The 57,671-nt window shown below is 46.7% G+C and carries 60 protein-coding genes, 2 pseudogenes and 1 riboswitch (2 of these 63 cut by a window edge); of the genes and pseudogenes, 27 read left to right on the forward strand and 35 right to left on the reverse strand.

What is annotated here, in order from left to right; all coding sequences use genetic code 11:
• The 7 genes and pseudogenes from HCR03_RS02500 to istB form a co-directional block, all read left to right on the forward strand.
• On the forward strand, nt 1–1,491 hold the 3' portion of the coding sequence (locus tag HCR03_RS02500; RefSeq protein ID WP_187036538.1) for an ABC transporter permease. 339 nt of this gene lie to the left of the window's left edge; 1,491 of the gene's 1,830 nt are visible here — the last part of the coding sequence; the start codon falls outside the window, past its left edge; its stop codon occupies nt 1,489–1,491.
• 24 nt (nt 1,492–1,515) lie between these two features.
• Nucleotides 1,516–2,184 carry an ABC transporter ATP-binding protein gene (locus HCR03_RS02505; protein WP_187036540.1) on the forward strand — a complete coding sequence of 223 codons (669 nt, stop codon included), beginning with the start codon at nt 1,516–1,518 and terminating at the stop codon, nt 2,182–2,184.
• Nucleotides 2,181–4,007 carry an ABC transporter ATP-binding protein gene (locus HCR03_RS02510; protein ID WP_187036543.1) on the forward strand — a complete coding sequence of 609 codons (1,827 nt, stop codon included), beginning with the start codon at nt 2,181–2,183 and terminating at the stop codon, nt 4,005–4,007. The genes HCR03_RS02505 and HCR03_RS02510 overlap by 4 nt, the downstream gene beginning before the upstream one ends.
• Before the next feature lie 13 nt (nt 4,008–4,020).
• On the forward strand, nt 4,021–5,463 hold the full coding sequence (locus HCR03_RS02515) for a S8 family serine peptidase (RefSeq protein ID WP_187036545.1): 1,443 nt from the start codon (nt 4,021–4,023) through the stop codon (nt 5,461–5,463).
• Nucleotides 5,464–5,497: 34 nt separating this feature from the next.
• Nucleotides 5,498–6,796 (forward strand): ABC transporter permease family protein, encoded by a 1,299-nt coding sequence (locus tag HCR03_RS02520; RefSeq protein WP_187036547.1) that lies wholly within the window; start codon nt 5,498–5,500, stop codon nt 6,794–6,796.
• A 223-nt stretch (nt 6,797–7,019) separates the two neighbouring features.
• Nucleotides 7,020–8,235: pseudogene (gene istA, locus HCR03_RS02525) on the forward strand (IS21 family transposase).
• A gap of 1 nt (nt 8,236) precedes the next feature.
• Nucleotides 8,237–9,010, forward strand: coding sequence for an IS21-like element helper ATPase IstB (istB, locus tag HCR03_RS02530; protein WP_407926851.1), 774 nt, complete (start codon nt 8,237–8,239; stop codon nt 9,008–9,010).
• Between the two features lie 661 nt (nt 9,011–9,671).
• On the opposite strand, the gene HCR03_RS02535 is transcribed toward istB, so the two are convergent.
• Both HCR03_RS02535 and HCR03_RS02540 read right to left on the reverse strand, forming a co-directional pair.
• Nucleotides 9,672–11,105 (reverse strand): YfcC family protein, encoded by a 1,434-nt coding sequence (locus HCR03_RS02535; RefSeq protein WP_066650441.1) that lies wholly within the window; start codon nt 11,103–11,105, stop codon nt 9,672–9,674.
• Nucleotides 11,106–11,253: 148 nt separating this feature from the next.
• A complete protein-coding gene (locus tag HCR03_RS02540; protein WP_187036549.1) occupies nt 11,254–11,580 on the reverse strand; it encodes a hypothetical protein in 327 nt (108 codons plus the stop codon).
• Nucleotides 11,581–11,929: 349 nt separating this feature from the next.
• Here HCR03_RS02540 and HCR03_RS02545 point away from each other — a divergent pair, with 349 nt between their 5' ends.
• The 9 genes from HCR03_RS02545 to HCR03_RS02585 all read left to right on the forward strand — a co-directional run bounded on the left by HCR03_RS02545 (nt 11,930) and on the right by HCR03_RS02585 (nt 20,173).
• The gene (locus tag HCR03_RS02545; RefSeq protein WP_187036551.1) at nt 11,930–12,664 is read left to right on the forward strand and encodes a GntR family transcriptional regulator; all 735 of its coding nucleotides are present in this window, start codon (nt 11,930–11,932) and stop codon (nt 12,662–12,664) included.
• Between the two features lie 162 nt (nt 12,665–12,826).
• Nucleotides 12,827–14,380 carry an amidohydrolase gene (locus HCR03_RS02550; RefSeq protein ID WP_207708888.1) on the forward strand — a complete coding sequence of 518 codons (1,554 nt, stop codon included), beginning with the start codon at nt 12,827–12,829 and terminating at the stop codon, nt 14,378–14,380.
• Between the two features lie 59 nt (nt 14,381–14,439).
• Nucleotides 14,440–15,276 (forward strand): sugar phosphate isomerase/epimerase family protein, encoded by an 837-nt coding sequence (locus tag HCR03_RS02555; protein ID WP_066650437.1) that lies wholly within the window; start codon nt 14,440–14,442, stop codon nt 15,274–15,276.
• A 15-nt stretch (nt 15,277–15,291) separates the two neighbouring features.
• On the forward strand, nt 15,292–16,134 hold the full coding sequence (locus HCR03_RS02560; RefSeq protein WP_187036554.1) for a sugar phosphate isomerase/epimerase family protein: 843 nt from the start codon (nt 15,292–15,294) through the stop codon (nt 16,132–16,134).
• Between the two features lie 32 nt (nt 16,135–16,166).
• A complete protein-coding gene (locus HCR03_RS02565) occupies nt 16,167–17,135 on the forward strand; it encodes an SIS domain-containing protein (RefSeq protein ID WP_187036555.1) in 969 nt (322 codons plus the stop codon).
• Nucleotides 17,136–17,162: 27 nt separating this feature from the next.
• The gene (locus tag HCR03_RS02570; protein ID WP_187036557.1) at nt 17,163–18,029 is read left to right on the forward strand and encodes a PfkB family carbohydrate kinase; all 867 of its coding nucleotides are present in this window, start codon (nt 17,163–17,165) and stop codon (nt 18,027–18,029) included.
• A gap of 19 nt (nt 18,030–18,048) precedes the next feature.
• Complete coding sequence (frlD, locus tag HCR03_RS02575; RefSeq protein ID WP_187036559.1) at nt 18,049–18,849, forward strand: fructoselysine 6-kinase; 801 nt, start codon at nt 18,049–18,051, stop codon at nt 18,847–18,849.
• A gap of 36 nt (nt 18,850–18,885) precedes the next feature.
• Entirely contained in the window at nt 18,886–19,779 is an 894-nt protein-coding gene (locus HCR03_RS02580; protein ID WP_187036561.1) for an amidohydrolase family protein, read from the forward strand.
• A complete protein-coding gene (locus HCR03_RS02585; RefSeq protein ID WP_187036563.1) occupies nt 19,745–20,173 on the forward strand; it encodes a secondary thiamine-phosphate synthase enzyme YjbQ in 429 nt (142 codons plus the stop codon). The genes HCR03_RS02580 and HCR03_RS02585 overlap by 35 nt, the downstream gene beginning before the upstream one ends.
• A 109-nt stretch (nt 20,174–20,282) precedes the next feature.
• Here the strand turns inward: HCR03_RS02585 and eda are convergent, their stop codons facing one another.
• The 6 genes and pseudogenes from eda to HCR03_RS20445 form a co-directional block, all read right to left on the reverse strand.
• Nucleotides 20,283–20,918 carry a bifunctional 4-hydroxy-2-oxoglutarate aldolase/2-dehydro-3-deoxy-phosphogluconate aldolase gene (gene eda / locus HCR03_RS02590; RefSeq protein ID WP_187036566.1) on the reverse strand — a complete coding sequence of 212 codons (636 nt, stop codon included), beginning with the start codon at nt 20,916–20,918 and terminating at the stop codon, nt 20,283–20,285.
• 17 nt (nt 20,919–20,935) lie between these two features.
• A complete protein-coding gene (locus tag HCR03_RS02595; protein WP_187036567.1) occupies nt 20,936–21,889 on the reverse strand; it encodes a sugar kinase in 954 nt (317 codons plus the stop codon).
• Nucleotides 21,890–21,915: 26 nt separating this feature from the next.
• The gene (locus tag HCR03_RS02600; RefSeq protein ID WP_187036569.1) at nt 21,916–22,716 is read right to left on the reverse strand and encodes a gluconate 5-dehydrogenase; all 801 of its coding nucleotides are present in this window, start codon (nt 22,714–22,716) and stop codon (nt 21,916–21,918) included.
• 36 nt (nt 22,717–22,752) lie between these two features.
• Nucleotides 22,753–23,596 (reverse strand): annotated as a pseudogene (kduI, locus tag HCR03_RS02605) (5-dehydro-4-deoxy-D-glucuronate isomerase).
• Between the two features lie 36 nt (nt 23,597–23,632).
• A complete protein-coding gene (locus tag HCR03_RS02610) occupies nt 23,633–24,001 on the reverse strand; it encodes a VOC family protein (protein ID WP_066650415.1) in 369 nt (122 codons plus the stop codon).
• Between the two features lie 14 nt (nt 24,002–24,015).
• Nucleotides 24,016–24,276, reverse strand: a complete 261-nt coding sequence (locus HCR03_RS20445) for a TRAP transporter large permease subunit (RefSeq protein ID WP_407926829.1) — start codon at nt 24,274–24,276, stop codon at nt 24,016–24,018.
• A gap of 503 nt (nt 24,277–24,779) precedes the next feature.
• On the opposite strand from HCR03_RS20445, the gene HCR03_RS02620 reads away from it, so the two are divergent.
• From HCR03_RS02620 to HCR03_RS02645, 6 genes are all read left to right on the forward strand, one after another.
• Complete coding sequence (locus HCR03_RS02620) at nt 24,780–25,535, forward strand: N-acetylmuramoyl-L-alanine amidase (protein WP_066644224.1); 756 nt, start codon at nt 24,780–24,782, stop codon at nt 25,533–25,535.
• 60 nt (nt 25,536–25,595) lie between these two features.
• A complete protein-coding gene (gene radA, locus HCR03_RS02625; protein ID WP_066644223.1) occupies nt 25,596–26,969 on the forward strand; it encodes a DNA repair protein RadA in 1,374 nt (457 codons plus the stop codon).
• 262 nt (nt 26,970–27,231) lie between these two features.
• A complete protein-coding gene (locus HCR03_RS02630; protein WP_187036570.1) occupies nt 27,232–28,185 on the forward strand; it encodes an efflux RND transporter periplasmic adaptor subunit in 954 nt (317 codons plus the stop codon).
• A complete protein-coding gene (locus tag HCR03_RS02635; RefSeq protein ID WP_187036571.1) occupies nt 28,182–29,366 on the forward strand; it encodes an ABC transporter permease in 1,185 nt (394 codons plus the stop codon). The genes HCR03_RS02630 and HCR03_RS02635 overlap by 4 nt, the downstream gene beginning before the upstream one ends.
• 2 nt (nt 29,367–29,368) lie before the next feature.
• Entirely contained in the window at nt 29,369–30,115 is a 747-nt protein-coding gene (locus tag HCR03_RS02640; RefSeq protein ID WP_187036572.1) for a DUF6873 family GME fold protein, read from the forward strand.
• 130 nt (nt 30,116–30,245) lie between these two features.
• A complete protein-coding gene (locus HCR03_RS02645; protein WP_066644219.1) occupies nt 30,246–31,253 on the forward strand; it encodes a tyrosine recombinase XerC in 1,008 nt (335 codons plus the stop codon).
• Between the two features lie 43 nt (nt 31,254–31,296).
• On the opposite strand, the gene HCR03_RS02650 is transcribed toward HCR03_RS02645, so the two are convergent.
• The 10 genes from HCR03_RS02650 to queA all read right to left on the reverse strand — a co-directional run bounded on the left by HCR03_RS02650 (nt 31,297) and on the right by queA (nt 39,458).
• Nucleotides 31,297–31,923, reverse strand: a complete 627-nt coding sequence (locus tag HCR03_RS02650) for a DUF624 domain-containing protein (protein ID WP_267459210.1) — start codon at nt 31,921–31,923, stop codon at nt 31,297–31,299.
• A gap of 188 nt (nt 31,924–32,111) precedes the next feature.
• Nucleotides 32,112–33,005 carry a tyrosine recombinase gene (locus HCR03_RS02655; protein ID WP_066644217.1) on the reverse strand — a complete coding sequence of 298 codons (894 nt, stop codon included), beginning with the start codon at nt 33,003–33,005 and terminating at the stop codon, nt 32,112–32,114.
• 23 nt (nt 33,006–33,028) lie between these two features.
• Nucleotides 33,029–33,673: a stage II sporulation protein M gene (locus HCR03_RS02660; RefSeq protein ID WP_228725072.1), complete on the reverse strand. Its 645-nt coding sequence runs from the start codon at nt 33,671–33,673 to the stop codon at nt 33,029–33,031.
• 63 nt (nt 33,674–33,736) lie between these two features.
• Entirely contained in the window at nt 33,737–34,546 is an 810-nt protein-coding gene (gene proC, locus HCR03_RS02665; RefSeq protein WP_187036574.1) for a pyrroline-5-carboxylate reductase, read from the reverse strand.
• 153 nt (nt 34,547–34,699) lie between these two features.
• Complete coding sequence (scfB, locus tag HCR03_RS02670; RefSeq protein ID WP_066644215.1) at nt 34,700–36,070, reverse strand: thioether cross-link-forming SCIFF peptide maturase; 1,371 nt, start codon at nt 36,068–36,070, stop codon at nt 34,700–34,702.
• 82 nt (nt 36,071–36,152) lie between these two features.
• Entirely contained in the window at nt 36,153–36,299 is a 147-nt protein-coding gene (gene scfA, locus HCR03_RS02675; RefSeq protein ID WP_066644214.1) for a six-cysteine ranthipeptide SCIFF, read from the reverse strand.
• A 75-nt stretch (nt 36,300–36,374) separates the two neighbouring features.
• Entirely contained in the window at nt 36,375–36,776 is a 402-nt protein-coding gene (locus HCR03_RS02680; protein WP_066644213.1) for a TIGR04086 family membrane protein, read from the reverse strand.
• A 90-nt stretch (nt 36,777–36,866) separates the two neighbouring features.
• Nucleotides 36,867–37,190, reverse strand: coding sequence for a preprotein translocase subunit YajC (gene yajC / locus HCR03_RS02685; protein ID WP_066644212.1), 324 nt, complete (start codon nt 37,188–37,190; stop codon nt 36,867–36,869).
• Between the two features lie 67 nt (nt 37,191–37,257).
• A complete protein-coding gene (tgt, locus tag HCR03_RS02690) occupies nt 37,258–38,388 on the reverse strand; it encodes a tRNA guanosine(34) transglycosylase Tgt (protein ID WP_156991423.1) in 1,131 nt (376 codons plus the stop codon).
• A 23-nt stretch (nt 38,389–38,411) separates the two neighbouring features.
• Nucleotides 38,412–39,458: a tRNA preQ1(34) S-adenosylmethionine ribosyltransferase-isomerase QueA gene (queA, locus tag HCR03_RS02695; protein WP_187036576.1), complete on the reverse strand. Its 1,047-nt coding sequence runs from the start codon at nt 39,456–39,458 to the stop codon at nt 38,412–38,414.
• A gap of 102 nt (nt 39,459–39,560) precedes the next feature.
• Nucleotides 39,561–39,736, forward strand: a riboswitch (Lysine riboswitch).
• Between the two features lie 132 nt (nt 39,737–39,868).
• Here queA and asd point away from each other — a divergent pair.
• From asd to HCR03_RS02715, 4 genes are read left to right on the forward strand one after another with little or no spacing between them, the layout of a single operon-like run.
• A complete protein-coding gene (gene asd, locus HCR03_RS02700; protein WP_066644210.1) occupies nt 39,869–40,948 on the forward strand; it encodes an aspartate-semialdehyde dehydrogenase in 1,080 nt (359 codons plus the stop codon).
• Between the two features lie 29 nt (nt 40,949–40,977).
• The gene (dapA, locus tag HCR03_RS02705; protein ID WP_066644257.1) at nt 40,978–41,868 is read left to right on the forward strand and encodes a 4-hydroxy-tetrahydrodipicolinate synthase; all 891 of its coding nucleotides are present in this window, start codon (nt 40,978–40,980) and stop codon (nt 41,866–41,868) included.
• Between the two features lie 38 nt (nt 41,869–41,906).
• The gene (dapB, locus tag HCR03_RS02710) at nt 41,907–42,671 is read left to right on the forward strand and encodes a 4-hydroxy-tetrahydrodipicolinate reductase (protein WP_066644209.1); all 765 of its coding nucleotides are present in this window, start codon (nt 41,907–41,909) and stop codon (nt 42,669–42,671) included.
• A 2-nt stretch (nt 42,672–42,673) separates the two neighbouring features.
• A complete protein-coding gene (locus HCR03_RS02715; RefSeq protein ID WP_066644208.1) occupies nt 42,674–43,135 on the forward strand; it encodes an ACT domain-containing protein in 462 nt (153 codons plus the stop codon).
• Between the two features lie 52 nt (nt 43,136–43,187).
• On the opposite strand, the gene rlmH is transcribed toward HCR03_RS02715, so the two are convergent.
• The 10 genes from rlmH to HCR03_RS02765 all read right to left on the reverse strand — a co-directional run bounded on the left by rlmH (nt 43,188) and on the right by HCR03_RS02765 (nt 52,814).
• Entirely contained in the window at nt 43,188–43,652 is a 465-nt protein-coding gene (gene rlmH, locus HCR03_RS02720; RefSeq protein ID WP_330601100.1) for a 23S rRNA (pseudouridine(1915)-N(3))-methyltransferase RlmH, read from the reverse strand.
• A gap of 72 nt (nt 43,653–43,724) precedes the next feature.
• Entirely contained in the window at nt 43,725–44,462 is a 738-nt protein-coding gene (locus HCR03_RS02725) for an MBL fold metallo-hydrolase (RefSeq protein ID WP_228725073.1), read from the reverse strand.
• Nucleotides 44,463–44,543: 81 nt separating this feature from the next.
• A complete protein-coding gene (locus tag HCR03_RS02730) occupies nt 44,544–45,827 on the reverse strand; it encodes a UDP-N-acetylglucosamine 1-carboxyvinyltransferase (protein WP_066644205.1) in 1,284 nt (427 codons plus the stop codon).
• Nucleotides 45,828–46,086: 259 nt separating this feature from the next.
• A complete protein-coding gene (locus tag HCR03_RS02735; protein WP_228725074.1) occupies nt 46,087–47,580 on the reverse strand; it encodes a peptidoglycan DD-metalloendopeptidase family protein in 1,494 nt (497 codons plus the stop codon).
• Nucleotides 47,581–47,912: 332 nt separating this feature from the next.
• The gene (locus HCR03_RS02740) at nt 47,913–48,371 is read right to left on the reverse strand and encodes an S-ribosylhomocysteine lyase (protein ID WP_066644204.1); all 459 of its coding nucleotides are present in this window, start codon (nt 48,369–48,371) and stop codon (nt 47,913–47,915) included.
• 11 nt (nt 48,372–48,382) lie between these two features.
• The gene (locus HCR03_RS02745) at nt 48,383–49,258 is read right to left on the reverse strand and encodes a zinc dependent phospholipase C family protein (protein ID WP_187036582.1); all 876 of its coding nucleotides are present in this window, start codon (nt 49,256–49,258) and stop codon (nt 48,383–48,385) included.
• 90 nt (nt 49,259–49,348) lie between these two features.
• Nucleotides 49,349–50,083 (reverse strand): amino acid ABC transporter ATP-binding protein, encoded by a 735-nt coding sequence (locus HCR03_RS02750; RefSeq protein WP_187036584.1) that lies wholly within the window; start codon nt 50,081–50,083, stop codon nt 49,349–49,351.
• Nucleotides 50,070–50,768, reverse strand: coding sequence for an amino acid ABC transporter permease (locus HCR03_RS02755; protein WP_407926852.1), 699 nt, complete (start codon nt 50,766–50,768; stop codon nt 50,070–50,072). Before HCR03_RS02755 ends, HCR03_RS02750 begins: the two co-directional genes overlap by 14 nt.
• Nucleotides 50,769–50,941: 173 nt before the next feature.
• Nucleotides 50,942–51,802 carry a transporter substrate-binding domain-containing protein gene (locus HCR03_RS02760; protein WP_187036588.1) on the reverse strand — a complete coding sequence of 287 codons (861 nt, stop codon included), beginning with the start codon at nt 51,800–51,802 and terminating at the stop codon, nt 50,942–50,944.
• Nucleotides 51,803–51,902: 100 nt separating this feature from the next.
• Complete coding sequence (locus HCR03_RS02765; RefSeq protein WP_187036591.1) at nt 51,903–52,814, reverse strand: RluA family pseudouridine synthase; 912 nt, start codon at nt 52,812–52,814, stop codon at nt 51,903–51,905.
• Between the two features lie 43 nt (nt 52,815–52,857).
• Between HCR03_RS02765 and HCR03_RS02770 the strand changes: the two genes are divergently transcribed.
• Nucleotides 52,858–53,010 (forward strand): hypothetical protein, encoded by a 153-nt coding sequence (locus HCR03_RS02770; protein ID WP_156991428.1) that lies wholly within the window; start codon nt 52,858–52,860, stop codon nt 53,008–53,010.
• A 142-nt stretch (nt 53,011–53,152) separates the two neighbouring features.
• On the opposite strand, the gene HCR03_RS02775 is transcribed toward HCR03_RS02770, so the two are convergent.
• The 7 genes from HCR03_RS02775 to HCR03_RS02805 form a co-directional block, all read right to left on the reverse strand.
• On the reverse strand, nt 53,153–54,079 hold the full coding sequence (locus tag HCR03_RS02775) for a YitT family protein (protein WP_083209999.1): 927 nt from the start codon (nt 54,077–54,079) through the stop codon (nt 53,153–53,155).
• A gap of 6 nt (nt 54,080–54,085) precedes the next feature.
• Nucleotides 54,086–54,481 (reverse strand): Mini-ribonuclease 3, encoded by a 396-nt coding sequence (locus tag HCR03_RS02780; protein WP_066644199.1) that lies wholly within the window; start codon nt 54,479–54,481, stop codon nt 54,086–54,088.
• 11 nt (nt 54,482–54,492) lie between these two features.
• A complete protein-coding gene (gene obgE, locus HCR03_RS02785; RefSeq protein WP_187036593.1) occupies nt 54,493–55,764 on the reverse strand; it encodes a GTPase ObgE in 1,272 nt (423 codons plus the stop codon).
• Between the two features lie 136 nt (nt 55,765–55,900).
• A complete protein-coding gene (gene rpmA, locus HCR03_RS02790) occupies nt 55,901–56,185 on the reverse strand; it encodes a 50S ribosomal protein L27 (RefSeq protein ID WP_066644197.1) in 285 nt (94 codons plus the stop codon).
• Between the two features lie 3 nt (nt 56,186–56,188).
• A complete protein-coding gene (locus HCR03_RS02795; protein ID WP_187036595.1) occupies nt 56,189–56,509 on the reverse strand; it encodes a ribosomal-processing cysteine protease Prp in 321 nt (106 codons plus the stop codon).
• A 5-nt stretch (nt 56,510–56,514) separates the two neighbouring features.
• Nucleotides 56,515–56,823: a 50S ribosomal protein L21 gene (gene rplU, locus HCR03_RS02800; RefSeq protein WP_187036597.1), complete on the reverse strand. Its 309-nt coding sequence runs from the start codon at nt 56,821–56,823 to the stop codon at nt 56,515–56,517.
• A gap of 121 nt (nt 56,824–56,944) precedes the next feature.
• Nucleotides 56,945–57,671, reverse strand: the 3' portion of a protein-coding gene (locus tag HCR03_RS02805; protein WP_187036599.1) for a polyprenyl synthetase family protein. Its footprint extends 161 nt past the window's final position; only the last 727 of its 888 coding nucleotides appear in the window; the start codon falls outside the window, past its right edge — the gene reads right to left on this strand; its stop codon occupies nt 56,945–56,947.

Consider the following 57,671-nt stretch of genomic DNA (forward strand, 5'->3'; position numbering starts at 1 on the left):
GACAATAAGGGCCCAGTGAAAGAGGTACAACTCGGTATTCATGTTAGCGACGTGATTGCATATGCTAAATTGCTTTTTAAGGTTCATGTGTCCCCTGAGACTGGAAATAAAAATTCTGCAGAGGAATACTATCTTACCTTCCGGGTAAATAAAGTCGTGGCGGGATATCCGGAATATGTGGAAGAGGACAAAACGATTAAGCTTTCCTACGTGCCGAAAAAAGCAGGCGAAGTGAATACAACTTTCGATTCTCTCAAAGAGGGAAAAGAATATTTGATTAGAGCATATTTTGATCCATGGCGCAATCCCATAGTTGCTTCCTGGAATAAGAATGCAGGCGACTGGCTGACATGGAAACCGTTGACTGACAGCGGACTTTGGGTCCTGCCGGTAGAACCGGGAAAAACAGTTGATTTCAATATACCGGAGCTGAAAGAGTTCAAGAATGACTTGGATGTATTGCGGGAAAATCAGCATGCCATGGATGTTCGGGGAACAAAAGATATGAGCACTATGCCGGATACACAGGAATCTGCCAAACAGCTTTATCTGGTGCAGGGACGCTGGCTGGACCGGGAAGACGATTTGAAAGCTAACCGCGTGTGCGTAGTTAACAGCAGTTTTGCAAAATTGCGCGGCCTCTCTGTAGGAAGCTCGATAACACTAAAAATGAGAGATCTCAAACAAAATGCATGGGGGTATATTATTGCTGGAGATGATTGGAAGTCGTGGAAAACTGAAAAAACTTATTTAGAAACTTTCAAAATTGTTGGATTATATGGATTTTTGAGCGAGAATTATCCACTTACGATATATACTAATGCGCTTTATATCCCGGATTCCTGTTTGCCGGCCGGATACGGTGAAACGAAAAACGAACTTTACTTTTCTAATTACAGTTTTGTGTTGAAGTCTTACCGCGATAAAGACGCTTTTCTCGCGGAAGATCGCAATAAACTTGCCGCGATGGGCATGACCGTTACCTTTATGGATAACGGTTCAGCAAACTTCTGGTCTTCCGCCGATTCACTGAAGTTTTCCACGCTGCTCAGCGCCGTGGTTTTCTGCGTGGTGCTGCTGCTGGCTTTCGGACTGTCGGTTTTTCTGTACTTGCGCCCGCGGCGCAAAGAGTTTGCCATTCAGCGTGCACTTGGAAAGCCCTGCCGTTCAGCGGCTTTCCAAATGGCATGGCCATTCATCTTGCTGGGGATTGTTGGAATATTCCTTGGTGGAGCAATTGGGTGGAATTATGCGTTCAAGGCGGCGTCAAAGTCCTTAGCAGGTCTGCAAACAACAGCTAGCGCGGCGGTAGCTCCCGCCAGCTTACCCATTGGCTGGATGTTTCTGTTGTGCAGTTGTATTCTGGTGCTGCTTGTCTTCTTCACTTGGATCGGGACATTTTCGGTAAGCAGGCGCCCAGTACTTGAATTGCTACAGGGCACTTCACGGGGCGGCACGGGAAACAGAAAAAGCCGCAAATTGAGGCATTAATCCAAAATACAGGAGGAAAGCCGTATGTCTGAATTGACGCTTGAGCATGTGAGCTACCGCTATAAGAATGGGGAGCGCCTTGCGCTGAACGATGTTTCCTGCACGTTTGAAGGTGGGAAACTGTATGCCGTTGTAGGTCCTTCCGGCAGCGGAAAAACGACTCTTCTTTCCATTATGGCCGGGCTGGATCAGCCCTCGTCAGGAAAAGTACTTGTTGATGGTGAAGATCTGAAAATGCTCGATCAGGATCGCTACCGTCGAGAAAGGACGTCAATGATTTTTCAAGCTTTTCAATTATTTCCTTTGCTCACAGTTCTTGAAAACGTTTGTTACCCGATGGAAATGAACAATGTGCCAGTTGCACAGGCAAAAAAACGTGCCAAGGAACTTCTGACTTCAGTGGAAATTGCGGATGAAAAGCAGAAACGCTTTCCTTCGAATCTTTCAGGAGGGGAGCAGCAACGTGTGGCGATTGCCAGAGCCTTGGCTTCCGGTGCGCAGATTATACTGGCAGACGAACCTACCGGAAATTTGGATGTAGATAATGGGAAACGAGTTATGGATATTCTGCGCCGTCTGGCACATGAAAACGCATACTGTGTAATTGTGGTCACTCACGATCTTTCTATCGCAGAAGCCTCCGACCAGGTGTGGCGGATGAGCGACGGAGTATTTCAGGAAAAGACAGTGTGAACGTTTCCATGAAATCGAAAAAGCTAAAGAATTTTTCAGAGTTTTTGCAGACGATTCTGTATTGCATCAGATTATCGTGGGATGCGTCAAAATATTATACGATTATAAGAATCGGTTTGCAAATACTTTCGCCGTTTCTATTGATACTGACGTCTTTTCTCGGAAAATATCTGATCGATTTTTTAACAGGCGCTCAAATGCGGTCTGCTAAGGTACAGTACCGAGCCCTGTTTTTTTTATTTACCTGTATTTTAGCGGTTTCTCTGATTCAAGTACTTAGTACAAAAATCACGCAATATGCCCAGTCTATGCATGACAATATTCTCAATGAAAGAATTGCTCTCATGATTATGGATCGGTCGCTGACTGCCGACTTGGAATATTTCGATAATCCTGACTATCATGATAAGCTTTTAGCTGCTACTAGAGATTCTTCTACTATTGTTCACCTGTTATGGAATGCAATCTCTTGTGTCAGCGCTTTCGTTTCTTTCGTGAGCACGTTTGTAATATTGTGCGGAGCTGATTTTTATTACGGAATTATATTGTCTTTCGCATCAATCCCATCAGCTATTGCAGCAGCTAAATATACAAAATCACTTTATCAGTTAAGCATAGAACAATTGAATGGTGAACGGAAAAAAAGTTATTTTCAGAGCATTGCTGTTGATAAACACTATGCGCAGGATTTACGGTTGTTTAATGCAGGGCCACTGTTAAAAAATAAATATCAAAGAATATGGCAGGAACTTTTTACAAAGCAAAAAAGAGTTAACCGAAAACGAACTGTTTTTACTGCACTATTAGATTGTGTACCGGAAATACTCTCAGTTGCCATTGGAATGGATATTGCTTTTAAAATTGTAAAAGGTTTTGCTACTGTAGGCGATTATTCTTTGTACACAGGTCTGATCAGCCAGCTTTTAGCTGCTATATCAACTCTTTCCTTATCTGTCATGCAAATTTATGATGGTCGGTTGCGTATTGCGAATCTTAGGACTTTGGAAAAATTTGAAAGTCATATTAATAATACCGGTACCAAAGCCCTTGATACGGTGAATTCTATTGAATTTGAACATGTTAGTTTCACTTACCCCGGAACCCAGACAAAAGTATTGGATGATCTAAGCTTTCTTTTAAGTCATAATGAAAAAGTTGCTCTCGTAGGGTTAAACGGATCAGGAAAATCAACATTGATAAAACTTCTCTTAAGAATGTATGAACCGTCGTGTGGGGTAATAAAAATTAATGGCATTGATATACGTGAATATAGTTTAAGTAGTTTACGCACAAATTTCAGCGTATATTTTCAAGATATGAACAATTATTGTTTCACGTTGCAAGAAAATATAACCATTGCGGATAGTAGCCAACAACTGGATGAAATTCACATTCTTAGTGCTTTGCAAAGTAGTTGTTGCGATGACATTATACAAAAAGCGTCCAAAGGCATGTCTACCAGCATAACTCGCGTCTTTGATCCGGACGGGATTGAATTATCTGGAGGCCAGCATCAGAAGTTGGCCCTTGCAAGGACCCTGTTCCGTCGTTGTACAGCCTTGATTTTGGATGAGCCGTCTTCTAATCTTGATCCAAAAGCGGAGCATGACATTTTTGAATCTCTTCAAGCGTTAACTGATGGAAAAATGACAATTTTTACTTCGCACCGCCTTTCTAACATTTCTCTTGCTGACAGGATTATCGTACTCGAAAATGGTAAAGTCATAGAAGATGGTACACAAGAACAATTGTTAAAGAATAAATGTCGATATGCTGAGCTTTTCCAGTATCAACGAGAAAAATATCAGATTAAGCAAAAATAGGAAAGGCATTTCAATGTTGATTGCTTTAATTGACGATGGAATCGAGTCATCTATGCTTCCTCTTAATGTGGTTCGATATGACTACTCAGTAGAGAGAGATGGAAACATCCATGTGAGGGCCTCAACAGACAGAATTCTCACAAATCATGGGACAACTTGCGCTCAAATCATCACTAAATATGCTCCAAAAGCTGAATATTGCAGTTTACGAATCTTTCACGATGCAAGTCTTCAAGCTTCGTGCGATCAACTTGTTTCAGCGCTTACTTGGTGCCTAGTTAGAAAAGTACCGATTATACATTTGAGCGTCGGCTCCAGTATGCTAAATGATTTTTCGAAGATCAGAACTGTGACTGCTAAATTACTACATCAAGGGCAGATTGTTATTGCAGCCCACAGTAATAGAAGATCTTATTCTTTACCTGCTTGTCTTAATGGAGTATTCAGTGTAGTAGCAGATGCAGCTTTATCTGATTGCTCTTACTGTAACAATCGTGCTTTTGATGGGTTTTCCTTTAGCGCTTCATCACGTCATCTATTAAATCTTCCGTCAGGAAACACATGGATGACTCCTGTTTGTAATAGCTATGCAGCTCCCACAATAACAGCAGTTATACATAATATACTCACTCAGAATCGTACCTTTCCAGTATCATTAGGAAGGCTTTACTTGGCAATGACTCATAGCCAAAAACTTCCAAAATTTACAAGACCGGATTTCATCGAAGATGCTATTTTGATAAACCCAGCAAAATATCCATTACTAACACAACACTTTTTCTTTCATTGCGTAAATGAATTTGATGAATTTAAGAACTGGGAAGATATCATTTCTCAAAAGCATGATTTGATTTATTTGCCTCCAGTGCAACACCTTGATACTTTGGGTCTGCAACTATTTTTATTAAATGCGGACATTTCTGCAAGTCTTTTATATGGCAGCGTTAAGTTGCCATGCCCTAATGTGAAAATTGGAGATAGACTTATTTGGAATGAACAATTTAGTGACTTTTTTTCTCAAAATATGGATTGGAAAAATAGTCAACAGGAATTAAAGAAAGAAATTTGCCCAATCGTTTTTGTTTATGGATGCAATTTAGATGCAGTAGAGTGTGCTTGTCAACTAAAAAAGTGCTTTATGCACGCCGGATATCAATGTATCTGTTTATCCAATCATCGATATTCATATTTGTATGGGATGTGCTATATTTCCAATGTAAACTTTTCGCTTCAGATGTTGAAAAATATCTCTTTGGAATATAATCCAGATATTATTGTCTGTTGCTTGCAAACTGTTTGTCTAAACCTTGGAAAAGCTGAAGATACATACTTCGTGCTTTGTGGAAACAGTTACAATGAAGTAAATGATTCTAATTGGAGTGTCGTTTCAGTCCCCTTGGAGGAAAATGATGTTTTAAAGGTATATGAAAAAATTCTTAATTATTTTCATGCCTAAAGATCGAAAAATACCTTTTGCGGAGGACGAAAGAATGGGAAAAAATGTATACGTCGCAACTCACATGAAGAAAGTGCCGAACGCAACCAGAAAATTTCCAGCTGCTGCGTTGGCACGTTTTGCGTTCCGACATATTCGCCGTTCCGGTTTTAAATCCATATTGACGATTATAGTTGCGACGTGTTTCATTTTGGCAATGGGTTGGATGAATTGGACAATTGTAAATGACAAGTCTGAAATAGATCGGATGTATAAAAGCATATCGGTAGATGCCGAAATTGTTTCAAGCGATATGTCTGTTTACTATTCTGGTGGGGGAGGCGGCGTAATAAAACCGGATACTGTGGGAACGGTTTTAAATAGCGGCTTTGTCAAAAGCTCCTATCTGGAAGAAACTGCACGGGCAGCAAAAGCCTTTGCAAAACAACATAGTAATGCTTCAGACCATGAAGCTTTCTTATACAACCCTGCGCTGCATGCTTTTAACCAGCCAAAGATTTTTTTTTCCGATACCGGGAAAAATCTCAAAGTAAATTACGCACACGGATGGAACGAATCACTCTTCACCAAGAACTGGCCAATTAATCAGGAAGTCCCTATTTTGATCTCCGTGAATGACATGCTTCAACTGAAATTGAAACCCGGTGATCATATGATAATTATAAGTAACAATCAAATGAAAGCAGTTCAAATGAATTGTATTGTTGCCGGGCAATATCAGGGTTCGCTTTTGACCGCGTGGGACAATATGCCTATTTTGTTGCCTTCTTCGTCGCTAGAAGCTTTCACGGATGGAGGATTTTGCTATGCGGTTGCAAGATTTACGTTAAAGCCGAATCATAACCGAGAGATGTCAAAATTTCGCATGGATATGAAAAACTTGATGGCAATGCCAAGTTCTGGCTTTGAGCCGCTGAATTTCGTACTTTGGGATGAACAACTGCGTCAGGTGCTGCAACCGCTTGAGAAAAATCTTTCGTTGCTCAATGTGCTGTTCCCAGTTACGATTACCATATCGGCATTGATTTCGATGGCATTGACTATCCTGCTTTTATTACAATGTGCGAAGGAAGCTGCTATCATGCGGGCCCTAGGTGCAACAAAGACGCGTATGTGTGTTGGTTTATGTGTGGAGCAGTTATTTCTGTGCTCGTTAGGAATATTGTTCGGATTGGCAGCATTTATTGTTCTATGCCCAAATATCGAACAGATGATTTGGTCTGTGATCGGTTGCACAGGAGCTTATTTCGGGGGATGCTTGAGTGGAGTTTTATTCAGCACTGTTTCGCTTATTCGACGCAAGCCACTTGATTTATTACAAGTCAAAGAATAGTAGCAAAAAATTAGTATCTTTTTAAACTCGACTTGTTCTGAAAGCAAAATTTTACTTTTGCCAGAATTCAGAGCAGCAACAGGATATGGATAGGAACAGATCTATTCCAAACCCCTAAGAGTTGTTATCGCCGGAGTATAATTGACCGAGATCGCCGGCGGAATTGACCCACTCAAGAATAACGGCTACCATGGCATAAAGAAACGCCATGGAGGTAGGCCGGATGTTAAGGAGTGGAATGATACACATGATACGGGAAAAAGCACAGGGCGGGAAAAGCGCCTACGCCATCGGTAAGGAGCTCGGGATATCCAAGAACACCGCCCGCAAGTACATAGAGCGTAAGGAAAGCTCACCGCCGGAGACAAACCGTTTTTCCAAGTTGGATGCGTACAAACCGCAGCTTCACGAGTTCATGGATCAGGGCATCTTTAACTGCGTGGTTCTGCTGGAACGGTTGCAGGCAGCCGGTTACGATGGCGGGATTACCATTCTCAAAGAGTATGTGCATCCGTACCGTCCAGCAAAAGCACTGCCTGCCGTACGGCGCTATGAAACGCCGGCGGGAAAGCAGGCACAGATGGATTGGGGTATTTGTCATTACACGGACAGCAGCGGAATACTTCACAAGGTGCCGGTGTTCGTGATGATTCTGGGGAAATCCCGCGTGAAATACGCGGAATTCACCCCGGTGCGACCTGAGCAGTCTGGAGAGGTGCATCGTCAACGCATTCTCATACTTCGGCGGCATGCCGGAGAATGTGCTTACCGACAACATGAAAACCGTCGTGACGGGGCGGGAAGCCGGGAAGCCCATTTGGAACACGCGTTTCGCGGATTTCGCCACTGAGTTGGGGTTCGTGCCGAAGGTGTGCCGCATCCGTTCTCCGCAGACCAAAGGCAAAGTGGAACGTCTCGTGCGGTATGTGAAAGACAACTTTTTGCCCGGCAGACAGTTTGAGAATCTGGAAGACCTGAACCGTCAGGCGCTTTGCTGGTGCCGGCAGGCCGACGAAAAAGTCCATCACACAACCGGTAAAATCCCGATGCAGGAGTTGGAAAAGGAGGACTTACGGGAGCTTCCGCCGCAGGAGACCTTGGACAAATACCGTTGGGAGACACGGATCGTGACCCGCGACGGGATGGTCAGTTTCGACGGTGTCCGTTACGGCGTGCCATGGCAGTACAGTGGCAAGGAAGTTCGTGTCCGGTTGTGCGCCGGTTATCTGGAAATCTACTGCGGGGAGGTGCTGCTGGCAAAGCACAAAGCGCAGTACCGTTCTGGCAACGTTGTTTTCCTGCAGGGGCAGTACAATGGTCTCGCGGAGAGAAACGGCATTCCCACGTCTTTTCCGTGCGCCATCAAGCAGAATGGCACCGTGGAAGTACGCAAGCTAAGCATTTATGATCAGCTGCTGGGAGGTGTTTCTCATGGTTGAACTGGAGCACGCCCGGGAATTGCTCAGCAACATGGGACTTGAAACCGCTGCGACGCTGTTGGATTCACAGATGGAACGGTCGCTGCATGCAGAACACACCTATGCTCAGTTTTTGGACGAGCTTTTGACCTCCGAGCAGCAGGAGCGCGACCGGAAGGGAGAGAAAATGCGGATAAAGCTGGCACGTCTCCCGCACCGAAAAAGTCTGGAGGAATTCGACTTCAGTTTTCAGCCTTCCATCGACAAACGGCAGATCGACGAACTGGCCACTTTGGCTTTCGCTGCCCGCGCCGAGAATATTATCCTACTGGGGCCGCCTGGCGTCGGCAAAACCCATTTGGCGGTCGGCATCTCCATGAAAGCTCTGAAAGCCGGTCTTACGGTTTACTACACCAGTCTGGCGCGCCTCATTGAGGATCTCAAGCGCGCATTGGAGCAGAACCGACTCGAGAGGCGCTGGCGGGTCTATCTGCGTCCGGCTATCCTCGTGATTGACGAGGTTGGGTACATGCAGCTAAACCGCCAGGAGGCTGAGCTTTTCTTTCGGCTGGTATCCGAACGGTACGAGCATGGCAGCATCATCCTGACCAGCAACAAGTATTTCAGCGACTGGGGTGAGCTGCTTAGCGACACCGTCATTGCCACGGCCCTGCTCGACAGACTGTTGCATCATGCTCACGTGATCAATATCCGCGGGCAGACCTACCGGCTGAAAGATCGGCTCAAAGCTGGCGTTCAGACAGTACCGCCGGTGGACATTCCGGCGGTACTGTGACTGGCGCTCATGTAACCGGCGATATGGGTCATTTCCGACCGGCGTTTTGGGTCAAAAAAGTTCCGGCGTTGACAGAGTTGAGTGGAATGATTTCTGATAAGGATTAATACCGTGCTGGAGAGAACGAAAAGGATTCTGGACTTTGATGTAGTTTATCTTATTATATCCTTATAATGGGTATTTAATTTGGCAACTTTTTGGCAACCAAAAATCAGTAAGCCCTTCCAATATGAATATCTTATGGAATCAGAATACGCAAAGCTATATATGCTAAACAGAGTTGTTTAAGCTTCGCCTAAAGTGAGCGAGTGGGAATAAGCCGACCGCTCTCACGGTAAGCTAGTATAAAATTCTTCAGCTTGTTTCATTGCTGAATAAAGAAGAGTTCTTTCAGGGAATGCTGTGCTCTGTTCGAATCACAATGGCCCGCCCGGATACCCGGATATTGAATAGCCCGCTATAATTCATTAGGCAGCCAGATTTCTGGCTGCCTAAATCAAAATATTCCGTACTGGCTGTTTACCGCTGACTAAGGCCAAACTGAAGATGGAAAGGCATAACCGCGTTATGTCAGCGCCTGGTCTACTTTCTGGTTAAGAGCACAGTCAACGGCTTGCAACCATGGCGGAGCATAAGGTTTTCGGAAACCAATGAGAAACGGTTATGCCATTGGCAGCATTCCGGAAATCGCTGTGAAACCGATGCCGAGCAGAATCACGACTATCATAAATTTCCAGCAGGTTTTCCACCATTGCGGGAAACTGATCCTGGCGACCGCAAGGCCGGCGACCGTCATTCCGGCGGTGGGAGAAATGGTATTGATCGTCTGATTCGAAATGCACAAAGCGGTTACGGCCGCTTCCGGATTAACGCCCATTAAATCGGTAAGAGGCGCCATAACGGGAATCGTCAAAGCGGAAAGGCCCGAGGAGGAGGGGACCAGCAGACTTAACAGTCCTTGAGCTAAATACATCAGGGTTGTAAACACCGCCACAGGAACGCCGGCCAGCAAATTCGCCAGAGAATTCAGAATGGTATCGACAATCATACCGCCGTCGGCTACTACGAGAATTCCGCGGGCAACACCGATGATGACTGCTGCATAAACAAACTCGCTCATGCCCTTTACAAATTCTTCGGCCATCTCTTTTTCGGTCAAGCCGCCTACAATTCCGGAAAGCAAGCCAATCCCCAAAAACACCATGCTGATTTCATCCATATACCAGCCTTTGGTGATCAATCCCCAGACTATAATGCCCATCCCGCAGGCAAATACAATGAGAACAAGCTTTTGCCGCAATGTGAAGGGAATCTCTGCAGCATCGCTTTCCATGACGGAAAAATCTTTGCGCTTTATAATATCGTCTTGATAAGTAATGGAAGATGCGGGGTTTTTTTTCACTTTTCTGGCATATCTCATAACCCAGATAATACCTATCGCGGTGAAAATCACGTATTGAATAAAACGGAACCATAGCTGCGGATTGCCCGAAATGTTTGCGATTCCCTGAGAAATTAGCACGTTGAAGGGGTTTACGGTTGAACCGATATACCCCATTTGCGGACCGAGAAAAACCACCATAAAGGCAGTCATAGAGTCATATCCAAGCCCCATGATGATAGGTATGAAAATCGTGTAAAACGGCAATGCTTCTTCCGACATGCCGAATGTAGTACCACCGACACTGAATAAGATCATGGCGACGGGAATAATGAGAATATCTTTCCCTTTCATTTTTTTAATGACGCGGCTCATCCCGGCGTTGATGGCATTCGTCTTGTTTACAAGGGCAAACGCGCCTCCAATCAGCAGCACAAATGCCACTACGTCGCTGGCATCCTGAATTCCGCGGGTAGGAGCCATCAGTATGTCAGCAAAACTCTGACGCATGTCGTTACCATCAGCGTCTACCTTATCAATTTGATGATACGTGCCGGCGATGGCGACTTCACGCTCTCCTGCGGCTGTAGAAACCATTTTGTGATCAAACTGTCCGCTGGGTATCACCCACGTCATGATTGCAGCTAAAATGATCAGCATAAATGCAATCGTGTAAACATGGGGTAGTCCAATTTTCTTTCTCAATGTCAACATGTAAATCCTCCTCTAATGATGTCTTCAGAGCATACAGTAATATAACGTCTGTATACATATTATAACGTTATATTAAAACCTACTCAAACATTTGTCAATATTCAAAATATATTTTGTCTATCATTACAAATTTATTTCTGAAAATTCGTCAATTTGCAGGAGAACGGAATGGGTTGCGTGCAAACTCCCTCGGCGTTTGAACGCACTGCTCCTGTAGTTCAAGCTTTAATTGATTCGCTACGGCTTCCTGTGCATAAAGTTTGCCCATTGCTCCCTTCCATATCCAATCCGGCATTTCTTTGCTGAAGCGCAGGTAAACGCGTGCAGACATCAGCAAGATCAGTCTCACGAATCCATATACACCGGCCATTGTGCCAAACAGGCCGGAAAGAGACAGAAAACCATTTTGAAGAGGCATCAGCCAGCATATCTGCATGGCGGCGAAAAAGAGCAGGCTGATTTGTCCTTTTTTCAAAGCCGCTGTGATACAATCCGTACAAACCGCGTAGGAGCGCTTATCTCCTCTGATATAAAGTTCAATTTCCCGAACGGCTTTTTGATTACATAAAATACATGTCTGCATAAAAACTCTTCCTTTCGTTTATATACCGAATTTACAACGGCCGTGCTTAGAAATTATCTCTGTCTGCATGATATAACATTTTATATCGTTATATATTCATCTATTACATTATTATGATTTATTTCTAATAAATCGGCTCAAAATTAAATTATTTTAGGCATATTATTCCTTATCTTGCACAATTTCTATAAATGCGATAGAATAAGTAAAACTATACATATAGAAAGTAGGTGTTGTTGGTATGAGCACGCATCTGAATGACGGCTCCTTAACTCCTTTATACCAGCAATTAATGGAAGAAATCAAAGTTGGAATATTAAATAATGAATATGTTCCCGGCGAAAAGATTCTGTCCGAGATGGAACTTTCAGAACTGTATCACGTCAGCAGAATAACCGTGCGCCGAGCGATAGAGGAATTGTGCACGGAAGGCTATCTGGTCAAACAGCAGGGCAAGGGTACCTTTGTAAATCCGCGGAAAATGAGTCGTAAAATTGAACAGATGGGCGATGTCATGGGATTTTCGGAAGCCTGCCGCGCCTGCGGCATGGTACCCGGTGCCAAAGTGCTTACTGTTCAGCGCTGTCCCGTGAGAGCAGATGAAAAGCGCTTTTTTTCTTTGGACTCTGAAGAAAATGTTCTCTATCTTCAACGAGTGCGAACCGCTGACGGTGAGCCCATCATGATTGAAAACAGTTTTTTCCCATATAACGCGTTCAAATCACTTAACCCAAATGAGTTGAACGATGCTTCATTGTTTAAGTATTTGAAAAACACCTTCGGCAGAACGCCGACGTCTACCAGCCAGACTACATTGGAAATTGTTCGGGCTTCGACTGAACTGGCAACTTATTTGGATATCATTACGGGCGATCCTCTCTTCTATATGAATGCGTATTTTTTAGACCAGAACAAAGAGCCCCTGTTGATCGGACGGCAGTATATTGTAGGAAGCCGTTTTGTATTCAACTTTTAAATCAAACTTTACCTCTTTTATTTTTGAGAATGACGGCCCTTTTCAGGCCGTCATTATTTATTATTGATAAAAAATATAAGATATATTTAGTAAGTTTTATATTGTATTATAACGTTATAACATGTTATAATGACATCAAGAAATAGAAAGGTGATGATCTCCGTGAAAGAGCGTCAAGGTTGTCTGCTCCTTTTGTCGGACTGCGTATTTCCTTCTACCAATCTAAAGCCGATCAAAGGCTTTGTTGCGATTGAAGGAAATCGTATCGCCGCGGTGGGGCCAAAAAGCGAGTGCGGTCCTTGGAAAAATAAAGCGAGTCAGTTGTTGGATTTGGGAGATCGGCTGGTCTGTCCGGGGTTTACGGATGTTCATACTTTTTTTTCAGGCTGGGCCCTGTTGAGTCTTGGCGCCGATTTTTCCGAAGTTTATTCGGATGCCGAGGGTGTGACAGCCTTAAAAAAATTTGAGCGTGAGGCGCCGAAAGAAAGCGCTTTGTTCGGCCATGGCTGGAAGCCGGATCATTTTAAAGTGACCGATCCGTACCTGCTCGACAGGGTTTGGCCCGATAAGCCGGTCGTTGTTTTTACGTCCGACCGGGGGAATTGTTGGATAAATGCCGCGGCTCGCCGATGCTACGGCTTCGGTCCCGAAAAGTGCTATGCCGAAATGACTTGGAAGATGATACGGGAATACTTGCAGCTTCCCTGCATGAAAGATAAATACAAGGAATATATGGCAATGCTGAACGCGCGGGGAGTCACCACGATCAAGGAAATGTCTTTTGATAATTACTATGGATTTACGAATGTAATGGATCAGCTGGAAAAAGAAGACGCTTTGACGCTGAGAGTCTCCATGATGAGCCAGCCGGTAGGCGAAGGTATAAATATTGAATATGGTAAAACAATGAAAAAGCGTTTTCAGGGGCCTTTCGTCTCTTTTTCAGGTTTCAACCGAATGACGGACCGCTCTGTTCCGTCCTCCATGGCCGAATTGATCGAACCATACAAATCGCATCCGGGCTGCATCAACACGGTGCCTGTGGAATGGGAACTGATTGAACAGGAAACCCATCTTGCCGATGAAAACGGGTTCCGCTACTCTCTGCATTGTCAGGGCGATGGAGCAATCCGCCACACGGTCAATTTATTTGATACCTGCCAGAAGGATGAACGGGGCCGGCTTAAAAACCGCCATGCGATCACGGATCTGGAGTATTCCAATCCGACGGACCTGGAAAAATTCGGACGCATGGGCGGCATTGCGGAGGTATACGCCCAGATTCAGTCACTGGACAATCGGAACGATGTGCTGGACATGATCGACAGACAATTAGGCGGTGACCGCGGAGTAAACTATTGGAACCGGCGCAAAATGTGGGACAGCGGCGTGGTTGTCTCCTGCGGTACCGATCTGCCTCTGCTTCTGCCCAGTGTGCCGGAGTCCATCTGGTGCGGCTGCGGCGGCCGCTTTGCCGACGGAGGCGCCTACAACCGTCAGAACATGCTGTCAATAGCAGAGATGCTTATCGCATGGACTCGCAACGGCCAGTATAACTGTTACAATGAAGACCGGCTTGGGACCCTGGAGCCCGGCAAGCTGGCGGATATTGCGGTTTTGAGCGGCAACGTATTTCGCCGCTCCGAAGAGGAAATCCGTAATTTCAAGGTCGACCTTACCATTTCGGACGGTCGCATCGTGTATGAGGCACTGTGATTCACAAACCCTTGATCAAACGATTCCGAATATTTACCGAAAAAGGAGGTTCCTACTTTATGGCTCATGTAAAACGAGAACAACTCGCGGCAATAGGAATTCACTACGTATATTTTCCGCTGGATTACATGCTGGACCATCAGGCGAAAGCAGGGTACAAAACCATTGAACTGCTGGGCATGGCACCCCATTACCTGATGGATGAAGCCGGATATCAGGATCCCGCCGAGATTCGCCGAAAAGTGGAAGGGCGCGGTATGAAAATCGGCTGTTTTACACCGGAATGCGCTGTGTATTATTACACCATGTGCGCGCCGGAGGGGGGATTCCACGACAGGAGTATGGAGTATTTTAAACGGGGAATCGAGGCGGCCTCAAAAATGGGAGCCGAGAAGCTTCTTACAAACTGCATCGGCGCTCCTTTCGATGAGGAATACGGCCGTTCCTACGACCGGGCTGTCCGCAGCCTGTCTCTTCTTTCTAAAACCGCGGCCGATTATGACGTTACGATTGCCGTTGAGACCGTACGCCCTGAAGAGAGCCGCCTGTGTACAACGATGCCGGAACTCGTGAGAATACTGAAAGATGTTAGCAGCCCCCAAGTGAAAGCCGGACTTGATACCGTTGCCATGGGTGTGGCCGGCGAAACACCTCGACAGTGGTTTCAAAGTCTTGGCGGCGAAATTGTTCACTGCCATTTCATTGACGGCCGGCCTTATGGGCATCTGGTTTGGGGAGACGGTCTGTATCCGCTTGAAAGTTACCTGGATGTGCTGAATGAATTCGGGTATGAAGGACTGCTGGGCCAGGAAATTACGGACGGCCGATATTTCGATGATCCCGCTGAAGCGGATCTCCGTAATTTCAAAGCGTTTGAGCCTTATTTCACAGATTGAAGGGAGGAAACGACCATGGCAGCTCCAAAGATTCGCCGCGAGCAAGTCGCCGGCATGAACATTCATTATGTCAATTATTCGCTGGATTATTTTCTTGATTCACAGCAGCGCTGCGGCTTTAAAAGCATCGAGCTCTGGTGCGCGGCGCCGCATGTATGGCTGGATCACATGCGGTACTATGACGCCAAAGAAATCGCACGCAAAATCAGCCGAAGAGATCTTTCCGTTCATGTGCTAACTCCGGAAAACTGCACTTATCCTTATCAGTTTGCAGCGAAAGAAAAGGAACATCGGGAACGGTCGTTCCAGTATTTTTCAAACGGCATACGGCTCGCCAATGAATTAGGATGCGACTATATGGAGGTAAACTCCGGCTGGGGATACTGGAATGAAGACAAAACGGAGGCTTGGCAACGCAGTGCCGATATGCTCCACCGGTTGGCTGAAGTGGCTGCCGGGGAGGGAATCACGCTTGTAATGGAGGCGGTCCGGCCGGAAGAAAGCCAGCTGGTTATTAATTTGGAAAGCGCGAAAAAGATGCTGGATCAGGTCGGCCATCCCAATCTGAAGGCGATGGTGGACACCTGCGCCATGGGAGTTGCCAACGAAACGTTGGATCAGTGGTTTGACGCCCTGGGAAACGACGTGCGCCACATGCATTTTATCGACGGGACTCCCTATGGCCACCTGGTCTGGGGAGACGGCAACCACCATCTCGGCAAGTTTATCGAGGCCCTGAACCGGCGCGGCTACCAGGGGTATCTTGGGCAGGAAATCACCGACGGCCGGTATTTTCTGGACCCCGCGGCCGCAGACAGAAGAAATATGCAAAACTTTGAACGCTATATGGAAGACTAAGTTAAATATCATTCTAAAGGAGATATCATAGCATGAAAACGAATGAAGTAATCAGGAAAGTATTGGCCGAACACGGAGAAATCACCGAAATCTATTGGGCAGCATGCGGTGGGAGCCTGATCGACCTGTATCCTTCCCATTATTTGGTGAATGCCGAAAGTGAGAAAACCTTCTCCGGCTGGTACACCGCGAAAGAGTTTACGGTAACCCCGCCCAAAAAGCTTGAAAAACACAGCATGGTGATCGTGTGCAGTCACTCCGGCAATACGCAGGAGGCCATGGATGCCGCCGTTCTCGCGTATGAAAAGGGTGCCGCCGTGGTAACCCTTACGGACAAAACCGGTTCCAAGGTGGATGACCCCCGGTTCATCACCTGGGTGTATCCTTGGGGAGATCATGTGCCCACCGCAGAGGTCCCGCTCGGGATTTGCCCCGCGCTGGCTGCGGAGCTGATCAAAGCGCAGGAAAGTTTTCCAAAATACGACGCTTTGATGGACGGCCTTAAAAAAATTGACGGGATCATTGAAAAAGCCAAAAGCAAGGTGAACAAAGAGCTGGGTGAAAAATTCGCGGACCGGTGTCAGGAAAATGAATTCTTTTATATTTTAGGTTCCGGAGCCGCCTTCAGTCAGACTTATGGTTTTGCCATCTGCAGCCTGATGGAAATGCAGCGTCAGAATTGCTGCTATTTACACTCCGCCGAATATTTTCACGGTCCCTTTGAGTGCACTGAAAAAGGCGTTTTCTATTTCCTGCAGATGTCGTCAAGCCAGAGCCGCGTAATGGATGAACGCGCCCTGTCCTTCTTGAAAACCCATACGGACCGGCTGATGGTGTTGGATGCCATGGAATATGGCATGGGGGATATTGATGCAGGCGTCCGCGCCTACCTGGAACCCGCGCTGTTTTACGCGATGAATGTGGAACTGCGGGCCGCCCGCGGCAAACGATTCAACCACTCGCCTGAAATCCGCCGTTATATGGGCATTGAAAATTATTAATCTATTTTAAAGAAGGAGACGTCCATCATGCCGAATTATCCTGTTCGTGTCCTTGGCTTTGGAGACAATGTCGTGGACAAATATGAGCATATGAAAATCATGTATCCGGGCGGAAACGCGGTAAACTTTGCCGTGTTCGCCAAAAAGCTTGGGGCTGAACGCAGCGCCTACATGGGCATTTTCGGGTCGGACGAAGCCGCCGAACACGTCATCGCTTCTTTACGGCAGGAAGAAGTGGAGATGATCCGCTGCCAGCAGGTCGTCGGAGAAAACGGCGCGGCGCGGGTTACGGTGAATCCGGACAACGGAGACAGAATCTTTCTCGGGTCCAACGCGGGCGGCATCCGGGGAGACATGCGCTATGTGATCGATCGGTTCGCCCTCGAATATGTCAAGGGTTTCGATCTGGTCCATACCGGGAATTACTGCTTTACTGAGCGGGAGCTTCCCAAAATCAAGGCAAGCGGCGTTCCGATCAGCTTTGACTTTTCCGATGACTCAACCGACGAATACTTCGAGGAAATCGCCCCGCTGGTGGACTACGCCTTTATGTCCTGCGGGGATTTGACGCCCGAAGAAACCTATAAAAAGCTGGAAAAAGTCAAGGCTTTGGGGCCGAAATTCGTATGCGCTTCGCGTGGAGACGAAGGCTGCGTCGCCCTCGACGACAGTCAGTTCTATACTCAGGGCATCAAACCGGTGGAACATCTGGTAGATACCATGGCGGCCGGAGACAGCCTGATCGCCGCTTTTTTGGTGACCTATCTCGCCGCCCAAAAGGCCGGCGGGTCCGGGCCCTCGGTCATACAAGACTGCCTGTCCTTTGCCGCGGGATTTGCATCCGAAACCTGCGGACTTGCAGGGAGTTGGGGACATGGAAAGACTTACGAATGAATCATTGGGAGATGAAACCATGAATCAGACAGTTGCGGCGGTAGGATTCTGCTGCGCGGACGTTTATGAAAAGCTGAATCAATTCTATCCCACGGGCAACGGCGTAGACTGGGGCGTGCATTTGGCGCGCATGGGAGTTCCTGTGAGCGTAGTAAGCGTCGTAGGAACCGACAGCTACGGGGAAAAGATGAAGCAGGCTCTGGCCGCCGAAAAAATAGATATCAGCCATCTTCGTATGGAGCAGGGCGACACTTGCAAAATGATGATGGACCTGAAGAACGGTACGGACCGGGTACATCTGAAAGAGATTGAAGGAGTTATGGCCGATTATGCGATCACGGAGGACGAATTCGAGTTTGTGAGCCGGCATACCATGCTGCACACCGATCTTTTCGGGAAAGTGCTTGACCGCCTTCCTGACTGGAAGGCTCACGGAGTCCGGATCGTAATGGACTTTTCCGTCTTCAGCGAAGACCCGGAGTTTCAGTGCGAAAAAATCTTTCCCTATGTGGATTATGTATTTCTTTCATACGACGGAAAAAAAGACGAACATATCAAAAATTGGGTAAAACAAATTCATTCCTATGGGCCAAAGATTGTAACGGCAACCATGGGGGAGCTTGGGTCTATCAGTTATGATGGAACCAACCTGTATGAGTATGGGATCGTACCCGCAAAGGTTGTGAATACCGTCGGGGCGGGGGACAGCTACATTGCCGGCTTTACTTATGGAATTCTCAATGGCTGGGAAATTCCGGAGTGTATGAAAAAAGGGGCGGAGATTTCCTCCGCGGTTGTTTCCAAGTTCGAGCCGTACTGAACATGAAAGGTAAAGCAGAAGGGAGGAAGAGTTTCAATGCTGATAGATATGCACGTTCATCCCATCTTTTATGGACCGATCTGCAACGACGACGCGGAACTGGAGAATCGTAAAAATGCTTTTGGGGTCTGGAAGCAGGGACCCATGGACTTTGAAGAGCTTTTTGCCGAATGGGATATTTGCGGTATAACGCAGGCCGCCTTGCTGCCGCTTGACCTGACCACCACCGCCGGATTCTGGGTGGTGGACAACGATCAGGTAGAGGCTCTATGCGGTATGAATCCGGATAAATTCATCGGCTTTGCCAGTGTGGATCCACATCGTTCGGACGCTGTGGACGTCGTGCGAAAGGCGTTTGAGGAGCAGGGCCTGCAGGGATTGAAGCTGAACCCCGCAAAACAAAAATTTTATCCGAACGACCCTGTGGCGGAACCGATTTACAGGCTTTGCGAACAGGAAAACAAACCTGTTATTTTCCATTCCGGACTCAGCTGGGAGCCAAACACCCCTACAAAGTACTGTCACCCCATGGCGTTTGAGGAAGTCTTGATCAAACATCCGAATCTGCGGGTGTGTCTTGCTCATTTCGCATGGCCATGGGTGCGGGAAATGGCCATGCTGATGATCAAATATCCGAATGTCTATACTGACACGTCCCTGCTGTATGTGGATTCGCCCGAGGAACAGATGATGGAACTGTTCACAAAAGATATGGGACCTATGTGGTTTGAACGCTGTTTTCCGGAACAGGTGATGTTCGCCTCCAACGGACCGCGGTTTCGGGCTTTTAAGCTCAAACGTGCCCTGGACAAGGTGCCCATGCGGGATTTTGCCCGAGAAAACCTGTACTGCAAAAATGCTCTGCGCTTTTTATCCGGAAAGGGGTGTAACCGCAATGGTCGTGGTCAAAACGATCCGGCATCTGAGTAAAGCCGTTTCCGAATTCTATAATATTACCGAGCAGGTACATGGCATTGTGGAAAAGAGCGGAATTAAAAACGGCTTTGTGGCCGTGATTACCTCCCATACCACCACGGGAATTATGGTGAATGAATCATTGCCGTGTGTGGAGCAGGATCTGAGCGAACTGATGGAAAAGCTGGTGCCTCTGGACGAGCCTTATCTTCATGCCCACTTCTTACCTACTTACGGAGCAACCAGCAATAATTCCCAAGGCCATCTGAAAAGCGCGCTAACCGGGAATCATTGTTTGTTCCCGGTCATTGACGGAAAAATTGTATGCGGCGGTGCACAGGAAATCTATCTGGTAGAATATGATGGTCCTCAAGCGCGCAAAGTATTTGTGGAAGTGATGGGGGAGTAATCCGGCAAACCTCTCCTTTTACCTGACTGGGAGTTTTAGTACATAAAGCGAGGCGCATAACCGGTATTTCTCCGATTATGTGCCTCGCTTTTTTAATCAATGCCTCGTTTCAGCGAATTTCATCGCGGAGTTTGGCAGCCTCTTTTGTAAGAGCTTCGATCTCATCGAATTTCCCGTCCGTTAGAAGATCTTCCGGTACCATCCATGTTCCGCCGCATGCAAGTACGTTTTTCTGCGATAAGTATTCTTTTACATTCCCCGGCTTTACTCCGCCGGTCGGCATGAATTTCATCCCGGAATAAGGCCCTGAAAGGGCCTTCAACATGGCAGTGCCGCCGACAACTTCCGCCGGAAACAGTTTAACCACCGAAAGCCCTTCCCGCATACATGCTTCCACTTCCGTAGGTGTGGCACAGCCTGGGAAAACAGGAATCTTGTTTTCAATACACCAGCGCACAACGCTGAGATTGGTACCGGGGCTTATAATTGCCTTGGCGCCGGCTTCAACCGCCAGTTCTGCATTTTTTACCGTCAAAACTGTTCCGGCGCATACAAAAAGCTCCGGGACTTCCTTTGTGATTGCACGGATAGAATCCGCGGCAGCATCACTTCGAAACGTGATCTCCGCGGCAGGCAGGCCGCCGTTCTTCAGGGCTTTTGCCAACGGAACAGCATGCTCCATACAATCCATCTTGATAACCGGAATGATTCCGATTTTATATAACATCCGCGTCATATCCATCATTAGGAATTTCCTCCTTACTAAGCTTGCTGCTGATATTTCGTCATGAACCGATCCAGCTCATCGCGAGTGGGAAGGCCTTCATTATCGCTGAGATTCATAATCTGAATGGTTCCAATCGCGTTCGCGCGCCGCACAGCCTCTTCGAGGGACAGCCCCTCCGTCAACGCACTGATAACACCCGCCGCAAACCCGTCTCCGGCACCAACCGTATCTACGATTTTTTCAGCAGGATAAGCGGGGGAGTAGAAGCTGATCTTTTCAGTTGCAGCATAAGCGCCCTTGGGACCGATCTTTACAATCACGGCCTTGGCACCGCGCGATAAGTAAAATTCTGCAATTTTCTTCGGGTCTCTGGTTCCGCAAAGGACTTCGCCCTCGTTTTCACCCGGCAATACATAATCCGCCATCGATGCAAGCTTATTGATCGTTTGAATCATAACCTCTCGGCTTGGCCAGAGTTGAGACCGTAAATTGGGGTCAAAGAAAACCATTAGGCCCTCGTTCCTCGCCTTCCGGATCAATTCAAAGGCACTTTCCCGCGCGGAAGATGAAAGCGCGGGAAGGATGCCGGTCATATGCAATGCACAATATTCCGAAAGGTCAAGTCCATTCAGGTCCTCCGGACAAATCGTTGAAGCAGCGGAATTTTTCCGATAATAATAAATATCCGGATCGCCGTGGCTTGTTTTGCTTTTCAGCATAAATCCGGTGGCATGATCCTTGCTTTTCATCACCATGGAAGTGTTAATGGAATTGCGATTCATCACTTTAACGATCCGGCGGCCAAACGGATCGCTGCCAAGCTTGGTCAGGTAGCCAACCGGATGCCCCAGGCGGGCCAATCCGACGGCTACATTAAATTCGGCGCCGGCCACGGAGGTGGAGTAGTGGCGAACATCTTCAAGAAGGGCCTCTTCTTCAGCGATGAACAGAGCCATCGGCTCCCCGACCAGCATGATTTTATTCTTCATGGAAGAATTCTCCTTCATATATTAGATTATGGCTGTTTTCCAATATAAGCCAGTATGCCACCGTCAACGTAAAGCACATGGCCGTTGACGAAATTGGAAGCTTCGCTGGCAAGAAATACAGCCGGTCCCATCAGGTCATCGGTTGTGCCCCATCTTGCAGCAGGAGTTTTGGCAACGATAAACTGATCGAAAGGATGGCGGGAACCGTCGGGCTGGCGCTCACGCAGGGGAGCGGTCTGCGGCGTTGCAATATAACCGGGTCCAATGCCGTTGCACTGGATATTGTGCTCGCCGTATTCCGAGCAGATGTTTCTTGTCAGCATTTTCAGGCCGCCTTTGGCAGCCGCATATGCGGAAACCGTCTCACGGCCCAATTCACTCATCATGGAGCAAATATTAATAATCTTTCCATGACCTTTTTTGATCATTCCCGGGATTACCGCTTTGGAAACGATGAAGGGTGCGTTCAGATCGACATCCACAACCTGTCGGAACTCATCGGCAGTCATGTCAAGCATCGGGATTCGTTTAATAATCCCGGCGTTATTCACTAAGATGTCAATCACGCCAACCTCTTCCGTGATTCTCTTTATCAGTTCCTGGACCTGAGCTTCATTTGTAACATCGCACACATAACCATGAGCCTTGATTCCCAGCTTCTGATAGGAATCAAGGCCTTTCTCTACCAGTTCCTGCTTAATATCGTTAAAAACAATTGTGGCTCCCATGTTGGCATATGCGCAAGCAATGGCGAAGCCAATCCCATAAGAGGCACCGGTGATAAGGGCAACTTTTCCATCCAAACGAAAACTGTTGTTATCAACCATGGTTATACCTTCTTTCTTTTCAATTAAATTGCAACTTCAGCGCATTTCCTGAATCGGGATTTCATCCATGTCGTCAAAAGCCTTGTTTTCTCCACCCATGGCCCAGATAAAATGATAATTAGTCGTTCCGCAGCCTGCGTGGATGCTCCAGGAAGGGCTGATAACAGCCTGTTCATTCTGCATCACGATGTGCCTTGTTTCTTTGCCTTCTCCCATCATGTGAAATACGACGTTGCCTTTCGGAATATTGAAGTAAGTGTAAACCTCCATGCGGCGTTCGTGGGTATGCGCCGGCATGGTATTCCAAACACTCCCCGAGTTTAAGCAAGTAAGTCCCATGGAAAGCTGACAGGTCTCAAGGACATCAGGATGAATAAACTGGTTGATGACCCGTTTATTGCTGGTTTCAGAAGAACCAACCGGACGCTTATTTGCATCCGCAATAGAGATAAAAGTAGTTTTACAGGGCTTGTGAGCCGGTGCGGATACCATATAGAACTTTGCGGGTTTCTGAGGGGTTGTTGCTTTTAAAGGTTACTTTTTGGGTTTTCATGGTCACATAGAGGCAATCCTCAAATCCCATAGGGTAGCTGGTTTCATCCGCAGTGATTTCACCAGGGCCGCCGATGTTGAAAACACCGATCTCACGGCGTTCAAGAAAATAGTGCGTTCCAAAATTTTTCCAGCAATCAATGCCTTTGTCAATAGAAACCGTTTCGTTTACAGGCATGCAGCCCAATGTAACCATTCTGTCCACATGTGAGTAAACAGCAACCACTTCATCCTCACGATAAAGGTTTTCTATCAGGAATTCCTGACGGATCTCCTCGGTGGTATAGCGTTTGAAATCACGCTGATTGGCAGAATACCGAATATCCATAGTAACTCCTTTTCCGATTCGAAAATTCGAACCTGTTTATTTTTTCTGCAACAGATGAAAGGCAAATCCCGCGATCTCATTCTGGAAGTAAATAGCGCCCAGATTGCCTTTCTCATTGCGACTTGCAGACTCTTCATTGAATGCGATTCCCTTGGATTCCAGATACTCCTTCGCACGGTTAATATCGGTTGTACGGATTGCAATGTGCCCATATCGACCCAGGAATTTCGTTTTCATGATTTCAAATTGCTCATTAGCAAAAATGGAACCCGGGGTATTCCGACTCTCAAATCCGAACAGATTGCAGAGCAACTGTGCGGTTTTCTTTGCTTCCTCTTCGTTGTCCTGGTTAATGCCAATGTGAGCAACTTCGAAGCCAAAATCCTTCCCATCAGTTCTATCCATTTTTCAGCCTCCTTTCAAGCTTTATTTTGCAAGGTAACCGCCGTCAATTGGAATGACAGCGCGGAATTCTGCCTAATGACGTTCATAATTAACATAGGGCGTCTCTTTGCCATAAAGGCAACCGGGATTATGCAACCAATGCCACATGAAATACCGGGAATAGATCCCGCCATGAACACGGCGACAATTGACATGGAACCGGCGACAACTGAATAAACAATCATCCGGTTGCTGGGGGGAATCATCATGCCGGTCGGGCCGGAAGCGATATTCACGTCTGCCGAAAACTCCTTGGAATAAACACTTCTTTTCCTCGAGTGGTCCTAATATGCCGCCCATAGCCGCTGCGGCGGCAACACCGGAACCTGAAATGGCACCGAAAAGCATGTTGGTAACATTATTGGTTTGAGATAAACATGCAAGCGATGGGTAAGAATCTTGTAATGACGCACCAAAAGCATCAATAAAAATATAGTTATTTTACCAGTTAACCGTTATACGAAATCGGTAAATAAAAAGCCCGAAAAAAAAGCCTGATTTATTCAGGTTACATTTTTACATTTTGTTAACTAAAATTTATCCTACCTCGAACACAAATTCATCCTACCTCATCATTTTGGATTTGTCAATCGTTTTGAAACATATTGCCCTAATTTTAGTATTATTTACAATAAATAAGCCGGCCATTTTTCTGTTTTCTTTTCAAGCATTCAGACCTTTGGGCGACAAACAAGAAAGCATAACATAAATCAAGCTCCGCATATAAATATGACACGGGGTGATCATTTTGAGCAAATTAAAGAATAATTTCTGGAGTAATACCATCCCTGTGTTTGTATTAATTATTTGCTGCATTGCATTTTTAATGCTATCGTTTCTCTCCTATCGCCGAATCGACCAAATCGCCTCTACGCTTGAAAGCAGCCAGGCGCCGAAGACCGTGGTAATTGACGCGGGCCACGGCGGGGAAGACGGAGGAGCCTCCGGCAGTTCCGGAATCCCTGAAAAAGAGATTAACCTGTCAATTTCAAAGGATCTGGAGCAGCTTCTAACCGTTTCAGGTTATCATGTTGTTATGACTCGAACAAGCGATACCTCGATCGGTGACAATACTCTCGGAACCATCCGTGAGAGAAAAGTAAGCGATATGCATGAAAGGTTAAAAATTCTGCAAAAGCAGGGAAACTGTATTTTTATCAGCATTCACCAAAACTATTTTACTCAAAGCCAATATAACGGCACCCAAATTTTCTATTCAAAGAATAATGCGGAAAGCAAGCCCCTTGCGGAAGATCTTCGTGCCAAAGTAATGGAATTATTGCAGAAAGATAACAAAAGACAGGCAAAACCGGCAACAAGTTCCATTTTTTTGTTATGGGAGGCGAAAGTTCCCGCTGTTCTGGTCGAGTGCGGTTTTTTATCAAACGCGGAGGAAGAAACCAAGCTGAAGGATCCTGTTTACCAGAAAAAAATCGCTTTTGCAATTTACAGCGGCTTTTTAGACTATTGTTCCGGGATTCGGCAACCTTCTTGAATTATCAGAAACAGTCGAATATAATGAATACAATAATATTAAAACGACAGGATGGGGAAGATGGGCGGAAAAATCAAGAGTGTTTATGTTTGCTCGGAATGTGGTTTGGAATCTCCCAAATGGTACGGAAAATGTCCCGGCTGCGGCCAATGGAATACAATGACCGAAGAGGTAGTGCAGCCCGTTACGAAAAAAGCGGTCGGTCAGAGCGGATTAAGGAGATCCCTTCCTCAGGCAGTCGCTCTTTGCGCGCTTTCCGCATCCGAAGAAGAAAGGTATCATACGGGAATGAGTGAACTGGACCGTGTGCTGGGGGGCGGAATCGTAAAGGGTTCGCTGATTCTAGTCGGCGGGGAACCGGGTATCGGGAAATCAACCATTCTTCTTCAAATTTGTCAGTATTTGGGGCAATCCCTGAAAATTCTTTATGTTTCAGGAGAAGAATCAGGGCGTCAGATCAAACTCCGCGCGGAACGGCTTGGGGTTACCTGTGAAAATCTTTACATATTGACCGAAACGGACATTCAGGCGATTATAGAACAGGTCCGTGAACAAAAACCGGACCTTGTCATGATCGATTCGATTCAAACAATGAATTTTACGGATTTAAATTCTTCCCCGGGAAGCGTAACACAGGTAAGAGAATGTACGAATGCAATTATGCGTGCGGCCAAAACACTGGAAATTCCGGTTATCATTGTCGGTCACGTCAACAAAGACGGAGCCATCGCGGGGCCTAAGGTTCTGGAGCATATTGTCGACGCGGTTCTTTACTTTGAGGGTGATCGGCAAATGTCATACAGAATGCTTCGGGCGATTAAAAACCGTTACGGCTCCACAAATGAAATCGGTGTCTTCGAGATGGAGGAAGACGGGCTCCACCCGGTGGACAACCCGTCAAAAGCAATGCTGTCAGGCCGGCCTAGTCATGTTTCCGGCACCTGTGTCACCTGCGTGATGGAAGGGTCGCGGCCGATCTTAGCTGAAATTCAGGGATTAGCGACAACTTCCGGTTATGGAACCCCCCGCCGTATGGCTACCGGCTTTGACTATAACCGAATGTCTCTCCTGCTTGCAGTCCTTGAAAAACGGGCCGGATACTATTTTTCGAATCTTGACGCTTATGTAAACGTCGTGGGAGGATTAAGATTGGATGAACCGGCCTGCGATCTTGCAGTCGCGCTTGCTCTTGTTTCAAGCCTGAAAAATAAGCCGCTCAACGATTCCGCAATCGTATTCGGCGAAATTGGACTTGCGGGCGAATTACGTTCCGTTACGCATAGCGACGCCCGCATCAGTGAAGCAAAACGCCTGGGATTTGAATCCTGCATTCTTCCATATCACAGTCTGAACAGAATCCGTAACAAATGGAGCGGAATCCAGCTGATTGGCGTCAAAAATGTGAGGGAGGCGTTTGAGGCCGCGATTGAATGATATCGTCCGGAGAGCGGGGAGTCACTTTGATACAGTGCACGCACCCGTCGCCGGTGTAGTTTGTGATGGCTGATGGCGTTTCCAGGGTACAGTAACCGTCACGCTGATAGATGCAGTCTACATCACATTGAATGATGCTCATGAAAAATCACCTCAACAGTATTGTGTTGAGTTTAAAAAAAATTTATTCAAGGCAACTTTTCTGCAGGACGTTATAATTTTCATCTCTCCTCACAAAATAACCTGAGATGGGGGAATGAAAATGAAACGTTTTGTAATGCTTTTCGCTTTTACGCTCATTGCTGCAGCTGCTATTTTTACAGCCGGCAATGTCATCAAAAATTCCATTTTGAAGATTGACGTAATCAAACTGGAACCGGAATCACAAGTCGAGTCTATTACCTGTACAGGAAAAGTGGAAGAGATCTCCGACGGAAACGTATATGCGCCGGCCAATTCCATTTCAAAAAAAATCTATGTGAAAACGGGCCAGCAGGTTGAAAAAGGGCAGGCCTTAATGGTGGTAACGGCAACCTCAGCAGCGGATTCAGCGTATGAAACGTATTCTCCCTACGTCTCCGACGAACAGATGACTCAACTAAAAACGCAAACATTATTAGCTCCCGTCAGCGGTACGGTGGCTTGCATCTCTGTACCGGATACCGGCTATTATATTGATTCCACAAAGCCTGCGGTTACGATTCAAGACTCGTCTGCGCTGCAGGTCCGTTTGAGTGTGAACGAGTCACAGATTGCCGACATTAAAACGGGTCAGAAAGCGGAAATAAGCGGCGTTGGGTTTAAGAATTCCTGTTATTCCGGAACAGTAAAGGAAATATCGAGTGAAGCCAAGCAGATGCAGACTGCCTCCGGGCAGAATACCGTTGTTGAGGTTCTGGTCAGCGTAGACAATCCGAAAGAAGACATTAAACCCGGATTTACAGCAAAGGCAAAAATCATAACTTCCAATGATTCCTCCGTTCTGGTCGCGCCATACAGCGCCGTTCAGGCTGATGATAACGGAAACGAATATGTGCTGTGTGTTTCCGGCGGCAGAACGGTAAAAACTCCCGTGAAAACCGGACGAGAATTTGACAGCGGCTTCGAAATCATATCCGGCGTTTCCAAAGGGGATTGTATTGTAACGGATGCGGAAAATCTTACGGAAGGCGAACATGTCGTACCTGTCATGAGCAAGGCGGTGAATGCGCCGTGATTGATTACCTGAAATCTGCTTTCCGGAATCTGGGACGAAAAAGCGCCAGAACCTTTTTGACCATATTGGGCATCGTGATCGGAGTTTCTTCCGTAATTATCGTTGCCAGTATCAGTCAGTGCGGAACAAATTCCTTAAACTCCGAGCTGGACAGTCTCGGACTCAGCGGCTTGTCGATTACCACAAAAAAGGGAAAGAACGTCTCGCTTACCTCAGGAGATTTAAATTCGATTCGAAAAATCAGTCAGGTTCAGCAGGCTTCCCCAATTCTTGTGGAAAACACCAATATTACCCTTCGGAAAGGCACCACAACCGCATTGCTTTGGGGCATTGACACCAAGGCAAGCGATATCATTTCCGTAAAGGTTCTTTATGGCCGTCTATTCAATAAGAGAGATGTCAATACCTGTGCAAACGTTTGTTTGGTGGACGAAGAATTTTCCAGAAGCGCTTACCAAAGAAGCAACATCATAGGCAAAAGTATTTCTTTTCAATGCGGCGGTATTGAGCAGGCATTTACCGTCGTTGGTGTGGTCAAGACCGGAACCGGCCTTTTGCAGAATCTGATCGGCGATTATATTCCTACATTTGTATATGTTCCTTATACGACCGTCCAGGCTTCAGCCGGCCGCAGCGATTTCGACGAGATAGCGGTTAAAATCAAAGCGGGGGATAGCGCTGAAAATGTGGGGAAGATGATTGTCAGTAATTTAGACGCCAGCAATGGTACTGAAGACGCGTTCGTTTCCAATAACCTTGCAAAGCAAAAAGACGGGTTAATACAGATTCTCGATCTTGTAACATTAATTCTGTCCGCGGTGGGTTCCATATCATTACTGGTCGCAAGCCTGAGCATTATGACGGTAATGCTTGTGTCGGTAAACGAAAGGACCAGGGAGATAGGCATTAAAAAGGCGCTGGGCGCTACCCGTGGAGCTATTATGCTGGAATTCTTGTTTGAAGCCGCGCTGATTTCCGTAATCGGTTGCATTCTTGGAATAGGGGTTGGGTATTTAGTCTCTTTCGCCGGGGCATCCTACCTTCATGTAATACTCAGCATCCGAACGGACATTATTTTACTGGCAACAGGTTTTTCTGTTCTTACCGGTATTATTTTCGGCGTTTATCCGGCTTATAAGGCAGCATGTTTGAAACCGGTAGACGCATTGAGGCAGGAGTAATCATGCGTTTTCTGAAAATCCCGAATCTTCCGGAGTCGGACGTCGTTTTGGCAGCCGTCTCCCATACATATCCCGGTATTCTGTCGGGGCTAACCGGTCTTGGTGTCAAAGTAATTCCCGTGCAACCGGCAAAGTTTCTTGAGCCCCCGGTACAGAGCCACGCGGACCTGTTGTGCCAGCCTTTGGGAGCTAACCGAATCATTGCGGCAAAAGGGGAAGAATCCCTGAAATTGGCATTAGAAAATTACGGATTTCGCATTGCGGAATCAGCTTTCATGATCGAAAGTCCTTATCCGAAGGACTGCGCTTTAAATGCGGCCCGCATCGGAAAATTTCTAATTGCAAATAAAAAAATTATCGATCCGAATCTTTTGTATTATTTAAATAAAGAAAATATAAAATTTGTTGACGTCAGACAGGGATACGCAAAATGCTCGGTAGCGATAGCAGACGAAAAATCCATTATTACAGCGGATTGCGGAATCCAGGCGGCAGCATTGAAGGCCGGTTTCAGCGTACTGAAAATTCAGCCTGGATTCATTAAACTCGCGGGATTTCCTTATGGCTTTTTGGGCGGAGCCTGCGGTCTGATCGGAAAAAGAAAAATAGCATTTGCCGGCAATCCAGTTTATCATCCGGATTACCAAAAAATCAAAGAATTTCTTGACTGTAGAAAAATTGAAATCATTTCTCTCTACGACGGACCTCTTTTAGACGTCGGAGGAATTATCCCTCTGATGGAACGGTAGGAAATAAAGAACCTTGACAGAACTAAAAAAGCGGAATATAATTATACAAAATATTTATTTTGTATAATTCAGGGGACTCAAAAGCCTAAAAATAGGATTTTATTCGATTTGTGAAAGGATTCGTAACTAAATGAAACCTGAAATGCTTGCAGAGGCACCGCCGGTAGTCCGTGAATTTCTGGGCTACATTGGTACAATTCGCGGAAAATCACCGAAAACTGTTGAAGAATACTATCTCGATCTTCGTACGTTTTTTCGTTACATAAAACTGCAGCGCGGATTGGTTCCGCCGGGCACGAAATTTGAGGAGATAAAAATTTCCGATGTTACGATTGATCTGATCAAAACAATCGATTTGACGCAGGTATTCGAATATATGAATTATCTGAGTTCCGAACGCAGCAACAGTTCGGCCACCAGATCGCGAAAAGTGTCAAGCCTCCGCAGTTTTTTTAAATACCTGACCAACAAAGCAGGAAAACTTGAAAATAACCCTGTCAAAGAGCTGGAAACCCCCAAAACAAAAAAATCGCTTCCAAAGTATTTGTCGCTTGAGCAAAGTTTGGAACTTCTGTCAAAAGTTGAAGGAAAAACAAGGGAAAGAGATTATTGCATTTTAGTCCTTTTCTTAAATTGCGGGATGCGCCTTTCAGAGCTTGTAGGTCTGAATTTAACGGATCTTCACGAAGGAAATTCCACTGTAAAAATAACCGGCAAAGGCAACAAGGAACGTATTGTTTATTTGAACGAAGCATGCCACGATGCAATAAAACGTTATTTGGCTGTGCGCCCACGGGAAGGCTTAATTGATAAGAACGCTCTGTTTATCAGCGGACAGAGAAAAAGGATCAGCCCCAAAACCGTTCAGTATCTGGTTAAAAAATATCTGTCTGAAATTGATTTAGGCGGACCCGGCTATTCCGTACATAAGCTCCGCCATACGGCTGCCACATTAATGTACCAACACGGGCACGTTGATATTCGAGTCTTAAAGGACATTCTGGGGCATGAGAATCTAAGCACGACCGAAATTTACACGCATCTTTCAAGTGAACAGATGGAAACAGCCGCGCAGGCCAATCCTCTTTCTCATGTGAAGCAAAGAGGCCCTCTTATTAACAAGGAGAATAAAAAATAAAGGGGCGGTTTTCACCCCCCTTTATGCTTTATTTCTCAAGAAGCTATTCCTTTTTATCGGATTCACCCCGGAGACTGTTCTGGTATGGCTGAATCATTGTTTTGTCAACCAACGGATAGATTGTAAAATTAATCAGAAACATTCCGAAAGAAAAAAACAACGTTAATACAAATACGATCCCAATCATTAAACTGAGCGCCATAATCTGAGACAAATAAAGAATCAGCGTCAAAGCTGCCAATAATACGGTAATCAAAATATTACGCCATAATCCGATAATTGAAAAGATTAATGCGTTCTTGTAAATTTGCAGAAGATTTAAGTCAAATGTGACAGCCATGAGCGGAACATAATATTGAGCAAATATCAGTAAAAATGCTATTGCGATGCACAGGCATAAAGCAACCGCATATAAAGTTCCATCCATAAGTTTATGATAATAAAATCGAATCGAAACGCTGAGCACCAAATACAGAAGAATACAAACAACTCCGTTTGCCAGAAACATCTTCCAATTTTGTTTTATCGCATCGAAAAAATCTCCCATTAAAAACGCGTGTTCTTCACGGGCATAATTTCTTGTTACAAAAGTCAGACCCGCTAAAAACGGTGATATCAGCAGGATGGGTATGATGACCAGCAAAAAATCAGGAATCAGATTTCGAAGCAAATACGTGATTGCCAGCGCTATGACAACAAAAACAGAGAATAGAAGATTCAGTTCTATCAGCTGAGTAAACTTTCGAAAAAAAATCGCAAAGAAACGGAGAAACGCATTCTTTTTCGGCTCGTCTTTCCTTACGCCGGGGCCAGGTTTATTATAGTCAATGTGAAAAAGTCCCAAAAAGTATCTCTCCCCTACCCTAATTTAGCCCTGGGATGGCATTGATTATACACTTCCTTGCAATGATCATTTAATAGATGGACATAAACCTGTGTGGACGATATGTCGGCATGACCCATCATTGCCTGAATATCCTTCAGTTCAGCCCCGTTCTCCAGAAGATGAAGCGCAAAAGAATGGCGCAAGGTGTGCGGTGTAATTTCTTTCACAATTTTGGCCTGTTCCGCATACCCCTTTACGATCTTCCAAAAGCCTTGGCGGGTTAACCGCCGCCCGTTCAGGTTGACAAACAAGGCCTGTCCCCCCGCGGGAGTGATCATATGGGAACGCACCCTGACAATGTAATCGGATATTGCGCTGATCGCGGTGGGATATACCGGAATAACACGCTCGCTCCGGGCCGTGCTGCACCGCAGCATTCCGGTTCGCAGATTTATGCTGCCGATATCCAAATCCACCAACTCGGTTGCCCGGATCCCCGTCGCATAAAGAAGTTCCAGCATCGCCTTATCGCGGCATCCTTTCGGCTCTCTGGTATCCGGCTGCGATAACAGCAGTTCAATTTCTTTTCCGCTTAATATCTGTGGAAATTTTTTTTCGATTTTCTCCAGGTGAATTGCTTTTGCCGGATTAACCGTAGTATAGCCGAAAAGAACCATATACTGATAAAAGCATCGAATGGATGCAATATTTCGCGTGATAGTTGCGTCGGACTTTTTGTTCTGTTTCATGTCCTTAATGTAAGAGTTGATTTGATCCGCATCAACCGACGCCGGATCATCCCTCCCATTTTGGGTCAAATAAGAAATAAAATGTTCCACATCTCTTACATACGACTCCAGTGTATTCGCTGAAACCGATTTCTGGTTCACTAAATAATCACTGAAACTTGAACAAAAATCCTTCATTTTGTTCTATCTCCTCAATTTTGTTAAAAAGAAAACAGGCCGCCGAAACAGGCGGATAAAAGCAAATCAATCAGTGCCGATAAAAAAGCGACTCCCAAAATGGCGCCGAATTGCAAAACGTAAATTTTCAGCTTTGCTTGGTTTATCGTTTTGGATCCGCAGGATGCCAGCAGACGGGAAAAACCAATTCCCTCCCTGGCAGCAAGTAAAACCGATATGCAGCAGGCTAAAGCTCCGGGCAATATCACGACCAGATTAAATAAAATCCCAAGCCCGCCGTAAGCCGCGTAAAGGTACCCGGAAGTAAGCCCCAGTCCAAATCCTCTGAAAAAAGGAATAAACGGGATCAGCAGCACTCCCCACATGGAAAGACCGCATAAAAAACATGCGAAAACGAAAAGGAAAGCCGAAGCAAAAGACGCTGTAAAAATGGAAAGGAAAGAAGCGGTCAGGCGCGCTTTAAAATTTCCGGCAAAAAGAAAATCCATCCGCTCCAACGCCTGCGTATCCGCATTTCTAGCGTAAACGGCCCCCACGGCCATTCCCGCCAAAAACACAAGCGCCAGAAGTACCAGTTCCCAGTTCAGACGTGCCGCTTTCAACATCTCACGCCCGCAGAATGTTGAATTTTTACGAATTCCGCGGGCAACAACAATTACCCTGCTCATACTCATACATTCCTCCCAACGGAGCACCTATCAAAATGTATGAGGGACAAACGGATTCTATGTTTACTTTCCCAGTTCAATCGCTCGCTCAGTACAAGCTTTCATTGCTGCATCGATAACCTTTTCGAATTGACTCTTCTTCAAAACATCCAGTGCCGCAATCGTTGTGCCTCCCTTGGAAGAAACCTTCCGAATCAGCTCATCCGGCGTATTTCCCGAATCCAAAAGCATTTTAGCACTGCCCTCCAGCGTCTGGCAGAAAAGAGGAAGCGATATGCCCGGCTCTATTCCCTGCTTCTGCGCGCTTTCGATTACCGCTTTGGCAAACAGATAGATATAAGCCGGGCTGCTGCCGTTTACGCTGATGACAGCGTCCATTTGGCTTTCGACAATCTGTGAAACGATACCGCAGGAAGAAAAAAGATTCAAAACCAACTGATAGGCAAGGTCCGTTACATTTCTGGTTCTGCAGACAGCAGTAGCACCCTTGCCCAATAAAAGCGGAGTGTTCGGCATTGCGCGTATCACAGGACAACTGCAGGCAAGAGCGCCTGTAATGGACTCCGAAGAGATGCCGGCCGCAATAGAGACCAAAGTCTTTGTTTCATTGACCGCCGGACGGATTTCCGAAAGCATCTCAGGAAAACTTTGGGGTTTTACGGCGAGAAAAATAATATCGCATGTTCTGACCAGATCGAGGGCCGAATTCACGGTCAAAACGCCCGCCTTACGGTGCAGGTTCTCCCTTTTTTCCTGATGAATATCAAATACGTAGATGTGATCCGCAGGAAAAGTGTTTGCTTGGACGACACCACAAACAATGGCGGACGTCATGTTTCCGCCTCCGATAAATCCAACTTTCTGAAATTCCATTATCTTCCTCCGGACGATTTTATATCTTTATACTAAACCAATTCGCAACTCGAATCAATACAAAAAATTACAGGATTTTCATTTTTATAAATTATGTAAAAATTCGACCCGCAAATTTATGTAAACCCATAAAAATGAGACCAGATCTGAAACTTATTTTTGATCTGCCAGAGCCGCCTGAATCATAATAGCACATTCAAGCCTCTTCTTTTCCAGCGAACAGGAAATGGCGTGCGGCTTATGAATATCTCCCGCGTACTGAAGGTTGTTTGCGTTACAGCCGCCGCTGCAGTAAAATTTCGCCCAGCAGTTTTTGCACTCCGGCTTGGAGTAAACATTGGCTAACGCAAAGCTGTCCTTCATATCGGTATTCAGACTGCCGTCCAAGACACTGCCCATTTTCCATTCTTCCTGACCCACGAACTGATGACATGGATAAATATCCCCCGTGGGGGTTATCGCTACATATTCGTTCCCGCAGCTGCAGCCGCGCAGCCTTCTGATGGCACAGGGGCCCTGGTCCAAATCTATCATAAAGTGGTAAAAGTCAAACTCTTTTCCCTCTTTACTGCGCTGAATAATCAAATTGGATAGTGTTTCATATTCCTCGAAAATTCTGGGCAAGTCCTCTTCCTTGACGGAATAATCCAGTTTTTCTTCAGAAACAACCGGTTCCATGGAAATTTCATTGAAGCCCAGATCCAGCAAATGCTGAATGTCCTTTGTAAAATCCAGATTATATTTCGTAAAAGTTCCCCTGACGTAATAATCCTTATCTTTGCTGCGCTCCTTTACCAGCTTTTGAAATTTTGGCAAGACGCTGTCATAGCACCCAGATCCGTCCACTCTGACTCGAAGCCTGTCATGGACACTCTTTCTGCCGTCAAAGGATAAAATACAGTTTGACATTTCGCGATTAATAAAATCAATCTTATCGTCACTTAACAGCAGACCGTTCGTCGTAATGGTAAATCGAAAGTTCTTGTCATATTTTTTTTCAATACTGCGCGCGTATTCCACAGTTTTTTTCACTACGTCAAAATTCATCAGCGGTTCGCCGCCAAAAAAATCGACCTCAAGATTATGACGCCCTTTTGATTTCTCAACTAAAAAATCGATTGCGCTTTTTGCAACCTCAAACGGCATCAGCATTCTTTCTCCGCCAAAATCGCCCTGAGCAGCAAAACAATATTCGCACCTAAGATTGCAGTCGTGCGCAATATTCAGACACATGGACTTAATTGGCGCGCTTTTCAGCATAGCCGCAAATTTTTCATACTCATCCGGAGAATACAGCTGGCCTTTCCTGTTAAGCTCCCGTATTTCCTCATATGCTTCCCGCACGGTATCTTCATCATAACGGTCCTTTAAAGCGTCCGTCATCGCTTCAGGCGGATGCTCGGGGATCTCGCCTTCCTCCAAATAATCCAGCATGTCAAACGGAGCTTCGTCAAACAAATGCACGGCGCCGCTGTTGGCGTCCAAAACGATATGATAGCCGTTTAAGGAATACTTGTGAATCATTTACATTTCTCCATCCGAACAAAATTTAAGGGACAGAATCCTGTCCCTTTTGCGGTTATTTCAAAACCGTTTAATTCTGTTATTATCTGTTCTTATTTTCGCATTTCTGGTTGGCAACCGTGCAGGATGTCTTGCATGCCGACTGGCAGGATGCCTGGCATTCGCCGCAGCCGCCTTTTGCAGCGCTTTCCTTAAGATTCGCTTGATTCAGCGTTCTGATCTGCTTCAATTTAAAAGCCTCCGTTTCACTGTGTTAGATAAGGTCGAAACTATTATAGCAACGATACAGGAAATAGTCAAAAAATTATTTATGCTTCGGCTTCGTTTTCTTGCTGACCGACAGAACACCACCGACAGAACCGGACAAAACCATAACCAGCAGACGAACACCGGATTGGGCCGGCTCCGTCGCCTTATTCGAAATTGCAAGTCCCGAGAACAAAAACAGCGCAAAAAGAAGCATTCCGGCCGCCGCACCGAATAACAGCCCTCGTTTTTTCGAAATTTTAGCCGCAATATATCCGGCGGCAAACGCGCTGAGAACAGACACTGCTATGACCAGGGGCGATAAAAGCCCCTGCGGGATGCTTTCTGCCGAAACAAAAGCCAATGCTAAAACGCCCAGAAAAACAGCACATAGGAAAGCCCCTGCAACGGAGCCGATCACAATCGCGCGAACAGCGTCCAAAACAGGTTTTTTATTCATTGACTTAGAACTTTTTATCGTAACCGCCCCCTCCAATATCCTGACTAATAGATATTCAGAGAAAGCGGCGGATATTACTGCTGAAAATGACTATTCCGCAGTATCATGGACCGTATCCACACTGCCTACCGCCCATTTTTTTATTTTCATTTTTGCGCGGTCGGTACCGGTTTCAATAATCAGTGTGTTCGCATCGTCTTTCATTCCTACAACACGGCCTACAATTCCGCCGATTGTCGTGATATCATCGCCGATCTGAACACTGCTGCGCATTTTTTCTTCCTGTTTCTTCTTCTTTTGCTGGGGTCTCATCAAAAGGAAGTAAAAAATGCCGACGATTACAGCCATATAAAGGATAGTTATCCAAAGGCTGTCGCCCGCTCCGGCAGTTCCGCCGGTCAGTAAAAAGTTCATTAGTAACCAACACCTCTCTCTTAATGTTTAGATTATATCAGTAAAAATGTTTCCATGCAAGGTTTTCTCAAATTCTGCGGTTCAAAACTTTCAGATTATCCTGATAATAACGTTCAAAGGTTCCATTGTCCAAAGAAGCCCTGATTTTTTCAAACAGGCTGTTGTAAAAATAAATATTATGCATAACGCAAAGCCGCATGGCCAGCATTTCCCCGCTTTTGAATAAATGATGGAGATAAGCACGGGAAAAATTTCTACAGACCGGACAGTCGCAGTCCGAGTCCAGCGGGGATTCGTCCAGCTCGTACTTTGCATTGAACAGATTCCGCCGTCCCTGCCAGGTAAAAACATGCCCATGCCTGGCGTTGCGGGTGGGCATGACGCAGTCGAACAGGTCCACGCCTCTTTTGACCGCTTCCAAGATGTTCTCCGGCGTCCCAACGCCCATCAGGTATCTCGGCTTATCCTGCGGCATTTCCGGAATAACCGCATCAATAATGCGATACATTTCCTCGCTGCGTTCCCCGACAGCCAGACCGCCGATTGCATAGCCGTCCAAATCAAGCTCCCGGATCCTTTTCATACAGTCGATCCGAAGATCTTCATAGGTGCTTCCCTGATTAATTCCGAACAGCATCTGCCGCGGGTTAATGGCTCCGGGTTCCCGATTCAGACGGTCCAGCGCCGCTTTGGAACGTTTCAGCCAGCGGATGGTACGTTCGCAGGATTCCCGCGCATATTCGTATGGTGCGGGATTCTGCACGCACTCGTCAAAGGCCATTGCAATCGTGGATGCAAGGTTCGACTGGATTTTCATACTTTCCTCCGGCCCCATGAAAATTTTCCGGCCGTCAATATGGGACGCAAAGGTAACGCCGTCTTCCGTTATATTTCTCAGTTTTGCAAGAGAGAAAACCTGAAATCCGCCGCTGTCCGTTAAAATCGGACCGTCCCAGCGGGTAAACTCGTGAAGCCCTCCCAAAGTTCTGACAGTTTCATCACCGGGGCGGAGATGCAGATGATAGGTATTGCAAAGCTGCACCTGACATTTCAGATTTTTTAAATCCAGCGCGGATACCGCGCCTTTAATCGCCCCGGCGGTTGCGACGTTCATAAACGCTGGCATCTGAATCGTTCCGTGCGGCGTTTCAAATTCGCCGCGCCGGGCCGGGCCGCAGTTTTTTATGAGACGATACATAGCAGCCATCCTTTAATAATACATTAATAAATAAACATCGCGTCCCCGAAACTGAAAAAGCGGTATTTCTCTTGTACCGCCGTCCGGTAAGCGTTCATAATATGCTCATAACCGGCAAGGGCGGAGACCAGCATGATCAGCGTGCTTTCGGGAAGATGAAAATTTGTAATCAGCCCATCCAGCACCTTAAACCGATAACCAGGATAAATGAAAATATCCGTCCATCCGGCACACTCCCGAATACAGCCTTCTTTGGTTCCTACTGCCTCCAGCGTTCTGCAGCTTGTGGTCCCAACAGCGATCACCCGCCCTCCGTTCTTTTTCGTCCTGTTGATCATGTCGGCCGTCTGCGCGGAAAGATAGTAATGCTCCGAATGCATCTTATGCTCCGTAATTTTTTCGGCTGTGACAGGGCGAAAAGTACCAAGGCCGACGTGAAGCGTAACAAAGGCGAGTTCGATCCCCTTGTCCCTGATTTTCCGGAGCAGTTCCGGGGTAAAATGAAGTCCCGCCGTCGGCGCGGCGGCCGACCCCACTTCTTTTGAATAAACAGTCTGATACCGTTCGTTATCTCTCAGTTCTTCCTTAATATAATGAGGCAGAGGCATCTGTCCTATTTTGTCCAGTATTTCATAAAAATTTCCTTCACAGGTGAAACGGGCAAGGCGATTCCCGTCTTCTATAATGTCCAGGATCTCCGCGCGCAAAAGTCCGTTTCCAAACGTAAATTTCGATCCGATTTTAGCCCGTCTTCCGGGTCCGGTCAAGACCTCCCATATATCGCCTTCACGGTGATTCAGCAACAGGAATTCGACCTTGGCACCCGTTTCGTCTTTTATTCCGAACAACCTCGCCGGAAGAACACGGGAATCGTTGAGCACCAGACAGTCCCCCGGATTCAGGTAATCGATGATATCATAAAAGTGCCGATGCTCTATTTCTCCCGTTTTGCGGTTCAGCGTAAGCAGGCGGGAGGAATCCCTCGGCTCCGCCGGCGTCTGAGCAATCAATTTCTCTGGAAGATCGTAGTAAAAATCTTTTGTTTTCAGATTTTTTAAATCAAGTTCCATTTTTAATTCTCCCATTCAGTTGCATTCGTCTACCAACAGTCTATTATAAATAAATTGACAAGCAATAGCAACCCATGCTATTATATTTTATGATTTATCCAAACTACAGATAGAGGCGCGAATTTCAAAATTAGCGGGTGCGAGGCAGCCAGAGCCGAAGACCACCCGTGAAAGGGAAAATCGCCGAAGGGGATACCACCGTGGCAGGGGATCCGCCTGGTTAACCTGCGAACAGCATGTTAACTGTCATCAGTCTTTGATGGAGAGCTATCGGCTTTATGAACGCGGCGTTTGCCGTCTTATAAATCGACAGTACCAAAAGTATTCTGATGACCGGTATTCTACCGGCTTTTTTATTACACAGATATTTTTTCTTATCCTTTCATATATTATTTAGGAGGCCTGTTGTCATGAAAAATTATCGGGTTGGAATTATCGGCGCGACAGGCATGGTGGGGCAGCGTTTCGCCGTGCTTTTGGAAAATCATCCGTGGTTTACCGTAACCGCGTTGGCCGCAAGTGAACGGTCCGCCGGTAAGACCTATCGTGAAGCCGTGGGCAAACGTTGGCTGATGACCTCTCCCATGCCGAAAAATTTGGAAAACATGATTATCATGGATGCCGAAAAAGACAAAGACAAAATTGTCGAAGCGGTCGATTTCGTCTTCTGTGCGGTTAATATGGATAAACAGAAAACCCGTGATCTTGAAGAGATGTATGCAAAAGCGGAATGCCCCGTTGTTTCCAACAACAGCGCCAATCGTCTGGTTCCGGATGTTCCGATGCTGATTCCGGAAATCAACCCCGGCCACACAGACGTCATTCCGGCACAGCGGAAACGGCTCGGGACAAAACGCGGCTTTATCGCGGTAAAGCCAAACTGCTCCATTCAGACTTATGTTCCGGCAGTCACTCCCCTTCTGGATTTAAACGTTACTAAAATACTCGCATGTACCTATCAGGCAATTTCAGGAGCCGGCAAAACCTTTGAAACATGGCCGGAGATGGTCGATAATGTGATTCCGTTTATCGGCGGTGAAGAGGGTAAGTCGGAAAACGAGCCGATGAAAATCTGGGGCCATGTTAAAAACGGCGCCATTGTAAACGCCCCCGCCCCCAACATCACGACGCAATGTCTGCGTGTTCCTGTGAGCGACGGTCATACGGCTGCCGTATTTCTGTCCTATGAAAAGAAAATTCCGATTGATGAAATGATTCAGCGTTGGGAAAACTTCAGCGGGGAACCACAGAAGTTGGGACTCCCCAGCGCCCCGAAAAAATTTCTGTATTATTTTCAGGAAGAGGATCGTCCGCAGTCACGCCTGGATCGGAATCTCGAAAACGGTATGGCGGTTTCGATCGGACGTTTGCGCCCGGACAGTCAATACGACGTTAAATTTGTCTGCCTGTCGCACAATACGCTGAGAGGTGCCGCCGGGGGCGGTGTTTTGATGGCTGAATATCTCTGTGCAAAGGGATTCATGGATTAATATATTGATAACCGGGAGGTAGAATAATGATGAAAAGGCTTGTCTTCACGGGTTCCGGCGTTGCTTTGGTAACTCCTATGAAACAGGACGGCTCCGTTAATTATGAAGTACTGGAGCGTCTGGTCGATTTTCACATCAAAAGCGGTACCGACGCGATTATAGCCTGTGCCACAACCGGAGAATCCCCCGTCCTCAGTCACGAAGAACACTGCAGGATCGTCGAATTCATCGTAAAGAAAGTTGATAAGAGGATTCCGGTGATCGCAAGTTCCGGAAGCAATGATACCAGATATGCCGTGGAATTGTCACAGTCGCTTCAGGATGCCGGCGCGGATGCGCTTCTGCTGATTACGCCTTATTACAACAAAACGTCGCAGACCGGATTTATCAGACATTTCCATTACATTGCCGACCGGGTAAATCTTCCAATGATTTTATATAATATTCCATCCCGGACCGGCTGTAATATTAAACCGGAAACTTATGTGGAACTGGCAAAGCATCCCAATATCGTCGGCACAAAGGAAGCCAACGGCGACCTGGCCGCCTGTGCAAAAACAATCTCTCTGTGCGGTGACGACCTTGCCGTTTATTCCGGGGAAGACAACCAGACTCTGCCGATTCTTTCCTTAGGCGGCAAAGGGGTAATCTCTGTTTTCTCCAATATTCTTCCTAAAGTGATGAAGCAGATCTGCATGGATTATCTTAATGGAGACACAGAAGCTTCACGTCAATCGTTTTTAAAATATCTGGAACTGATGGACGCACTTTTCTGGGATGTGAACCCTATTCCGGTCAAGGCCGCAATGAACGATATGGGATTTGACTGCGGAGAATGCCGTCTTCCCCTGACTAATTTAAGTGATGATCTAAGCCATAAACTGCTCGAGGTACTGAAAAAATATCAGTTAGTCGAATAGAAACACAGCAAATCATTGAAAAGGACGAATCAAATAAAATGTTAAAAATGATCCTAAGCGGATGCAGCGGCACAATGGGAAAAGTGATTGATCATTGCACGGCTGAGCGCAATGATATTGAAATTGTCGCAGGGATCGACCTGCACACCGGGTCCGATCATTCGTTTCCGGTTTATCCTTCGCCGGAACAAATCAGCTGCAGCGCCGACGTTCTGGTCGATTTTTCGAATCCGGCACTTTTAAATCCGCTTTTGGAATTTGGCAAAAAGACAAAACTGCCTCTTGTGCTCTGCACAACAGGGTACGATAAAAGTCAGGTCAAAGCTCTGCAAGAAGCCTCCGGGGAAATCCCGATATTTTATTCCCGCAATATGTCCATGGGAATCAACTTATTAATCGAGCTTGCCAAAAAAGCGGAGCGTGTCCTTGGCAGCAGCGGCTTTGATGTGGAAATCGTCGAAGCACATCATAATCAAAAAATCGACGCTCCCAGCGGAACCGCGCTGATGATAGCAGATTCCATTGCCGAGGCCTCCGGTAAACAAATGCACTATCTGTATGACCGCCATTCACAGCGAAAAAAACGTTCCGTTCGGGAAATCGGAATTCATTCCATTCGGGGCGGTACCATTGTTGGGGAGCACCGGGTACTATTTGCGGGTCCGCATGAGGTTCTTACGATCTCTCACTCCGCGCAGTCCAAAGAAATTTTCGCGCACGGTGCGATCAATGCGGCCGTATTCCTTGCGCGTAAAGAAAAAGGACTTTACAGTATGGCTGATCTCATTCAAGAGGAGGACTGAAAATGAATTTGTCGCCTAAAATCACCACCGTCTCCGACATTACTCTGATCACTCTTCAGAAATGCCCGTCGGAACTAAAATTCATTGCAAACATCTTCCAAAGAATTGCGAAACTTGGCGTTGATGTAGACATGATTTCTCTGGCCCCTACGCAGGGAGCTTATACCTCTGTTTCCTTTACAATTTCGGATAACAATCTTGACAAGATATTAAGCTTTACATCAGAGCTTCGCAACCAACGTCAAGTCAGCGCGGTTGCCAGCAGCGGCAACTGCAAAATATCAGTTTACGATGCCGGAATGATCGATTCTCCGGGTGTTGCAGCAGAGGTTTTCGATGTTGCTTCTACTGTTCATGCGGATATTCGTTTGATTACCACTTCTGAAGTTGACATATCGCTTCTGGTTACTGCGGCAGATTTTCAGGAAACCCTGAACGCGCTGACAAAAAGGTTTCACGATTAACAGCATGATAAAGGAATCCCCGGTTGCAGAAAATCTGTAACCGGGGATTCCTTTATTTATGATATTTACCGTGATTGATGATTTGAAACGCACGGTAAATCTGCTCGCAGAGCATTACTCTGGCAAGCTGGTGCGGAAAGGTCATTGCAGACATAGAAAGGCGAATAGAAGCATGTTTTTTGACTCGGTCCGAAAGGCCAAACGAGCTGCCAATGATAAAACTGATTTCGCTGGTACCGTGCAAGCTTAAAGTGCGAATCAAATCCGCCATCCGCTCTGAGGAAACGGATTCCCCTTCGATGCACAAAGCCGCGACGAAGGAATCTCCCGTCAGCTTCAAAACCCGGTCGGCTTCCGTCTCCAAAGCCGCTAGTATCTGTGATTTTCCGGGATTATCCGGCAAACGGCTTTCCGGGAGCTCCGTGATCGTAAACCGGCAAAAGGAGCATAGCCGTTTTTCATACTCCTCGCAGGCTCTTCTCCAGTAGTCTTCTTTTAGTTTTCCAATACAAATCAAATTGCATCTTAACATTAAAAAAGAATTATTTTCCCTTCCGCGTTTTCTTTCGGCGCGATAGAAAGCTCAAAGTCAACCCCCCTGCTTTAATCCTGACATGGTCAGTGAGCACAGAGAGGTTTGATAAGCCAGCTCCGGCGTATTGTTTTCTGAGCTGAGATGCGCCAACACAAACCGGGTTGTTCCACTTGCCGCCAGCCCATTTAATTCTTTAGCGCAATCCGTATTGGACAAGTGCCCTGTTTTTGATAAGATCCTTCTTTTAAGCGGGTATGGGTACGGTCCGTTTTGCAGCATTCCAACATCGTGGTTAGACTCTAAAACCACCATGTCAGCGCCTGTAAGCTCGTGGCGAACCTCATCCGACAAAAAGCCAAGGTCAGTCGACACCGCGACCGTTCTGCCGTCACGAGTATCAATTCTATACCCTATGCCCTCCGCACAGTCGTGAGACGTATGAAACGGCTTTATGTACATACCCGCATATTCCACGCCGTTCCCGTCGATCATTTGCGCTTCATATTTTTCGCTGAGACAGTCAAGAAGCTCCAGTTCGGATAAGGTTCCCGCAGAAGCAAAAACAGGCAGTCGATGGCGCGAGGCAAAAACCCGGAGTCCTTTGATATGATCGGAGTGCTCATGCGTTACAAAAATTGCCTTAACTGCCTCGCACTTGATTCCGCAGTGTTCAAGCATTGCATCCAGTTGTTTTGCGGTTCTGCCCGCATCGATCAGAATCCCTGATTCTTCGGACCCTATGTAATAACTGTTCCCGCTGCTTCCGCTGAAAAGGGTACAAAAACGTGCCAATTTATTTCCTCCATCGTCTTTTCTTGCCATATCCTAAGAAAAAAGGGACGACCTTTGTCCGTCCCTTCTCCCTAAAAATCGTTAAACGACTTTAGCCGATTCGCTGTCGGGAATATGAATCCGACGAATATCCGCACCAAGCAAACGCAACTTGTTTTCCAAATCCTCATAGCCGCGTTCAATATGGCGGATATCTTCAATCTGCGTTACTCCGTGCGCGCAGAGAGCCGCTATGATCATCGCCGCTCCCGCGCGAAGATCCGTAGCTCGTACCGGGGCGGCATTCAGGTGGTCTATCCCTTCTATGACGGCAATTTTTCCGTCAACAGATATCTGGGCTCCCATCCGTTTCAGCTCCTCAACATAGCGGAAACGGTTATCCCACACGCTCTCGTTAATCATGCTCGTCCCGTTTGCAATAGAGAGAAGCACTGCGATCTGAGGGTGCATATCCGTAGGAAAACCGGGATGCGGCATCGTTTTGATATTGCACTTATTCAGTAATCCGTTTCGGGCCACACGAATAGAATCGTCAAATTCTTCGATTTCAACGCCCATTTCTTCCAACTTGGCGGAGATTGATTCAAGATGTTTCGGAATTACATTTTTTACCAGTATATCACCGCGGGTTGCCGCCGCGGCCACCATGTAAGTCCCCGCTTCAATCTGGTCCGGAATAATCGAATAGGTGGTACCGTTTAAATGCTCAACGCCGTAGATTTTAATGACATCCGTACCGGCTCCCCTGACATCGGCCCCCATGGAATTTAAAAAGTTGGCCAGATCGACAATATGCGGCTCTTTGGCAGCATTTTCAATGACCGTCGTACCCTTCGCCCTGACGGCGGCCAGCATAATATTTACCGTTGCGCCAACAGAGACAACATCAAGATAAATGCTGCATCCGGTAAGCTGGTCGGCAGATACGTCCACCATTCCGTTTTCCAGCTTGTATTTCGCGCCAAGGGCTAAAAAGCCCTTCAGGTGCTGATCGATCGGACGGACTCCAAAATCACAGCCGCCCGGCATTGTAACCACCGCATGATGAAAACGCCCCAGCAAAGCCCCCATCAAATAATAGGAACCGCGGATATGCCGTGCAAGTTCGTCAGACACGATATGTGTATGAATGGACCTGGAATCAATTTCAAATGTCGATTTATTGATTGTGCGGATTTTAGCGCCCATATCATATAAAATGCCTGTAATGGATGATACGTCCGTAATATCCGGGACATTTTCAATTCGGCAAACACCGTCTGAAAGAATCGCCGCCGGTATGATTGCAACAGCTGCGTTCTTCGCGCCGCTGATATTGACCTCTCCGGAAAGACGACATTCACCTTTAATAACGAATTTATCCAATGCGGTCGCTCCAATCTCTTAATTGACAATACTATTATAACAAGTTTTTATCAAATATTTAGAGTATTCGTCATTTTACCGCACTTGTAAATATTTGAATAAAACCACGTAAATTTAAACATAAAAAATGGTATAAGCCTACATCCAATTAAAAGGGAATTCAGCCATATTACACCTTATTGATAATAATACAGGAAACTTTAAAAGTCAATATCAACACAAAAATGATTCGCCGTTTGAAGAAACGGCGAATCCCTATCTAATTGTGGACATATAACATAGGATTTACCTTTGTTCCATTTTTTATAACCTCAAAGTGACAATGTGGCCCGGTGGAATTCCCTGTGCTGCCCACTTTTGCGATTGCCTGGCCTTTTGAGACCTTTTGTCCCACCGTAACAAGGATTTTGCTGCAATGTCCGTACAAAGTGCTTATGGTGCCGTTGTGGCGGATGACAACCCGGTTTCCGTAACCTCCGTCCCATCCTGCCGCCGTTACAACGCCGCCGTCCGCGGCGACAATCGTCTTTCCATATGCGCTTGAGCCGGATATGTCAATCCCGGTATGAAAGCTCCCCCAGCGCCAGGTAAAATAAGTTGTAATCGTATGCAAAGACGGCACAGGCCACATCAGACTTCCGCTGCTGACACCGCTTCCCGTTTTCGGTCTCTTTTTGGTACCCGTCAAAACAACTTTATCAACAGGCTGAGACAGTACGGTACTGCTAATGGATTCCCGCTTTGTTTCTACTCCGTTTACGGTGTATACCTTATCGACACGCTGCTGTAATCCATCTGCGCCCTGTGTCAGGACTTTCGTGTAGTCCGTATATTTGGTATCATCATTTTGGGTAATCGTTTTAAATGGAATCGAGACCCGATAAGTTTCGGTCTTAACGAGCTCAACCTTCAGCTTTGGTTCGGCAATTTCAAGATTAATCAGATCGCCCGGATGGATGGAATCGCCAAGTTGATTGTCGTTGATTTTGTTGAGATCGGAAATCGTCATGTTATTTGCTTTGGCAATGGATGTAACGGTATCCCCATCCTTGACGGTGTAAGTCACCCCCGCTTTCGAGGTACTGTTCAGGATTTTTTTCATATCATCCGTTGAAATGATTGAAATCGTTGGGTACAGTCCGTTTTCAATTTCAACATTCTGTGTAAACTGAGCCGTTGCGTTTTGATCATTGCCCTTTGCGGCATCCAGCAGATTCTGAATCAAATATCTTAAGTCCGCACTGCTTTTCACAGCGCCGATCAGTTCGCCGTCAACATATAATCCGCTGGCTTCTTCAATAATGCCGTTGGACTGCTCGATCAACTTGTTACAAACAAAAGAAGCGGTTGCGAAAGCACTGTTCCCTACGGAAAGCTTAAAATTCGGTTTAAAGCTCAGTTGCGATTCACTGTCCACAGTATCATGGACCATTCGCTGGTTCACCATTTCCGTGGCTTGTTCATAAGTGTTTTCGTTCTGTATCACGGCGATTTGTTTCCCGTTGTTCTCAAGGACCAGTCCATAACTTAAATGATTCCAGTATTGAACGGTGAAAAACAGAGCTAAAACAGACACGGTCGGTACGGCAATGTTGAGGATGGAAAAAACAAATTTTTTGTGAAGCCGGAAGCTGATACCGGTAATGTGAAAACATTCTTTTAAAACAGCCAGCGCGCCCTCACGCCGGGCATCCGATAATCGCTTTTTCGCGATCGAAAAGCCTTCTCGAATCGAATGTAGCTCCGTTTTCAACCAAAGAAATCTTCTGCCTAGCAGAAGAAAGTACAAGCGCTTACAGACATTCGTAAACGGTCGAAAGAATATTGATAACTTACGCCGCTGATGCTTTAGAATCCGGATCGATTGTATTCCAACAATATATAAGAAGCGGCAAAAGCAGGTACCTGTATCCTGTAACTTCAGCCGGGCCGCCCCCCAGCCAGGGTCCGGCAGCTTGGCCAGCTTTTGAACCCGCATGCAAACAAATCCTTTCAAGGTTTAAATAATTACAACTTTGTAACTCTCGCTCTTTATCATATAACAAAAGTTACAAGTTTGCAACCCTTTAAAAGGAATTCCTGTTCTTAGAAATTGTAATTCAATTTTTCAACCGTCCAGTTTTCAATAACCGGCAGAAAGGCTTTCACTTCCTGTACCGTACCGGACAGGTCATGCTCCAGGTAATTGCCGCATTCCGAAGCCGCAGCACCCGGAATAGGCCCTTCATATTCCGAAATTTTTTGAAAAGTATCGACAATCAGGCGAATCGCTTCGGACGGTTTCGTATTCCGAAGCAAAAGATAAAAGCCGGTTCTGCATCCCATCGGCCCAAAATAGATCACACGATCTTTCAGCTCCGAGTTCCTTGCAAACGTGGCAAACAAATGCTCTATGGTATGAAGAACCGGATTTGGAAGAAACGGCGGAATATTCGGTCTTCTCATCCTAATATCGTAGGTGACAATATCTCCGTCAACGCGTGAGGTGTAAATACCGGGTAAAAGTTTGTTGTGGTCAACGCAAAAGCTCGCAATGCGTTCCATCATAAGCCTCCTTAACAAAATGGAATATCATGTGTCAGCTCGGTCAGGTCGGCTGTTTCAAACTCATGCAAAAAATACCGACTTTCCTGAACGGACAAATCAAACAGATCAAAAAAGCTTTCTTTTCTTACGGTCGAATCTTTTTCCGGACTTTTCCATTCGGAATGCAGGATATTCGCGTAATCAAATTCATCCTGTTCGCTGATTCCGCGAATCACGCTGGAAACAAGATATTTTTTCGTCAGCTTTTCCAGCGCTTCCGCAACCGGTTTTTTAATCATCCATTTATCGTTGAGAAATCCGCAGATCTTTCTGCAGTCCGCCATCGCATGAAGCAGCTCGTTTTCCTGGTTATGAACCCCATAGAGCCGTTCAAGAACATAAGAGTACAGCCGCATGACCGATTCCTGTGCTTCCTTATTTTCAGGCACTGTGATTCTTAAATCGAAGTCGTTCGCAAGAGTTCCGGTTATGGAGCGCAGGATAATGCCGTCCAATACTGATTCCACGTGATTGTGAAGAAATCCGTCCCCCCTGCCGGGATACTTCTTGCGCAAAATTCTGACATTCCAGTAAACAAACGGATGGGCGGTCCTGTCCAGACTGTAATGACACAAAAATCCGGAAAGATAAGACTCCGACCTTTCATCTCCTCTTGTTTGCTGATAATCGCGCATTACGGATAACAGCCGGGACGGCGCGTCATGGTGCAGCCGGCTGCCCATGGTGCGCAGATTTTCCCGAAACGGCTGAAAAAGCCTGTGGTAATAAAGAAAATCAGGCCCCTGTGCACCCCAAAGAAAAGCGTCCATGGATTTCGGGGTATTGTTTTTCTGAACCCGTAGCGCATGGTAGTAATGTGTAATGGCGGCGGGCAATTCAATCATCGTCCCAACTAGAAAAATTTATTCCTTTGCAAATAGAAAGGAATGCAGCAGTCTGCCGCATTCCTCATTTTAGCACAGGACCAAAGAATTTTAAAGGACCTTTGATAAAAAGTCTTTCAACCGCGGATTTTTCGGCCGCGTAAAAAACTCGTCGGGCCTGGCTTCCTCCAGAATCTGACCATCCGACATAAACAAAACCCGGGTCGCCACTTCTCTCGCAAATCCCATTTCGTGGGTTACGACGACCATGGTCATGCCTTCATCGGCCAGTTCCTTCATCACCTGAAGGACCTCTCCAACCATTTCCGGGTCAAGCGCGCTGGTAGGTTCATCAAACAGCATGACATCCGGCTCCATCGCAAGCGCCCGAACGATTGCGATACGCTGCTTCTGACCGCCGGACAGCTGCCCCGGGTATGCGTCAGCCTTGTCTGCCAACCCAACACGTTCTAAGAGCCGTTCCGCCTGCGTTTCGGCGTCCTTAGGGGCTTTCAGCTTCAAGGTGACGGGAGCGAGGATAATGTTCTGTCTTACCGTCAGGTGAGGAAACAGATTAAAGTGCTGAAAAACCATTCCCATTTTGCGGCGGTGGCGGTCAATGTCACACTTGGGGGTATTAATCTGCTGGCCCTCAAACCAAATTTCGCCTTTCGTCGGCTGTTCAAGAAGATTCAGGCAGCGCAGAAACGTGCTTTTTCCGGAACCGGACGGTCCGACTACAACAACCTTTTCCCCTTTTTCTATCTCCTGATTAATCCCTTTGAGAACCTCAATGTCACCGTCAAGCGTATGGAAGCTTTTGGAAAGATTTTTAACGGTTATCACTTCTGTGCAGCCTCCTTTCCAGTTTGGTTAATACCGCAGTCAAACCGATGACGACAACCAGATAAACAGCAGCCGTCGTCAGCAAAGGAGTAAAAGCAAGATATGTAATACTGCGGATAACATCTCCGCCCTTTGTCAAATCCTGAATCCCGATATAGCCGGCCACGGAGGTTTCTTTCAGCAGGGCGATAAATTCATTGCCGATTGCGGGAAGGACATTTTTCAGAGCCTGCGGAAAAACAATTTTAACCATGGTGGTACGCTGGCTTAATCCCAGAGAACGTCCCGCTTCAATCTGTCCTTTATCAACCGATTGAATTCCGCTGCGGATGACCTCCGCCACATAAGCTCCCGAATTAATCCCAAACGCCAGAATTGCAGCAGTAATATCGTTAACTTTTGTTTGGCTTAAAATAACATAATACATAATCATCAGCTGAACTACCACGGGTGTTCCACGGATCAGCGTAAGGTATAAGCTGCAAACAGTATTGGCAAATCTAAGCTTTTTCGGATTGTTGCCGTGTCCTACCTTTACTAAGGCAACAAGTGTTCCAAGAACCACACCCAATAACACGGCAAAAACCGTAATTAGCAGAGTGTTTTTTAATCCTTCTACAATATAAAGGTATCGATTCTGTTCAACAAAACACTGTTGGAACTGATCGGATAATTGTAAGTACAAATTTATAAAAAACTGCGTAAACCCGCCGCCACTTTCTGAGGTTAAAGGCAATGACAGTAAAATCAATTGCAGATTCATGCACATCCTCCCGCTGGAAACAGCAATATGCAGGGCGCGGGCTTCGCTCCCTGCATCAGATTTATTCTAGCCTCTGTCTGGAATTATGCCAGTATTTAGTCCTTCTTATACTTTTCGACAATTTTGTCAAGTTCACCGCTGGACTTCATGTCTTTCAAAACACTGTTGATCTCATCCAGCAGTGCCTTATTTCCCTTTTTCACACCGATTGCATACTGTTCATTTGTAAGAGCGTCATTCAGCTTTACAATTTTATCAGAATTTTTCTCTACGTATTTTGTGGCGGGAAAATCATCGATGACAACCGCATCAATTCTACCGTTGATCAGATCCAGAATAGCGTCCGATCCCTTATTGTAACGTTTCACTGAACCAACTTTAACGGCGCTTTTTCCATCCTCATTGGTGCAATAGGTATCTCCGGTTGTGCCCTGCTGCACCCCTACCGTCTTTCCATTTAAGTCGGCAGGTGCTTTAACGGAGCTGCCCTTGGAAACAATAATAGCCTGTGACGCGTTATAGTACACATCGGAAAAATCAACATTTTTTAAACGATCCGGTTTAATCGACCAACCAGCCGCTACAAAATCACATTTGTTCGTCTGCAATTCCATTGTTAAGGAATCGAAATCCACATCGTTGATTTTTAATGCTAATCCCAGTTTTTCCGCTACTTTATTCGCAATATCCACATCAATCCCAACAATTTTGCCGTTGTCTCTATACTCGAACGGTTCAAATACCGCATTGGTGGACATGGTCAGCGTACCGTCCGTAATCGTCTTTACAGCTCCGGAAGAAGATGCCGAAGACGCCGTCTTCGCGGAAGAAGACGTTCCCGCAGAAGCGCCTGATGCAGCCTCGCTGGAAGAACTGCTGCTTTGCGAGCAAGCTGCTAAAGAAGCAGACATAGCAATCGCAAGGACAAGCGCCGCAAACCTCTTGGCTTTTTTCATAACGAACAACCCCTTTATTAAATTCGAAAATCATTGTCTGAAAGGATTATACCGCATAATTATTCATAATTCAAGTCATTTTACGAAATATATTGAAAAATTATTCAGCAGAATCGGTATATGCGGAATTTCGCATAAATTTCAGAAGCTTTTCCATGTCATCTGGTAAACTATGAACAAATCTCATTGTTCGCCGGTTAACCGGATGATGGAACCTGATTTCAGTACAGTCGAGGGCCTGTCTGCTTACTTTTGAAAGATTCCCGCCATAGAAATCATCCCCCGCAAGCGGATGGCCGGCGCTGGATAAATGAACTCGAATTTGATGGGTCCTTCCCGTTTTTAATTTTAGAGCCAGCAGGCTGTGGCCGTGCCCGGAAAAAAGGCTGCGCCATCGGGTCAGTGCATATTCTCCGTCCGAACGCACAGCCCGCTGCAGCTTGTGGCCTTCTTTAATCCCTATCGGTTTCTCAATTTCCCCGCTTCCGGTCAAAACGCCTTCGCAAATGGCCAGATATGTCTTTTTTACATTTCCGGCAAGCACAGAAGCCGCATAGGAATGCTTTGCCAATAAAACAAGGCCTGTCGTATCCCGGTCAAGCCGGTAGACCGGCCGAAACGAGTGCTGTTCCCCTCGGCCTGAAAAATAATGCGCAACCGCGTTTGAAAGGCTGTCGCGGTCATGCCCCGGCGACGGATACATCGGCATCCCAGCCGGTTTGTCAACCACAATCAAGTCCAGGTCCTCATAGACAACCAAGATCGGAATATCCGCAGTTTGGGGTATTTTATGATCCTGAGGCAGGCAAAGGCTGATGTGGTCTCCTTCTCCTAAGCATTCGGTTACAATCGCGTGTCTTCCGTTTACGGCAATCCCCATGGGCGTTCTTTTCAATTTTGCCAGCAGTCGAGTCGATATCGCACAATAGCCTTGAAGAAAGCTTTTCAGTTTTACACCCTGATATCCGGATGGTACCGTAAATTCAATGATTCGTATTTTAATCTCCACCATTCACACAATTCTTCCATTCCAATCTCCAAAGCAGGATTCTCCTTTGGCAAAGATCCGCTCAAATTCACTACTTGAAAAGAATGGTATATTTGCAGGAAAAAGAATCATAATAGACTCTGAAAAGGAGGTGAAGAGTCTTGGAAAAACAATCTTCAAGGCAGGACAATCAACAATGCTCCCGAAATACAAAATATGACAGTAATATGAAACAGAACAAAAACAACAAATCCTGCGAAAGTACGGAAAGCCAAGAAAACACCCAGGCTTGCAACAGGAACAATCAAAACAGCAAAGGCTGAAAGACACTTGTACCGGACGATTCTGCTGAATTCGCCCGGTTATTTTTTTTCGGATTTTAATCTTTCAATCAGTTCGCGAAGCGTTTTGTCTTCGGGTCTTACTTCCCGGAAACCCTCGCCCGTAATTTCGCCTGCGTCTCCAACGATCAAAAAAGCGTTTCTGTCAATAGTCCGAACAATATCCTTGATTTTTACGACCTCATAACGTCGTGCGGCGCAAAGAAGGACTTCACCCTTTCTGCCGGTATAAGCGCCTTTGGAATCCAGATACGTCACGCCGCGCTCCACGTCGGTCAGAATTTCCTGCGCGATCCGCTCGCTCTTTTCCGAAATGATAAAAATCACTTTGCCGGTCCCAACATCCGTGCCGTATAAGATTGTGTCGATCATTCTGGATGAAACAAAGATCGCAATCAAAGCATACAGCGCACTTTCAATGCTGCGATAGGCGATCGCTGAGATCACAACAATGACAAAGTCAACGCAAAGCATCAGCTTTCCCATCGAAACAAACCGTACTCTGCGGTTCAGCAGGCGCGCAATCAAATCAGTTCCGCCGGTCGTAGCGCCGCGCATAAAGACAAGGGATAGGCCTGTGCCATCCAACAGGCCCCCAAAAATTGCAGCAAGCATCGGATTGCCGCTATAGGGCGGTATCAAAACGGAAAGGATATCGATCGCGCTGGCAACAAAAACGGTAGCAATCATGGTCTTTCCAACCAGCTTGTAGCCGATTTGCAGAACAGCCCAGATAAAAATCGGAATGTTGAGAAGCAGACTCATCATTCCGATCGGCAGACCGGACAGATAGTTGATCACCGTGCTGAGTCCGGTCACACCGCCGGGCGCAATATGATTCGGGGCGGTAAACATTCTGACGCTGACAGCGCATAAAATACTCGCAGCGGCGTAGTAAAGAAAATCCAGCAGCAGCTCTTTCGCTCCGTTTTTCAGGTGCAGCAGCATAAACTTTTAATCCTCCCCGCAAACAGTTTCAAACAGTTCGCGCAGACGGTCCAGCCTCCCGCTCAGATATAGATATCCGAAAAGGGACTCGAAGGCGGTAGCGGCATGATATTCAGCGGGGTCCGAATTTTTGGGGACATGATTGCTGTGGGCATTTCTGCCTCTCCGCAAAATATCCTGCTCTTCCTGGGTCAGAACAGGCAGAAGCTTTTGTACAAATGCGGCCTGTGCATGTGCGCAGACCTGTTCAACGGCAGCCCGGTGTAATTTTGAAACCGGGCGCTCTGCCTGACAGACCAGTCTTTCACGAACAAACACTTCAAATACCGCGTCGCCGATAAATGCCAGGGACAAAGCCCCCATACGTTTTGGGTCACACGCAACATTGTAAAATCGTTCCAACCGGCGCACTCCTACTCCATATAATCAAATTCAACCCCGTAAATACTGACCGTGTCACCCTCATGAACTCCCTCTTTCCGCAGCGCATCATCCACACCGGTATGAAGCAGCACTCTTTCGAAATAACGAAGAGAATCCACGTCGTCAAAGTTGACAGAGCGCAGGATCGGAATCAGCCATTCGCCTTCCACAACATAAACGCCGTTGTTGTTTTCAACCTTCACTTCGTGCCGGCCGATCTCTTCAACCGGACGCTGCGGCTCAGGCTCCGGATCATAACGCAGCACCGGCGGAAGCTTCTGCAGCAGCTCATCGATCCGCTTCATAAGCGGATCCACCTGATAGCGGATTGCCGCCATCATCGGGAAAAATTCAAATCCCTGGTTCTCGACAAACGCTTTAAAATCCTGTATCTTGGTATCATCCGTCAGGTCGCATTTATTGCCGGCAACCAGCATCGGCCGTTTCGCAAGTTCCGGATTGAACTTTTTCAGTTCGGAATTGATGACCCGAAAATCCTCTTTCGGGTCGCGTCCTTCGCTTCCGGAGACGTCGACAATATGGATCAGCAGCCTGCACCGTTCCACATGCCGCAGAAACTGATGTCCCAATCCGGCTCCCTCGTTCGCCCCTTCAATCAGCCCCGGGATGTCGGCGATGACAAACGAGCGCTCCGGCCCCATGCGAACAACGCCAAGAACCGGCGTAAGAGTGGTAAAATGGTAATCTGCAATTTGAGGCTTCGCCTCGCTGACAACGGAAACCAAAGTTGATTTCCCAACGTTCGGAAATCCGATAAGTCCAACATCCGCAAGCAGTTTCAGCTCCAGCTGAACTTCGAACGCTTCACCCGGTACGCCGGGCTTTGAAAATCGGGGAGTTTGCCTGGTTGCCGTCGCAAAGTGGGAATTTCCCCAGCCGCCCCGGCCGCCCTTTGCAATAACCTGAGGCTCATCCGCCGAAAGGTCGGCAATCAGCCGCCCTGTTTCGGCGTCTTTCACAAGCGTACCCCGCGGAACGCGGATGACCAGATCTTTGCCGCCCCGCCCGCTGCAGCGCTTTCCTGACCCGTTCTGTCCGTTTTCCGCCGCGAACTTTCTGCGGTAACGAAAATCGGACAGCGTTGATTGATTATCGTCCACCTGAAAAACAATGTCTCCTCCCCGGCCGCCGTCTCCGCCGTCCGGACCGCCCGACGCGACATATTTTTCTCTGTGGAACGCGACGGCCCCGTCGCCGCCGTCTCCCGCTTTTATATTAATTTTTGCGTGGTCTATAAACATAAGTGAAGCTCCTTTACTCCCGCTTCTGCCGGATCAACCATAACTTTCCAGTACCAGTATACCATATTTTGCTCCATAATAGCAAAAAAATCCCGGGTTTACCACCCGGGATCTTTTTCTGTACCGTAAGGCGGAATTACTGCTCCTCGGCATAAACGCTGACCTTTTTACGGTCGCGGTCGTAACGCTCGAATTTCACCTTGCCGTCAATCAGGGCAAACAGAGAATCGTCGGAACCAATGCCGACATTGTTGCCCGGATGAATATGGGTACCGCGCTGTTTTACCAGAATATTACCGGCCAGAACAAACTGCCCGTCACTGCGCTTCACGCCGAGGCGTTTAGACTCGGAATCACGGCCGTTCTTGGTGGAACCCATTCCTTTTTTATGAGCAAAAAGCTGAATGTTAATCTGCAGCATGCTTTACACCTCCGTATCGATGATCTGAATATTTTGAGGATACTGCTGACGGAGCGCCGTCAAATGAAGCCGCAGCCCCCTCAGTGGGACTTTGCAGGCTTCGGCATCCTCCGAAGCAATTTTACAGTCCAAGTAACCGTCTTTTACGCACAGCGAAGCGTTCACTCCTACGACATCCGTAATCGTGTTTGCCGTAAGATAAGCCGCGGAAGATACCGCCGCACATACAATATCGTAACCCGCTTCGTCGGCTCCGGAATGGCCGCTGATACAAAAACCGGCGTTCTTCCCGTCGCGAAACGTAAAAAACTCAGCACAAATCATAGGTTTCAGGCGTTGATTTCCGCAATCTGAACCTGAGTGTACGGCTGCCTGTGACCCATTTTGCGCTTTTCATTCTTTTTTGCCTTATAGGTAAAGACCGTTATCTTCTTCCCTTTGCCTTCTTTCAGTACTTTACCCGTTACGGCGGCTCCGTCAAGATACGGTGCTCCAACCTTTGCGCCATCCTCGCCGACAATGGCAAGTACCGGGAACTGAACCGTGGAATCTTTTTCCAGCGCAAGCTTTTCCACAAAAATGACATCGTCCTTCTGGACTTTGTACTGCTTGCCGCCGGTCTCAATCACTGCAAACATGAAATGTAGTTCCTGCCTTTTCTTAGTCTCGCTATTTACGGGCGGGTTTCCCTCTTAAAGCCCGGAATAAGCGGCTTATCTATGATAGCATGCTGCGTCAAATTTGTCAATGAAACCTGCATCAATTTTTCCTGGAGGAAAGTGCAATGGCCAGTTCGCGCAAATAATCTCCCCGTGCGCCGAAGCAGGAAAGCGCTGCCGTCGCCTCATCGGTCAGACTCTGTACAAGGGCGCGGGCCTTCTCCATGCCGAGGATGGAGACATAAGTGCTTTTCCCATTTTCCAGATCGCTCCCGATCGGTTTGCCAAGCGAGTCCTGCTCGCCTTCCACGTCGAGGATATCGTCCTGAATCTGAAACGCAAGACCGATCGACTTGGCGTATTTTTCAGCCGCATGCAGTTTTTCCTCCTCTGCATCAGCAAGAACGCAGCCCATTTTTGCGGCCGCCACGATGAGTGCGCCCGTTTTGCACTCATCCATGTAAATCAGAGTATCGGCCGGTATTTTCTGGTCCTCGCTTTGCAGGTCGATCATCTGCCCGCCCGCCATTCCGTAGGCGCCGGAGGCCCTTGCCAGAATACCGGCCGCCCGCGCAGCACGCTGCGGGCCGACTGAAGCAATGCTGTCTTGCGAGAGCATGGTTTCAAAGGCCATTGTCAAAAGCGCGTCCCCCGCCAGCAAAGCCCGGGCCTCTCCAAACACAACATGATTTGACGGTTTCCCCCGGCGCATGGAGTCGTCGTCCATACAGGGAAGGTCGTCGTGGATCAGCGAATAGGTATGGATCATTTCGAGAGCACAGGCAAACGGAATCGCGGATTCCTGGTCGCCCCCGCAAGCGCCGCAG

The organism is Caproicibacter fermentans (genome assembly GCF_014303955.1).
In the GTDB taxonomy this organism is placed as follows: domain Bacteria; phylum Bacillota; class Clostridia; order Oscillospirales; family Acutalibacteraceae; genus Caproicibacter; species Caproicibacter fermentans.

What these genes read in the sequence shown, in the direction of transcription:
- HCR03_RS02745 (WP_187036582.1), bottom strand. Translation starts at nt 49,258, where the DNA reads ATGATTGAATTGCCCGCCGCCATTACACATTACTACCATGCGCTACGG.
- HCR03_RS02740 (WP_066644204.1), bottom strand. Translation starts at nt 48,371, where the DNA reads ATGGAACGCATTGCGAGCTTTTGCGTTGACCACAACAAACTTTTACCC.
- proC (WP_187036574.1), bottom strand. Translation starts at nt 34,546, where the DNA reads ATGGAATTTCAGAAAGTTGGATTTATCGGAGGCGGAAACATGACGTCC.
- HCR03_RS02680 (WP_066644213.1), bottom strand. Translation starts at nt 36,776, where the DNA reads ATGAATAAAAAACCTGTTTTGGACGCTGTTCGCGCGATTGTGATCGGC.
- HCR03_RS02505 (WP_187036540.1), top strand. Translation starts at nt 1,516, where the DNA reads ATGTCTGAATTGACGCTTGAGCATGTGAGCTACCGCTATAAGAATGGG.
- HCR03_RS02775 (WP_083209999.1), bottom strand. Translation starts at nt 54,079, where the DNA reads ATGCTGCTGCACCTGAAAAACGGAGCGAAAGAGCTGCTGCTGGATTTT.
- HCR03_RS02545 (WP_187036551.1), top strand. Translation starts at nt 11,930, where the DNA reads ATGAGCACGCATCTGAATGACGGCTCCTTAACTCCTTTATACCAGCAA.
- HCR03_RS02630 (WP_187036570.1), top strand. Translation starts at nt 27,232, where the DNA reads ATGAAACGTTTTGTAATGCTTTTCGCTTTTACGCTCATTGCTGCAGCT.
- HCR03_RS02555 (WP_066650437.1), top strand. Translation starts at nt 14,440, where the DNA reads ATGGCTCATGTAAAACGAGAACAACTCGCGGCAATAGGAATTCACTAC.
- HCR03_RS02565 (WP_187036555.1), top strand. Translation starts at nt 16,167, where the DNA reads ATGAAAACGAATGAAGTAATCAGGAAAGTATTGGCCGAACACGGAGAA.
- radA (WP_066644223.1), top strand. Translation starts at nt 25,596, where the DNA reads ATGGGCGGAAAAATCAAGAGTGTTTATGTTTGCTCGGAATGTGGTTTG.
- HCR03_RS02520 (WP_187036547.1), top strand. Translation starts at nt 5,498, where the DNA reads ATGGGAAAAAATGTATACGTCGCAACTCACATGAAGAAAGTGCCGAAC.
- HCR03_RS02655 (WP_066644217.1), bottom strand. Translation starts at nt 33,005, where the DNA reads ATGAAGGATTTTTGTTCAAGTTTCAGTGATTATTTAGTGAACCAGAAA.
- rplU (WP_187036597.1), bottom strand. Translation starts at nt 56,823, where the DNA reads ATGTTTGCAGTGATTGAGACCGGCGGCAAGCAGTACAAAGTCCAGAAG.
- dapB (WP_066644209.1), top strand. Translation starts at nt 41,907, where the DNA reads ATGTTAAAAATGATCCTAAGCGGATGCAGCGGCACAATGGGAAAAGTG.
- eda (WP_187036566.1), bottom strand. Translation starts at nt 20,918, where the DNA reads ATGATGGATATGACGCGGATGTTATATAAAATCGGAATCATTCCGGTT.
- dapA (WP_066644257.1), top strand. Translation starts at nt 40,978, where the DNA reads ATGAAAAGGCTTGTCTTCACGGGTTCCGGCGTTGCTTTGGTAACTCCT.
- HCR03_RS02560 (WP_187036554.1), top strand. Translation starts at nt 15,292, where the DNA reads ATGGCAGCTCCAAAGATTCGCCGCGAGCAAGTCGCCGGCATGAACATT.
- queA (WP_187036576.1), bottom strand. Translation starts at nt 39,458, where the DNA reads ATGGAACTTGATTTAAAAAATCTGAAAACAAAAGATTTTTACTACGAT.
- asd (WP_066644210.1), top strand. Translation starts at nt 39,869, where the DNA reads ATGAAAAATTATCGGGTTGGAATTATCGGCGCGACAGGCATGGTGGGG.
- obgE (WP_187036593.1), bottom strand. Translation starts at nt 55,764, where the DNA reads ATGTTTATAGACCACGCAAAAATTAATATAAAAGCGGGAGACGGCGGC.
- HCR03_RS02645 (WP_066644219.1), top strand. Translation starts at nt 30,246, where the DNA reads ATGAAACCTGAAATGCTTGCAGAGGCACCGCCGGTAGTCCGTGAATTT.
- HCR03_RS02760 (WP_187036588.1), bottom strand. Translation starts at nt 51,802, where the DNA reads ATGAAAAAAGCCAAGAGGTTTGCGGCGCTTGTCCTTGCGATTGCTATG.
- HCR03_RS02765 (WP_187036591.1), bottom strand. Translation starts at nt 52,814, where the DNA reads ATGGTGGAGATTAAAATACGAATCATTGAATTTACGGTACCATCCGGA.
- scfB (WP_066644215.1), bottom strand. Translation starts at nt 36,070, where the DNA reads ATGATTCACAAGTATTCCTTAAACGGCTATCATATCGTTTTGGACGCC.
- HCR03_RS02610 (WP_066650415.1), bottom strand. Translation starts at nt 24,001, where the DNA reads ATGGATAGAACTGATGGGAAGGATTTTGGCTTCGAAGTTGCTCACATT.
- HCR03_RS02640 (WP_187036572.1), top strand. Translation starts at nt 29,369, where the DNA reads ATGCGTTTTCTGAAAATCCCGAATCTTCCGGAGTCGGACGTCGTTTTG.
- frlD (WP_187036559.1), top strand. Translation starts at nt 18,049, where the DNA reads ATGAATCAGACAGTTGCGGCGGTAGGATTCTGCTGCGCGGACGTTTAT.
- HCR03_RS02600 (WP_187036569.1), bottom strand. Translation starts at nt 22,716, where the DNA reads ATGGTTGATAACAACAGTTTTCGTTTGGATGGAAAAGTTGCCCTTATC.
- HCR03_RS02570 (WP_187036557.1), top strand. Translation starts at nt 17,163, where the DNA reads ATGCCGAATTATCCTGTTCGTGTCCTTGGCTTTGGAGACAATGTCGTG.
- HCR03_RS02715 (WP_066644208.1), top strand. Translation starts at nt 42,674, where the DNA reads ATGAATTTGTCGCCTAAAATCACCACCGTCTCCGACATTACTCTGATC.
- yajC (WP_066644212.1), bottom strand. Translation starts at nt 37,190, where the DNA reads ATGAACTTTTTACTGACCGGCGGAACTGCCGGAGCGGGCGACAGCCTT.
- rpmA (WP_066644197.1), bottom strand. Translation starts at nt 56,185, where the DNA reads ATGCTGCAGATTAACATTCAGCTTTTTGCTCATAAAAAAGGAATGGGT.
- HCR03_RS02515 (WP_187036545.1), top strand. Translation starts at nt 4,021, where the DNA reads ATGTTGATTGCTTTAATTGACGATGGAATCGAGTCATCTATGCTTCCT.
- HCR03_RS02535 (WP_066650441.1), bottom strand. Translation starts at nt 11,105, where the DNA reads ATGTTGACATTGAGAAAGAAAATTGGACTACCCCATGTTTACACGATT.
- HCR03_RS02660 (WP_228725072.1), bottom strand. Translation starts at nt 33,673, where the DNA reads ATGAGCAGGGTAATTGTTGTTGCCCGCGGAATTCGTAAAAATTCAACA.
- HCR03_RS02795 (WP_187036595.1), bottom strand. Translation starts at nt 56,509, where the DNA reads ATGATTTGTGCTGAGTTTTTTACGTTTCGCGACGGGAAGAACGCCGGT.
- tgt (WP_156991423.1), bottom strand. Translation starts at nt 38,388, where the DNA reads ATGTATCGTCTCATAAAAAACTGCGGCCCGGCCCGGCGCGGCGAATTT.
- HCR03_RS02580 (WP_187036561.1), top strand. Translation starts at nt 18,886, where the DNA reads ATGCTGATAGATATGCACGTTCATCCCATCTTTTATGGACCGATCTGC.
- HCR03_RS02585 (WP_187036563.1), top strand. Translation starts at nt 19,745, where the DNA reads ATGGTCGTGGTCAAAACGATCCGGCATCTGAGTAAAGCCGTTTCCGAA.
- HCR03_RS02595 (WP_187036567.1), bottom strand. Translation starts at nt 21,889, where the DNA reads ATGAAGAATAAAATCATGCTGGTCGGGGAGCCGATGGCTCTGTTCATC.